Genomic DNA, 57,671 nt, shown 5'->3' on the forward strand with positions numbered 1-57,671 from the left:
TCCCGGTTGCCCATGCGATCAGGGTCACTACCGGAACGGTCAGTGAAATGGTGGCTAATACTGAACCGAAGAACAAATTCATCGCCCGCTGTACCTGGTTGCTCAGAACCGCTTTCAGCGCACCCAGACCTTCAGGGGAGAGGATCAGCAATGCGACCAGGAAACCGGTAAATGCCACTGGGGCATTCAGTTCAGTCAGCAATGTCTCCAGCGGGCTGGCGTTCATTTTGGTCACGGCAATAACAGCGATCAGATGAATGATAAGCCAGGCGGCATGCCACATATTGCTGTGGGCTGACGGTTTACCGTGATGCGGATCGTCATCGTCACCCTCGTCTTCATGCTCATAAATGAACAGGCTCTGATGCGTTTTAGTTTGTATCAGCAAAAATACGCCGTACATCGCCGCAGAAATTAATGCCACTAATAGCGCCTGCGCGGTAGTGAAATTTGCACCCGGTAAAGCCATCGGGAACACCAGTACAATAATGGCCAGCGGAAACAGGGCGATTAAATACTGCTTAATACCAAACAGATTCATATACTGAGTGGCAAATTTACGGCCACCTAACAGTAATGAAAAACCGACCAGGCCGCCGGTTACGATCATAATGATTGAATATAGCGTATCGCGCATGAGCGTAGGCGCTGCATCGCCGGTCGCCATTAATGCGGAGATTAAGCTGACTTCAAGAATAACAACGGACAGGCTGAGGATCAGCGACCCGTAGGGTTCGCCAAGTCGATGTGCTAATACATCCGCATGACGGACAACGCTGAATGCGCTGCTTAATATACCAATAAGGGCCAGCGCATTAATACCGATGACCACTGGTAGTGACTGACTGCTCCCCCAGAAGAACAGTACTACCAGCGCCAAAATCGGGAAGACGAGAGAGGTCTCCTTGTGGCGGGTTTTTACCGCCTCATGTACGTGTGTCATTGAACTAATTCTCCATCTCTGCAGGTATTTATAATTATAAAAGTATTAAAGAATGTAAAAAATAACAGAACTTTCGGTATTTCCGATCTGATTTTACGTAATTTTACGGCATGGACCATTTTTTGCATCCGAGCGAATGAAATTGCATATCTTGTTTAGAGAATATTTAAATAACAACACATTAGATTTTAGCATCCACAAAAATTGATGATCGTACTGATACAAATGATAGTGCAGGACGTACCACCGCGAGAGGATATAAAGTGCCGTTGACACTTTGTTCCCTTGCAAGCGAGCGGTGAATTGCCTATTGTCCAGCTATTGGTTTCAAAATGAGCAGTAAAAAAGCTCGGAAGGCGTCAAAAAAGTTGTCGCAGGGAAGCTGCAGTGGCGGAGGTGTAAGGTGTTAACGCGTGATTTTTTATTGAATGCCGACTGTAAGACGGCATTTGGTGCTATTGAAGAATCACTACTCTGGTCAGCGGAACAACGTGCAGCCTCACTGGCTGCCACGCTCGCTTGCCGACCAGATGATGGACCGGTGTGGATCTTCGGTTATGGATCATTGATGTGGAACCCGGCCTTAGAGTTTGAAGAGTCCTGTACCGGGACGTTAGTCGGTTGGCACCGTGCTTTTTGTTTGCGCCTGACGGCGGGGCGAGGAACGGCGTGTCAGCCAGGACGTATGCTGGCCCTGAAAGAAGGCGGACGCACCACCGGTGTGGCCTACCGTTTGCCGGACGCGTCCCTGGAACAAGAGCTTTCACTGCTGTGGAAGCGAGAAATGATCACCGGCTGTTATCTGCCGACCTGGTGTCAGTTGGCGCTTGATGACGGCAGGACGGTGAACGCACTGGTCTTTATTATGGATCCGCGTCATCCGCTGTTTGAGTCAGACACGCGCGCGCAGGTGATTGCGCCGCTTATCGCCACGGCGAGCGGACCTTTAGGCACCAACGCCCAGTATCTGTTCTCACTGGAACAAGAGCTGGTCAAGTTGGGGATGCAGGATGATTGTCTTAACGATCTGGTGATCACGGTCAAACGATTGTTGGGAGAGAATCTGCCGGAAGGTGTTATGCGTCCAGGGTTTGCCTGAATCCAGCCAGGAACTGAATGCCCGAAAGCCAGGCGCTTTTCGGGCAATTAACGCTTAGGCTGCAATATAACTTATTGAATGCTCGAGCGACTGGCTATGGCTGTCGATCAGCACATTCCATACGCCGGTATACGGTACGGTTAACCATGCGTTATCACGATCCTGCACGCTTAAAATGTCGGACTGCGTGTCTTTGACGTGATTTTTCTCGCTCATCAGATGGATGTGACAGCGCTCGGAACAGCGCACAACCACCGTATCGCCACCAAATAACTTTAAACTCGCCTTCACTAATGCCATTTTTCACCCCGTTCTTGAAAACAACGTACTTTCTGTCGAAAGTGCTGCGTGATGTTGTTCACATTTCACTCATTGCATAACACCAAAGGGGGAGCAACAGGATGCTGATTTTGATCAAAAAATGGCATAACGATTAAACAAAAGTGACAAAATCCCTCAAAAGGGTTGAAAGGGCGTGCTAACGTTCAACGAAACCGCGCCCATCTACGATTAAATCCGGAAATTATCGACACTCTCAGTGAGCTTGCCTGAAGCGGTGTATCAGAAGGTCAGCACTTTATCTGCAGCCAGCGTCCATTGAGCCAGTTCTACCAGCGTGCCGACGGCTACTCCGTCAATTAACGGCAGCGTCGTGATCCCACGGCCATCGGTGCAGGTTTTGCACAGTTTGACCGGCACATTTTGCGCCGTCAGGATCTCCAGCATTTGCTGAATATTGTATCCTTCTGCAGGTTTCTGACCTCGTAATCCCGCGGTTACCGCGTCCGACATTAAAAACAGACGCAGGTCGAGATCCGCTTCCTGTTCGCGCAGGGCGATGGCCAGACGCAGGCTGTTAAATAACGATTCGCTTCCATAGGCCGCACCGTTCGCGACGATCACTATCTTTTGCATTTTTACTCCTGTTGTCAGGGGGGCATGGATATTGCTTGTCCTCAGGGATAACCCGTTATCGGTGAGGGCAGAGATGATGACAAATGCACAAAATTTCGGCGCGACGCAATGGTTTCGCCATGCCCGCCAGCTTGAGAACACCCAGCTTCGCCAACTGGCACAGTCCGGTAAGTTGGTGATGCGCATTAGCCATCTGGTGCATATGCTACAGTGCGAACGCGGTGCATCCAATATCTGGTTGTGTTCTCAAGGTACGCTTTATGATCGGGAGGTCCGTGCCAGTCGGGCGCTGGTGGATGAAGAGTGTCGGCAACTGCATATCCTTTTCCAGCACATTATGCCGGTGGCGGGCAGCGCGTTGTGCCACCGTATTGCTGGCACCGTCTGGTGCCTCGATCAGCTAACGACGCTGCGTGAGTCTGTCAGCGGGCAGACTATCGATGCACAGCAGGCGATGGAGCAGTACAGCCGGACGTTACGCCATCTGCTGGGTATTGTGCCGCAGCTTAACGACAGCATTGATTATCCCCATGTCGCAGGTGGGCTGGTGGCGCTGTACAGTTTTATGCAGGGTAAAGAGCTGGTAGGACAAGAGCGGGCGTTAGGGGCCATTGGCTTTACCCAGGGCGAATTTAACCCTCAAATGCGCCAGGAACTGGTGGACAGAATAGACGGGCAGCAGCCGTGCTTTGATACCTTTATCTCCCTGGCTTCGCCTGTACTGGTGCAGCATTTTCGTCAGCAATGCGAGGCATCGGGCGCCATCGAACAACTGCGACGCCAGGCCTGTACGCGACAACCCCAACTCGATAACGGTGAACGCGCGCTACGCTGGTTTACCCTGCAAACGCAGCGGCTTGAACAATTACGCCATCTCGAAGAGATGTTGATTACCGAATTGCTGAATGTCGTGGCGCGTCGGCTGGCGGAAGAAACCTACGCTTTGCCGCTCGACAACTGGCTTGACGACCGTGCTGACGAACCCCTCTCGCTGCGCCGGGATAAACAATTATTGCGGGTTGTTCGCCAGCAGGCTCGCCAGCTGGAGCAAATGAGCGCCCAACTTGCCTCATTGCAGGACGCCTTAGAGGAGCGCAAGGTGATTGATAAAGCAAAAAGCATCCTGATGAATCACCAGCAGGTCAGCGAAGAACAGGCGTGGCAGCTATTGCGAAAAATGGCGATGGATAAAAACCAACGGATGGTCGATATCGCCCGGGCATTGCTTACCGTTAAATCCCTGATGCAGGGATAGCGACTGCACAACAGGCGGGCAGTGTCTGCCATATTTGGGTGCACCGCGGCGTCTGGTACGCGTCGAACCCGCTAAAACCGCCAGTGTAATTCTGGCATCTGAATTGCATTCACTCATACAGACAATTTAGCAGCAGGCCAACGGCGGTCTGACTGTTTTGAGGATAAAGGCGTCCCGCAATGCTTAGGCATTGTTGGACGCCTTTTTTTATGGGGAGCATGTATGGGTGACAGAACAGTTTCGTTAACGCGGCGGCGGTTTTTACAGGCAAGTGCCGTGATGGGGGCCAGCTCGCTGATTCCAGGACTGATGTCTTCGGTCTGGGCGGCAGGGTCTGATGCGCCGGAGATGACTACCGTTCGGGTCGGTTTTATTCCGCTAACCGACTGCGCGCCGCTGGTTATCGCCACGTTGAAAGGTTTTGATAAAAAATACGGCATTACGCTGGTGCCGACCAAAGAGGCCAGTTGGGCCGCAGTGCGTGACAAACTGGTCTCTGGAGAGCTGGATGCGGCTCATGTTCTGTACGGCCTGTTGTATGGCCTGGAACTGGGTATTGCCAGTAAAGCGCAGCCCATGGCCAATCTGATGACGCTCAATCAGAACGGTCAAGCGATCACGCTCTCCGCAACGCTGCTGGAGCAGGGCATTACCGATGCGTCTGCGCTGAAGAAACGGATCGTCTCGCAGGCGCCCGGAACCTATACCTTCGCGCACACCTTTCCCACAGGCACACATGCCATGTGGCTCTATTACTGGCTGGCCAGCGCTGACATCAATCCTTTCACCGATGTTCGCACCGTTGTGGTACCGCCTCCGCAAATGGTGATGAACATGCGCATTGGCAATATGAGTGGCTTCTGCGTCGGCGAGCCGTGGAATGCGCGGGCGATCAACGACCGCATTGGTTTTACCGCGGCGACATCCCAGGATATCTGGCCCGACCATCCGGAAAAAGTACTCGGTACGCGCCGGGAGTGGGTAGAAAAATATCCACATACTGCCCGGGCACTGGTTAGCGCGCTGCTTGAGGCATCGCGCTGGATAGACGCCAGTGAAGCCAATAAACGCGAAACAGCACAAATTCTGGCGCGCCGGGCCTGGCTCAATACCAAAGAAAGCTATCTGACGGCGAGAATGCTGGGCGAGTACGACAACGGTGCCGGTCGTCGCTGGCAGGATCCGCATGCCATACGCTTTTTTCGCGACGGCGAGGTGAGTTTTCCCTGGCATTCCGATGGCATGTGGTTTCTGACCCAGTTCCGCCGTTGGGGATTGTTAAAGCAACAACCGGATTATGCAGCCATTGCCGCGCGCATCAACCGGACCGATATCTGGCGCGATGCGGCAGCTGCGGTTGGTGGGATAACACCGCCTGCGCAATTGCTACGCACCAGTACGCTGATGGACGGTTCCGTATGGGATGGCCGCAATCCAGAAGCCTATGCCAACAGTTTTACCCTCCACCGTACAGGAGCCTGAGATGAAACAAAATACGCAGCTTAAATCCCCTGAGCCGGTAGTCGGTGAGGTCATCACGCTATCAACGATGAAGGTCAGAAAGCGCAAAATGCCATGGTCAATGTGGCTTAGTACATGGCTAAGACGCGCCGTACCCGCTCTGCTGGGGATTGCCTTGCTGGTGGTGTGCTGGCAACTTGCCGCCATCAACAGCAAAGGATTTCCGACGCCGCTGAGCACCCTGGATTCAGCCCTGACGTTGTTTGCCGATCCGTTCTATAACGGCGGGCCGAATGATATGGGTATCGGCTGGAACGTGCTGGCGTCGTTGCAACGGGTCGCGATCGGTTTCGGATTAGCGGCGCTGGTGGGGATTCCGCTGGGCTTTCTGATTGGGCGTTTCACCTTCTTTTCGCACATGTTTTCGCCGCTGATTGCGCTGTTGCGCCCGGTCAGTCCGCTGGCCTGGCTGCCGATTGGACTGCTGTTGTTTCAAAAAGCGGAACCCGCATCGAGCTGGACCATCTTTATCTGCTCTATATGGCCGATGGTGATCAACACCGCCGAAGGGGTGCGGAGAATCCCTGACGATTACCTCAACGTAGCTCGCGTATTGCAACTCTCTGAGTGGACGGTGATGCGGCGGATACTTTTCCCCGCCGTGCTTCCGGCGATCCTCACTGGCGTACGCCTGTCGATTGGCATCGCCTGGTTGGTGATTGTGGCAGCAGAAATGCTCACCGGCGGGTTAGGGATTGGTTTTTGGATCTGGAATGAGTGGAACAACCTTAACGTCGAAAACATTCTCATTGCTATCGTCATCATCGGCGTTGTCGGTCTGCTGCTTGAGCAGGGGCTAATGCTGGTGGCACGTCGTTATAGCTGGCAGGAAAAATAAGGAGACAACATGAAACCCATTATTCAGGTCCAGGCGGTCAGCCAACGTTTTTCTACCGCCAGCGGTGAGTTCCTCGCGCTACACAATGTCTCTTTTGATATCCATGAAGGGGAGACAGTGAGTTTGATTGGTCACTCCGGTTGCGGAAAGTCGACGCTTTTGAATCTGATTGCCGGCATTACGTTACCAACTGAAGGTGGCCTGATTTGCGATAACCGCGAAATCGCCGGGCCGGGGCCTGAGCGGGCGGTCGTTTTCCAAAATCATTCGCTGCTGCCATGGCTGACCTGTTTCGACAACGTAGCCCTGGCCGTCGATCAGGTATTTCGCCACACCATGAGTAAAGCCGAGCGACGTGAGTGGATCGAACACAACCTGCACCGCGTCCAGATGGGGCACGCGATGCACAAACACCCCGGTGAAGTCTCTGGTGGGATGAAGCAACGCGTGGGTATTGCCCGGGCACTGGCGATGAAACCCAAAGTCCTGCTTATGGATGAACCGTTTGGCGCACTGGATGCGCTCACCAGGGCACATTTGCAGGATACGGTGATGCACATCCAGCAGTCGCTGAATACCACCATTGTGCTGATCACTCACGACGTTGATGAAGCGGTGCTACTTTCCGACCGGGTTCTGATGATGACCAACGGGCCAGCGGCGACGGTGGGCGAGATCTTGACGGTTGATTTACCGCGCCCACGCAATCGGGTCCAGCTTGCCGATGACAGCCGATACCACCACCTGCGACAACGCATTCTCCATTTTCTATATGAGAAACAGCCGAAGGCGGCGTAAGGAGGGGAAGATGACGCGACTGGTCATTGTGGGTCATGGCATGGCGGCAACTCGTCTGATTGAGGCGCTTGTTATGTACAAAAACGGCGGCATTTCCGTCACCGTTATTGGTGAAGAGCCGCAGCTTGCCTACAACCGGATCCAACTTTCACCGGTGCTGGGGGGAGAAAAGCCCTTTGCGCAAACTTTGCTTCATCCGGCGCAGTGGTATCTCGATCACGGCGTGACGGTTCTGAGCGATGAAGCTGTGTTGGCCGTTGATGCCACCAGCCGCAGCCTGACCACCACAAAACGGCTTTTGTTCTGGGATGAGCTGGTATTTTCCACCGGATCGTATCCGTTTATTCCGCCCATTCCAGGCGTCCAACAACCGCATGTTCATGCTTTTCGCACGATGCAGGATGTCGAGGTGATTCTCCAGCAGTCTGGGCCAAAGGTGGTGCTGGGTGGTGGCGTTCTCGGCGTGGAGGCCGCGGCAGCCTTACGTCTTCACGGTGACGATGTCACGTTGATTCATCGCGCGGGAAGGTTGATGGAACAACAGCTTGATCAACAGGCCAGCGATCTGCTGCAGGCGCAACTAACAGGACGTGGTATTCGCTGCGAGCTTAGTTCTGGGCTCGTCAGTATCGAAGCCGACTGCGTAACGTTGCTGGATGGCCAGCGTATTGCGGCGGATGGCGTGGTGATTGCCACGGGGGTTAAACCCAATATCTCCCTGGCGCAGGAGTGCGGTGCTGTTTGTCAGCAGGGGATTGTGGTGGATGAACAGCTTCGCACCTCAATGCCCGGCATTAGCGCCGTCGGGGAATGCTGCGAGATTAACGGCCAGACGTGGGGACTGGTTGCGCCGTGCCTGAAACAGGCTGAGGTGTTGGCTGCGCGACTAGCGGGTTTTATCGGTGCCGGATTTGGTTGGCAGGCGAGCGGAACGCGCCTCAAGGTGACGGGAATTGATCTGTTTAGTGCAGGCGTAACGGACACGACGGCGACGGATGCCACCCTGAGCACATACGATCCGCTCAGCGGGCACTATCGCCGCTTGCTGACGCGTGATGGAAAACTCCATGGTGTGCTGCTGATGGGCGATTGCCATAGCGCAGCGCCATTAACCGATTTGCTGGCCCAGGGGGCGACAGCACACTCCGACTGGCTCTTCGACCGCTTTGATACGCAGCCATCGGCTGCAGGACAGATGACGATGACAAAACCGACACTGGCTGTTGTGGGACACGGTATGGTTGGCCACCATTTTCTTGAGCAATGCGTTAGCCGTAATCTGCATTTGCATTATCACATTGTGGTGTTTGGCGAAGAACGTTATGCCGCCTATGACCGGGTGCATCTGTCAGAGTATTTCGCCGGGCGCAGCGCGCAATCACTTTCGCTTGTCGCTGATGATTTCTTTGCCCGTAATGGCATAGAGCTACGTTTGGGGCAATGCGTGACCGAGATCGATCGTGAGATGCACGTCATCCGCAACGCCGACGGACATGAAACCCACTGGGATTCGCTGGTACTTGCCACCGGATCGTATCCATTTGTCCCCCCTGTGAAAGGTGGGGACTCACCCGCCTGCTTTGTTTATCGTACGTTGGACGATTTAGATGCCATTGCAGCGAAAGCGAAAAGTGCGCGCCGCGGGGTGGTGATCGGCGGTGGCCTGCTTGGTCTGGAGGCTGCGAACGCGCTGCGTCAGCTTGGTCTGGAAACGCATGTTGTTGAGTTTGCCGCTAATCTGATGGCGGTGCAGCTGGATAACGCCGGTGCCGCGATGTTACGAGAAAAGATAGAGGCGCTTGGCGTTGGCGTCCACACCGCAAAATCAACCACGGAAATTGAAAGTACCACTGACGGACTGGTACTGCACTTTGCCGACGGCGAAAAGCTGGAAACCGAAATGGTGGTTTTTTCTGCGGGTATTCGTCCGCAGGATGCGCTGGCGCGTCGCAGCGGTTTAGATATTGGCGAACGCGGTGGGATTTGTATCGATAGCCACTGTCGCACGTCAGATGACGCCATTTTTGCAATCGGCGAATGTGCGCTGTGGGAAGGGCGAGTCTTTGGCCTTGTCGCGCCGGGATATCAAATGGCGCGGGTAGTCGCCGCACAGCTGGCCGGAGAAGATGTCAGCTTTAGCGGGGCGGATATGAGCACCAAGCTCAAGCTGCTGGGCGTTGATGTTGCTTCTTTTGGCGATGCGCATGCCCGTACGCCGGGCGCGAAAAGCTATCAATGGACGCATGGTCCTGAGCAGATCTACAAAAAGATCGTCGTCAGCGCAGAGGGCAAAACGCTGTTGGGCGGAGTGCTGGTTGGCGATGCTGGCGATTACGCCACGCTATTGCAAATGATGTTGAATGGGATGCCGCTTCCTGGTCAGCCGGAATCGCTGATCCTGCCCGCGCTGGCGGGCGGTGCGCCAAAAGCGCTTGGGGTTGCGGCATTGCCCGATACAGCGCAAATCTGCTCTTGTCATAACGTCAGTAAGGCCGATATATGCCGGGCGGTAAGTGCTGGTGCGACGGACATTGGCGCCATCAAACAGTGCACTAAAGCAGCGACCGGTTGTGGCGGATGCAGCGCGCTGGTGAAACAAGTGATGGAGCACCAACTTGCGGCCCAGGGCGTTGAGGTCAAAAAGGATATCTGTGAACATTTTCCCTGGTCGCGCCAGGAGATTTATCACCTTGTACGGGTGAACCATATCCATACTTTCGAACAGTTGATTAGCCGTTACGGCCATGGTCACGGCTGCGAAATCTGTAAACCTCTGGTGGGGTCAGTGCTGGCGTCCTGCTGGAATGAGTATCTGCTTAAACCTGCGCACTTACCGCTGCAGGACACGAACGATCGCTATTTTGCCAATATTCAAAAAGACGGTTCCTATTCTGTGGTCCCGCGTATGCCTGCGGGAGAGGTCACACCGGACGGCCTGATCGCCATAGGACAGATTGCGAAACGTTACCAGCTGTACAGCAAAATCACCGGCGGGCAACGGGTGGATCTTTTCGGCGCGCGTCTGGAACAGTTACCTGATATCTGGCGCGAACTGGTGGCTGCGGGGTTTGAAACAGGGCATGCGTACGGGAAGTCGTTGCGAACGGTGAAGTCTTGCGTTGGCTCGACCTGGTGTCGCTACGGCGTACAGGACTCAACGGCAATGGCGGTGATGCTTGAAAATCGCTACAAAGGGTTGCGTGCACCACACAAAATTAAAATGGCGGTGTCCGGTTGTACCCGGGAGTGCGCCGAGGCACAGAGCAAGGATGTGGGCGTCATTGCGACGGATAAAGGCTGGAATCTCTATCTGTGCGGCAATGGAGGAATGAAACCACGCCATGCCGATTTGTTTGCCAGTGATTTAGATGATACCGCGCTGATGCGCACTATCGACCGTTTCCTGATGTTCTACATTCGCACCGCGGATCGTCTGCAACGTACCAGCACCTGGATGGATAACCTGGAAGGGGGCATTGCGTATTTGCGTGAAGTGATCCTCGACGACAGTTTAGGGATTGCCAGTGAACTGGAACAAGAGATGGCGCGGGTTGTGGAAAGCTACCAGTGCGAATGGCAAACCACGCTCAGTAGCCCGCAGCGTCTGGCGCTGTTTCGTTCATATATCAATAGTGATGAGGCGGATGAGACGGTTGCCCGCGCGCCTTTACGCGGGCAACCGCAGTTGGCTAAACCTGCATCCAGGGGCCGTGAGTCATTACCGACAAAACCCTGGCAGGAGATATGCACCCTTGATGCAATCCCTGAGCAGGCGGGTATTGGCGCACGTCTGGGAGATGTGCAAATTGCATTATTCCGCTTTGGGCAGACGATTTATGCCCTTGATAACCTTGAACCCGGTAGCGCTGCGCAGGTGTTATCGCGCGGTATTCTGGGGGATGTGCAGGGTGAGCCGATTGTTATCTCGCCGCTGTATAAACAACGTATTCGTCTGCGCGATGGCCGCCAGTATGACAGCGGAGAACAGGCGGTACGCGCCTGGCCGGTGAAAGTGGAGGCGGGCAAAGTGTGGGTGGGAACTCAGGCGCTGATCCTGCGGGCGGAGGCATCATGAGTGAGACTCGTACAACGTGCCCGTACTGTGGCGTTGGCTGCGGCGTGATTGCGCAGGTAGACAATAATGGCGTCACCGTCAGAGGTGACCCCGAACATCCGGCAAACTTTGGCCGCTTATGCGTCAAAGGCGCGGCGCTGGCTGAAACCACAGGACTTAGCGGCAGGTTGTTGCAACCGATGGTGGATGGCGAAACGGCGAGTTGGTCGCAGGCGCTGGACACCGCCGGTGAACGTCTGCGCGCTATCATCGCTCAGCATGGCCCGCATGCCGTAGCCTTTTATGCCTCCGGGCAACTGCTGACGGAGGATTACTATGCGGCGAATAAGCTGATGAAAGGCTTCATTGGCGCGGCCAATATTGATACCAATTCGCGGCTTTGTATGTCGTCTGCGGTGACCGGATACAAGCGGGCGCTAGGAGCGGATGTCGTGCCCTGCAGTTATGAGGACATCGAATGCAGTGATTTGGTGGTATTGGTGGGATCGAATGCAGCATGGACGCATCCGGTGCTGTATCAGCGTCTGGTGCAGGCGCGTAATGCTAATCCGTCGATGAAAGTCGTGGTTATCGATCCTCGCTGCACCGCAACCTGTGATATCGGCGATCTGCATCTTTCCCTGCTGCCCGGTAGCGATGCTGGGCTGTTTGTTGGCTTACTGAACAGGATTGTGGCTGAGGGTAATGCGCAAAGTGAATTTGATGACGCTGCAGAAACGTTTGCTATTGCGCGCGACTGGTGCCTCGCGCGTGTGGCGCAGTTTTGCGGGCTGGATGTTGCCGATATTGTCACCTTCTATGACTGGTTTATGCGCGCGCCAACAGCCATCACGCTATACACCATGGGCATTAACCAGTCTGCCAGCGGTAGCGATAAGTGTAATGCGATTATTAACGTGCATTTGGCCAGCGGTAAGTTTGGTCGACAAGGGTGCGGCCCATTTTCGCTGACCGGGCAACCCAATGCGATGGGTGGCCGGGAAGTTGGCGGGTTGGCGACGCAGCTGGCGGCGCATATGAATTTTGAACCCCAGGATCTTGCCCGCCTGTCCCGCTTCTGGGGCACTGAAAGGTTGGCGCAGACGCCTGGTTTGATGGCCGTGGATTTGTTTGAAGCGATCGGTAAAGGCGACGTTAAAGCGGTATGGATCATGGGGACAAACCCGGCGGTGTCATTACCGGACAGCCATGCCGTGTGCCAGGCGTTGGCAGCCTGTCCACTGGTGATTGTCTCTGAAGTCGTGGCAGACACAGACACCAGCCGCTACGCGCATATTCGGTTTCCGGCTCAGGCCTGGGGCGAAAAAAACGGTACGGTGACGAACTCAGAACGACGGATCTCGCGCCAGCGCGCATTTTTACCAGCGCCGGGTGAGACGAGGGCGGATTGGTGGATCGTCGCGCAAATAGCGAAACAGTTGGGTTTTGCCCATGCGTTTGGCTGGCAAAGCGCATGGGAGGTATTTTGTGAACATGCGGCGCTTTCCGGTTATGAAAACAGGGGGGAACGTGCATTTGATATCGGCGCGTTAGCGGAGCTGACGCATCAACAGTGGGATGAGATGACGCCGGTTCGCTGGCCAGTGAGTACCGGCTCATCAACGCTAAATTTTTGGCAGGGGTGGCGTGGTAACCAACGTTTACGCCTGGTATCTGTTACGCCACAGGGGATGAAAACTGCCTGTGATGCCCTCTATCCATTGGTGCTAAACAGTGGTCGCATTCGCGATCAGTGGCACACTATGACGCGGACGGGGACGATTTCACGCCTGATGCAGCACATCAATGAACCGCTGGTAGAAATTGCACCAGAGGATACCTATCGCTTAAAGCTGAATGAAGGTGCGCTATGCCGGGTTAACTCCCCGCGCGGCGTAATGGTTGGTAGGGTGACCATTCACCGTGGGCAGCGGCCAGGGAACGTCTTCACTTCAATGCATTGGAATAATCATTTTGCCCGTCAAGGACGGGTAAATGCATTGGTGGCACCGATTTGTGACCCTGACTCTGGACAGCCGGAAAGCAAACAGACAGCGGTGCGCATTATGGCATGGCAGCCCCGGTGGCAGGGAGAGCTGTTTTGTCGCTCCGTGCTGACGTTACCGGGGTTCGTTCACTGGTGGCGCAAAAGTGCTGACAATGCCGTGCGTTATACGCTGGCGGGCGACAGCGATATTTCTGCGTGGCTGCAACAATATTGTGTGACGCAAGGCTGGCAACTTCAGCAGGCGAAATGGGAGCAGGGACTGAATCTGTTGGCCTGGCATGAAGGAAAGCTGATGCTTGGGCTCTGGTCAGCGGCAACGCTGCCGCAGATTGATGATGCGGCGATCCTCTGCGCATTCATGCAAACGCCGGAAAACGCTCAGACTCGTCATGCCCTGTTGGGCGGGAAACCCGGTGGTATTACGGCTGATAAGGGCGCGACTATTTGTAGTTGTTACAGCGTAGGAGAAAAGGCCATTACCCAGGCTATCGCTAACGGTTGTGATACAGTTCAGGCATTGGGAAAAGCGTTACGTTGCGGGAGTAATTGCGGCTCGTGTATTCCGGAACTGAAGACATTACTGGCACAAAAAATTACACTCAATGATTAAGGATATTCCTGAAAATTTGAGAAAAAGCTGCAAAGGGGACGTCGGACAGGTAGGATTTACGCTGTGGTCCCCAAATTCAATGATATAAAAGCCAGTAACGATTTGAGCCGTTTTGTTTGCTGCAGATTTTCTCTTCTCCTACTCTTGCCATTGGCAGGCGGTATTGCCAGCGCACGGACATCTTTTATTTACCAGGCCGAAAACCCTTTCGATAACAATAGTGATGGTTTACCCGATCTCGGTCTGGCGCCGGAGTCGCGGGCAGGCGAAAAGCACTTTGCTGAAATGGTCAAAGCGTTTGGTGAAGCCAGCATGACCGATAACGGGCTTGATACGGGTGAACAGGCGAAGCAGTTCGCATTTGGTCAGGTGCGTGACACGGTCAGCGAACAGGTTAATCAGCAACTGGAATCCTGGCTCTCTCCCTGGGGAAACGCCAGCGTTGGATTGCAGGTGGATAACGAAGGCAGCTTTACCGGAAGTCGGGGAAGCTGGTTTATCCCATGGCAGGACAATCCACGTTATCTTACCTGGAGCCAGTTGGGGCTGACGCAACAGGACGAAGGTTTAGTCAGCAATGCGGGGATTGGGCAGCGCTGGGTACGCGACGGCTGGTTTCTGGGTTACAACACCTTTTATGACAACCTGTTGGATGAAAATCTGCCCCGGGGAGGCCTTGGCGCCGAGGCGTGGGGCGAATACTTGCGCTTATCCGCTAACTATTACCAACCGTTGTCCTCCTGGCAGGAGCGTTCCGCAACCCAGGAACAACGGATGGCCCGCGGCTACGACCTGACTGCGCAAATGCGCATGCCGTTCTATCAACACCTCAATACCAGCGTCAGCGTGGAACAGTATTTTGGCGACCGGGTGGATCTGTTTCATTCCGGAACCGGGTACCACAATCCTGTGGCGGTGAATCTGGGATTGAGCTATACGCCGGTGCCGTTGATTACCGTGACGGCACAACATAAGCAGGGCGAAAGCGGAATCAGCCAGAATAACCTCGGCTTAACGCTGAATTACCGATTTGGCGTACCGCTAAAAAAACAACTGATGGTCAGCGAGGTGGCAAATAGCCGATCGCTGCGCGGCAGTCGTTATGACGATCCGCAGCGTAACAATCTGCCGACGCTGGAATATCGTCAGCGTAAAACATTGTCGGTATTTTTGGCCACGCCGCCCTGGGATCTCAAGTCTGGTGAGTCGGTGGCGCTGAAGCTGCAGGTGCGTAGTTTGCATGGGATCCGCCATTTAACCTGGCAGGGTGATACCCAGGCGTTGAGTTTAACGGCGGGTAGCGATAACCGAAACGTGCAAGGTTGGACGATTATTATGCCGAAGTGGGACAGCAGCGAAGGCGCGACAAACCGCTGGCGGTTGTCTGTGGTGGTAGAAGATGAGCAGGGTCAGCGTGTCTCTTCCAATGAGATCACGCTATCACTGACCGAACCGTTTATTACCGTTTCGGAAAATGATCCTCGTTAGCAATGAAGCATCAACGCGTTATCAGAAAATGCGTTCCTGATGTACCCATACCGCGGCTTCGACGCGTGATTTGAGCTTCATTTTCTTCAACATATGCTTCACATGGACTTTTACCGTACTTTCAGTGATGTCCAGACGACGGGCGATCATCTTGTTCGGCAGCCCCTGGGCAATGAGCTTGAGAATGTCGCGCTCACGCGGTGTCAGTTGGGTGACATCACGGTCCGACGTTGCACGATTAGCACGCAGGCTGGCGGCCAGAACCGGTGTTAAGGCTTCACTCAGCACCATTTCACCGGCCGCTGACTGCTGTAAGGCTTTGAGTAAATCTTCAGGCTCCATATCTTTCAGCAGATAACCGTCAGCACCGCGTTTCAGTGCGGTAACTACGTCTTCTTCATGATTGGATACGCTAAACACAACGATACGGCCCGACAGTGACTTTTCACGCAGCTTATCGAGAGTTTCCAGGCCGTTCATGCCGGGCATGTTGAGATCAAGCAGGATTAGATCGGGATCAAGGGATTCAGCCAGCTCGATACCCTGCTCACCATTGCTGGCTTCGCCGACAACGGTAATATCGGGCGCCATGCTGACAAGCTGTTTTACACCGGTTCGCAGCATCGGATGATCGTCGATCAACAGGATGGTTGCCGGTTCCAGATTACTCATGGGTATCTCCTTGGACTTCTGTGAAGTTTGTTTCGGGAATAAAAGTGACAGCAACTTCAGTACCGCCCGTCTCGCGACGGCGTACGCGGCAATCGCCGCGCAAGCTCTGCGCACGGTCGCGCATTATAATCATGCCGTAGTGGTTACTGCGTTCGGCGTTTTCCGGTACGCCGCAGCCGTTATCTTGCACTGTTAGTTTGACCTGCTTGCCATTTTGCACCACCGTCACGACCACTTCATTGGCCTGAGAGTGTTTAAGTGCATTACTCAGGGCTTCGCGCGCAATTTGTAGCAGGTGAATCGCCTGATGCGAAGGGACCAGGCGTGGCGGTAGCTGATAATCCAGCTTAACCGTAAATCCAAAACGGGCGCTGTACTCCTGACAGCTGGCTTCCAGCGCCGGCCGTAATCCAGGTTCTGTGAGCTGTAAACGGAAGGTGGTTAACAGCTCACGCAGTTGTGCCCACGAAGCATTCAGCTCGTTACGAATCTGGCTGAGCAACTCGCGACAGTTATCTGAAAGCGCATCGCCCTGCATCTGCAAACAGCTAACCTGCATCTTCATACAAGAGAGCGATTGTGCAATAGAATCATGAAGTTCGCGTGCAATGGTGGCACGCTCTTCCATCACGATCAACTGCTGCTGACGCTCCTGATGTCTGTCGAGCGCGAGCGTTGCGGTCAGTTGCTCAACCAGGGTATCAACCAGTTGCTGCTGATCGTGGCTGAGATGGCGTCCGTTCGGCAAGGTGGCGAGCAGAATACCATACTGGGTATGCGCGTCGGTCAGCCGCCATTTCAATGTGATTCCGCCGTCAATCGCGGGCAGCGTTCCGCGAGGACAAAGATGGCAACCTTTCTCATCACAGCTGGCATTGGACTGACAGGTAAATTCCTGATGATTGTCTTCATCTTCCAGGTCGTAAACCCGGAGTTCAATATCATGCAGCAAGGTCAAATTTTGCAGACCATTCAGTACCGGAGAGAGGCGTTCGCACAACGGCACCTGAGAGTGCAGGCGGCGGTTGGCTTGCCACAGAAAAGAAAGGATCTGATTTTTGTGCTCCAGACCCGCCGTTTTCTCCTGTACCCGCTGTTCCAGCACGGCGTAACTTTCGGCCAGTTCTTCCGACATATTATTCAGTGCCGAGCCCAGAGCGGCCATCTCATTACGCCCGCTGATACGCGCGCGTTGGGTAAAATCACGTTGGCTGACGGCTCGCGCCATCGCCAGCAGCTGTTTCCACGGCTCTAACAGGCGCACGCGCAGCCAGATAATGGTGAACACCAACAGCAATGCCATAAATATGGCCATCAGGCGATGCAGCAGGACGACGCGTTCAATGCGTAATTCAGTGGTATGGTCAAAGGCGGTAACCAGCTTATCCAGACCGCCTACAAAGCGCGTCACATCCTGCGTTACCGCATCAGGCGTTTGCGCATGCGCAAGCCCCGGCGCCAGTTCAGTGTGCCAGTAATCCTGTAGTGCTTTTAACTGCGCCTGTTGTCCGTCTCGCTTTGCGGCACGCGTCAACTCCGGGCTAAACGCCGTTTTCTCCATTTCATCCAGAAGCGGTTGATCGCTAGCGTCCAGCGGTACGGCTGCCAGCAGGCGATAACTCTGCATGCGCAGCGATCCCGCTTTGTTGATTGCATGGGCGCTACCCTGAACGCCCTGAACCAGCCAGCCGGAGACAGCCATACCCGCCACGCCGATGGCTGTGGACAATAAAACAATCAGCGCCACCTGGTTGACCAGCGTAAGCGGGGAGAGACAACGTTTAAACATGGTGACTTGTTCCTTCGGGTTTTCGTCGAACAGAAAACCTTATTGAATGACGATTCTGCTGCAGGCAGTGGCGTTATTCTCGGCGATACACTGGAGTATACCCATACCTCAAACGGGCTACCTCTTAATTGCCAGTGGAGGGAGAGATCCTGGCCGAGGGGGAGTAGGGGGCGACAGAAGCGTGAAAAACCACATCTTTTTTACCGAAGTTATGTACTCATTTAGGGTAATGATAAATTTTAGGCATGAATAATGACACCTTTTCCTTTGATTTATATCAACTTACCTCCAGCTGTAAACCCTAATGTTGCAGGCATCGAAACAAGTATCAGAGGTGTCTATGAGTCACTCATCTGCCCCGGAAAGGGCATCTGGAGCTGTAATTACCGAATGGCGGCCGGAAGATCCCGCCTTCTGGCAGCAGCGTGGTCAACGAATCGCCAGCCGTAACCTGTGGATTTCCGTCCCTTGCTTGCTGCTGGCGTTTTGCGTGTGGATGTTATTTAGCGCCGTGGCGGTGAACTTACCGAAAGTCGGATTTGATTTCACCACTGAACAGCTGTTCATGCTGACGGCATTACCTTCTGTGTCCGGCGCGCTGCTGCGTGTTCCGTACTCCTTTATGGTTCCCCTGTTTGGTGGACGTCGCTGGACAGCGTTTAGCACCGGTATCCTGATCATTCCTTGCGTATGGTTAGGTTTTGCGGTGCAGGATACTTCCACGCCGTTTAGTACCTTTATTATTATCTCTCTGTTGTGCGGTTTCGCCGGTGCGAACTTTGCGTCCAGCATGGCAAACATCAGTTTCTTCTTTCCAAAACAGAAACAGGGTGGTGCGCTGGGTCTGAACGGTGGCCTGGGCAACATGGGCGTCAGCGTGATGCAGTTGGTTGCGCCGCTGGTGGTTTCACTGTCAATCTTTGCCGCATTTGGTAGCCACGGGGTTGAACAACCGGATGGTACGCAGCTGTATCTGGCAAACGCCGCATGGATTTGGGTACCGTTCCTTGCGGTGTTAACGCTGGCTGCATGGTTTGGTATGAATGAACTGGCAACCTCAAAAGCGTCGCTGAAAGAGCAATTGCCGGTGCTGAAACGTGGGCATCTGTGGATTATGAGCCTGCTGTATCTGGCAACCTTCGGTTCATTCATCGGTTTCTCTGCCGGTTTTGCCATGTTGTCAAAAACGCAGTTTCCTGAGGTACAGATCCTGCATTACGCCTTCTTTGGACCGTTGATTGGCGCGCTGGCTCGTTCAGCGGGCGGCGCAATCTCTGACCGTCTGGGCGGAACCCGTGTAACGCTGGTGAACTTCGTGCTGATGGCAATTTTCAGTGCCTTACTGTTCCTGACGCTGCCATCAAACGGCGTTGGCGGCAACTTTATCGCCTTCTTCGCGGTGTTCCTGGCATTGTTCCTGACGGCTGGTCTGGGGAGTGGTTCAACCTTCCAGATGATCTCCGTTATCTTCCGCAAGCTGACGATGGACAGAGTGAAAGCTGAAGGCGGTTCAGAAGAGAAAGCAATGCGCGAAGCAGCAACAGACACTGCGGCAGCGTTGGGCTTTATCTCAGCCATTGGTGCGATTGGCGGCTTCTTTATCCCGAAAGCATTTGGTACGTCTCTGGCGTTAACCGGTTCGCCGGTCGATGCGATGAAAGTATTTCTGATCTTCTATGTCGCTTGTGTGGTCATCACCTGGGCGGTGTACGGACGTCATTCTAAAAAGTAAAAAAGCTGTATACACAAAATCATTCGAACTGCATCAAGGCGGCAAGTGAGGATTCCCCTGGAGCTTACTGAAGTATGTGACTGGGGAGAACAAGCTCAGCCAACGCAGAAGCCGTTTGAATGATGACGTGTAGGTTGATTATCCATTGCGCGGTGTTAGACCGCGCTTTTTTTTATCTGTAATTAGTTACAACATACTTAGGTATTGTGAAATGACAACAGCCTGTGAGAACGGTACTCGCAATATGCTAAGCAGGGGGGATACCCCTTAATACCCACTTATAAAGAATTTAACATTTGTATGATAAGTGAATTATTTAAAATCCTTTAAATTCAAAATATTACGTTAAAAAACAATATCCCACTTTGGGGGTATGTAAAAACCAACCTTCATTTTTCATCCCTGCATGCCTTGATCGTTATCAATTCTCACGCCCTTTCAGAGCGTTACCTTCGCTCTCAATCAAGCAATGTCGATTTATCAGAGAGCCGTCAGGCTCCTACAGGAGAAAACCGATGAGTAAATTCCTGGACCGGTTTCGCTACTTCAAACAGAAGGGCGAAACCTTTGCCGATGGGCATGGCCAGCTTCTCAATACCAACAGGGACTGGGAGGACGGATACCGCCAGCGTTGGCAGCATGACAAAATCGTGCGTTCAACCCACGGGGTAAACTGCACGGGCTCATGCAGCTGGAAAATCTATGTGAAAAATGGTCTGGTGACCTGGGAGACCCAGCAAACTGACTACCCACGCACGCGTCCAGATATGCCTAACCACGAGCCTCGCGGCTGCCCACGTGGTGCAAGCTATTCCTGGTATCTCTACAGCGCTAACCGTCTGAAATACCCGCTGATGCGCAAACGTCTGATGAAGATGTGGCGTGAAGCAAAAAGACTGCACAGCGATCCGGTAGACGCATGGGCATCCATCATCGAAGACGCCGACAAAGCAAAAAGCTTCAAACAAGCGCGCGGTCGTGGTGGGTTTGTTCGTTCTTCCTGGCAGGAAGTGAATGAACTGATTGCTGCATCTAACGTTTACACTATCAAAACCTATGGCCCTGACCGAGTTGCAGGCTTCTCTCCGATCCCAGCGATGTCGATGGTTTCTTATGCTTCCGGCGCACGCTATATGTCGCTGATTGGCGGTACCTGCCTGAGCTTCTACGACTGGTACTGTGACCTGCCGCCGGCTTCCCCGCAAACCTGGGGCGAGCAAACCGACGTACCGGAATCTGCCGACTGGTATAACTCCAGCTACATTCTTGCATGGGGCTCTAACGTACCGCAGACCCGTACTCCGGATGCACACTTCTTTACTGAAGTTCGCTATAAAGGCACCAAAACGGTAGCTATTACTCCGGACTACGCAGAAATTGCCAAACTTTGCGACCTGTGGCTGGCACCGAAGCAGGGAACCGATGCGGCGATGGCAATGGCGATGGGCCATGTCATGCTGCGCGAGTTCCACCTCGATAACCCGAGCCAGTACTTCACCGACTATGTTCGTCGTTATACCGACATGCCAATGCTGGTGATGCTCGAAGAGCGTGACGGCTACTATGCTGCTGGTCGTATGCTGCGTGCGGCGGATCTGGTCGACTCTCTGGGCCAGGAAAATAACCCAGAATGGAAAACCGTCGCTATCAACAGCAACGGCGAAATGGTTGCGCCAAACGGTTCAATTGGCTTCCGTTGGGGCGAAAAGGGCAAATGGAACCTTGAGCAACGCGACGGTACGTCCGGTGATGAAACTGAACTGCAGCTCAGCCTGCTGGGTAGCCAAGACGATATCGCTGAAGTGGGCTTCCCGTACTTTGGCGGCGAAGGCACCGAGCACTTCAGTAAAGTAGAGCTGGAAAATATTCTGTTGCACAAACTGCCGGTTAAACGCCTGCAGTTGGCCGATGGCTCTACCGCGCTGGTGACCACCGTTTACGACCTGACCATGGCTAACTATGGCCTGGAACGTGGTCTGAACGACGAAAACTGCGCGACCAGCTACGATGACGTGAAAGCGTACACGCCGGCATGGGCAGAAAAAATCACTGGCGTATCTCGCTCTCAGATCGTGCGCATTGCCCGTGAATTTGCGGATAACGCCGATAAAACACACGGTCGTTCGATGATCATCGTCGGTGCGGGCCTGAACCACTGGTACCACCTCGATATGAACTATCGTGGCTTGATCAATATGCTGGTGTTCTGCGGTTGTATCGGTCAGAGCGGCGGCGGTTGGGCCCACTATGTCGGCCAGGAAAAACTGCGTCCGCAAACCGGCTGGCAGCCGCTGGCGTTTGCTCTTGACTGGCAGCGTCCGCCTCGTCATATGAACAGCACTTCCTACTTCTATAACCACTCCAGCCAATGGCGCTATGAGACGGTTACTGCGCAGGAACTGCTTTCCCCGATGGCAGACAAATCCCGCTACAGCGGTCATTTGATTGATTTTAACGTTCGCGCTGAACGTATGGGCTGGTTGCCATCTGCGCCGCAGTTAGGGACTAACCCGCTGCGTCTCGCCGAAGAAGCGCAGAAAGCAGGCATGACGCCGGTAGATTACACCGTTAAATCCCTGAAAGAAGGTTCAATTCGCTTTGCGGCAGAGCAGCCGGAAAACGGTAAAAACCATCCGCGTAACCTGTTTATCTGGCGTTCTAACCTGCTCGGTTCTTCCGGTAAAGGCCACGAGTACATGCTCAAGTATCTGCTGGGTACTGAACATGGTATTCAGGGCAAAGATCTCGGCCAGCAGAGCGGCGTGAAGCCTGAAGAAGTGGAATGGCAGGATAACGGCCTGGACGGCAAACTGGATCTGGTTGTCACGCTGGACTTCCGTCTGTCGAGCACCTGTCTGTATTCCGACATCGTGCTGCCGACCGCAACCTGGTATGAAAAAGACGATATGAATACCTCGGACATGCATCCGTTTATTCATCCTCTGTCTGCGGCCGTTGACCCGGCCTGGGAATCAAAGAGCGACTGGGAAATCTACAAAGCCATCGCCAAGAAATTCTCTGAAGTTTGCGTGGGTCATCTCGGTAAAGAAACCGACGTCGTTACGCTGCCAATTCAGCACGACTCTGCCGCAGAACTGGCACAACCGCTGGACGTGAAGGACTGGAAAAAAGGTGAATGTGACCTGATTCCTGGTGTTACCGCACCGCACATCATGACCGTTGAGCGTGATTATCCAGCAACCTACGAGCGTTTCACCTCCATCGGCCCGCTGATGGAAAAAATCGGTAACGGCGGTAAAGGGATTGCTTGGAATACCCAGAGCGAAATGGATCTGCTGCGTAAGCTCAATTACACCAAGGCTGAAGGTCCGGCAAAAGGCCAGCCGATGCTGGATACCGCAATTGATGCAGCCGAGATGATCCTGACGCTGGCGCCGGAAACTAACGGTCAGGTAGCCGTTAAAGCCTGGGCTGCGCTGAGTGAATTTACCGGTCGTGACCATACGCATCTGGCGCTGAATAAAGAAGACGAAAAAATTCGCTTCCGCGATATTCAGGCGCAGCCGCGCAAAATTATCTCCAGCCCGACCTGGTCAGGACTGGAAGATGAACACGTGTCTTATAACGCCGGCTATACCAACGTTCACGAGCTGATCCCATGGCGTACGCTGTCTGGTCGCCAGCAGTTGTATCAGGATCATCAGTGGATGCGTGACTTTGGTGAAAGCCTGCTGGTTTACCGTCCGCCAATCGACACCCGTTCGGTGAAAGCGGTGATCGGCGAGAAATCTAACGGTAACCCGGAAAAAGCGCTCAACTTCCTGACGCCGCACCAGAAATGGGGTATCCACTCCACTTACAGCGACAACTTGCTGATGCTGACGCTGTCACGCGGTGGCCCGATTGTGTGGATGAGCGAAGTCGATGCGAAGGATCTGGGAATCGAAGATAACGACTGGATCGAAGTCTTCAACAGCAACGGTGCGCTGACGGCACGTGCAGTTGTCAGCCAGCGTGTACCGGCCGGGATGACCATGATGTACCACGCGCAGGAACGTATCGTTAACCTGCCGGGTTCAGAAATCACCCAGCAGCGTGGTGGGATCCACAACTCGGTGACCCGTATTACGCCGAAACCGACCCATATGATCGGCGGCTATGCGCAGCTGGCCTACGGCTTTAACTACTACGGTACCGTCGGTTCAAACCGTGATGAGTTCGTAGTTGTACGTAAGATGAAGAACATTAACTGGTTGGATGGCGAAGGCAATGACCAGGTACAGGAGAGCGTAAAATGAAAATTCGTTCACAAGTCGGCATGGTGCTGAATCTCGATAAGTGCATCGGCTGCCACACCTGTTCAGTGACCTGTAAAAACGTCTGGACCAGCCGTGAAGGTATGGAGTATGCCTGGTTCAACAACGTCGAAAGTAAGCCTGGCGTTGGCTTCCCGAACGACTGGGAAAACCAGGAAAAATGGAAGGGCGGTTGGATCCGTAAAATCAACGGCAAACTGCAGCCGCGCATGGGTAACAAAGCGCTGCTGTTGGGTAAAATCTTTGCTAACCCGCATCTGCCGGGCATGGATGATTACTACGAGCCGTTTGATTTTGACTACCAGACGTTGCATAACGCCCCGGCAGACAGCAAAGCACAGCCAATTGCTCGTCCACGCTCGCTGATCACCGGTCAGCGAATGGATAAAATCACCAGCGGTCCGAACTGGGAAGAAATTCTGGGCGGTGAGTTTGAAAAACGCGCCAAAGACCAGAACTTCGAAAACATGCAGAAGGCGATGTACGGTCAGTTCGAAAACACCTTCATGATGTACCTGCCGCGTCTGTGTGAGCACTGCCTTAATCCGGCGTGTGTGGCGACCTGTCCGAGCGGCGCTATCTACAAGCGTGAAGAAGATGGCATCGTGCTGATCGACCAGGACAAGTGCCGCGGCTGGCGTATGTGTATCACCGGCTGCCCGTACAAGAAGATCTACTTCAACTGGAAGAGCGGGAAATCTGAGAAGTGCATCTTCTGCTACCCGCGTATCGAAGCCGGTCAGCCGACCGTTTGCTCCGAAACCTGTGTAGGTCGTATCCGTTACCTCGGCGTACTGCTGTATGACGCAGATGCGATCGAAAGTGCAGCAAGCACCGAGCACGAGAAAGATCTGTACCAGCGTCAACTGGACGTGTTCCTCGATCCGAACGATCCGGCTGTTATTGAACAGGCGCTGAAAGATGGTATTCCGCTGAGCGTCATTGATGCCGCACAGCAGTCTCCGGTTTACAAAATGGCGATGGACTGGAAGCTGGCGCTGCCGCTGCATCCGGAATACCGCACACTGCCGATGGTCTGGTACGTGCCGCCATTGTCACCGATTCAGTCAGCTGCTGATGCGGGCGAGCTGGGCAGCAACGGTATTCTGCCGGATATTGACAGCCTGCGTATTCCGGTTCAGTACCTGGCGAACCTGCTGACCGCAGGTGACACCCAACCTGTACTGTTGGCGCTGAAACGTATGCTGGCAATGCGTCACTACAAACGTGCGGAAACTGTTGACGGCAAAGTTGATACCCGTGCGCTGGAAGAGGTGGGCTTAAGCGAAGCACAGGCACAGGAAATGTATCGTTACCTGGCAATCGCGAACTACGAAGATCGTTTCGTGGTACCGAGCAGCCATCGTGAACTGGCGCGTGACGCGTTCCCGGAGAAAAGCGGTTGTGGCTTTACCTTCGGCGACGGTTGCCACGGTTCTGATACTAAATTCAATCTGTTCAACAGCCGCCGCATCGACGCTGTCGATGTGACCAGCAAAACGGAGCCGCACCAATGATTGAACTCGTCATTGTTTCGCGTCTGCTCGAGTACCCGGATGCTGCCTTGTGGCAGCATCAGCAGGAACTTTTCGATGCACTCGCGTCATCTGAGAACCTGGATAAAGAGGATGCCCAGGCTCTGGGCGTTTTCCTGCGCGATCTAACCGCGCAGGACATGCTGGATGTGCAGGCCGCCTACAGCGAACTGTTTGACCGTGGCCGCGCGACATCGCTGCTGCTGTTTGAACATGTTCACGGTGAATCCCGCGATCGCGGTCAGGCTATGGTTGACCTGATGGCACAGTATGAGCAGCACGGTTTGCAGCTCGACAGCCGCGAACTTCCCGATCATCTGCCGCTGTATCTGGAATACCTTGCGCAACTGCCGAAAAGCGAAGCGCTAGGTGGCTTACAGGATATTGCGCCGATTCTGGCGCTGCTCAGCGCTCGTTTGCAACAGCGTGAAAGCCGTTATGCGGTGCTGTTCGATCTGCTGTTAAAACTGGCGAATACCGTTATCGACAGCGATAAAGTGGCTGAAAAAATTGCGGATGAAGCCCGTGACGATACTCCACAAGCGCTGGATGCGGTCTGGGAAGAAGAGCAGGTGAAATTCTTCGCCGATCAGGGGTGTGGCGAGTCGGAAATCTCCGCTCACCAGCGTCGTTTTGCCGGGGCCGTTGCGCCGCAGTATCTGAATATCACCACCGGAGGACAGCAATAATGCACTTCCTGAATACGTTCTTCTTTGACATCTATCCGTACATCGCGGGTTCTGTCTTTCTAATCGGCAGCTGGCTGCGTTATGACTATGGGCAATATACATGGCGTGCGGCTTCCAGTCAGATGCTGGATCGCAAAGGGATGAATCTGGCGTCAAACCTGTTTCACATCGGGATCCTGGGTATCTTTGCAGGGCACTTCCTTGGCATGTTGACGCCGCACTGGATGTATGAAGCCTGGCTACCGCTTGAAGTGAAACAAAAGATGGCAATGTTTGCGGGCGGTGCCAGTGGCCTGATGTGTCTGATTGGTGGCGTACTGCTGCTGAAACGTCGTCTGTTCAGCCCACGCGTGCGGGCCACCACCACCGGAGCGGATATTCTGATCCTCTCACTGCTGGTGATCCAGTGTGCGCTGGGCCTGCTGACCATTCCGTTCTCCGCCCAGCATATGGACGGTAGTGAGATGATGAAGCTGGTGAACTGGGCGCAGACAGTGGTGACCTTCCAGGGCGGAGCGTCTCAATATCTGGATGGTGTTGCGTTCATTTTCCGTATGCACCTGGTGCTGGGTATGACGCTGTTCCTGTTGTTCCCATTCTCGCGTCTGGTACACATCTGGAGCGTCCCGGTCGAATATCTGACACGCAAATACCAGATTGTTCGCGCGCGTCACTAATCGTATATTTGAGAATGACAAAACCCTGCTTCGGCGGGGTTTTTTTATGCCTGTTTGCCGGATGGCGGCGCAAGCGCCTTATCCGACCTACGAAGGTATCAGCGAGTGCTGTAGGCCTGATAAGCGTAGCGCAGCAGACAAATAGCGGGCACGTATCGAGTTTGTAGGCCTGATAAGCATAGCGCATCAGGCAAATAAAGGGCATTGCAGAGGAATTGAGTGTGTTGCTTTATGAAGTGATGGTGGTGGGGGAAGGATTACTCAGCGCAGTGCGCTTCGCCCTTCGGGTCGTTGCCTGCGGCAACGCTTTCTCGCTACGCTCGAATCGAACCTTAGTCGAAGCTTCTCATCCTTCCCGCATGGGCAGAATATGGGGCATTAGAGATTGATTTGCTGTTGGTGCTTTATGAAGTGATGGTGGTGGGGGAAGGATTCGAACCTTCGAAGTCGATGACGGCAGATTTACAGTCTGCTCCCTTTGGCCGCTCGGGAACCCCACCAGGGGTAATTCAAATTGTAGGCAGTGCTAGAAGATGGTGGTGGGGGAAGGATTCGAACCTTCGAAGTCGATGACGGCAGATTTACAGTCTGCTCCCTTTGGCCGCTCGGGAACCCCACCACGGGGTAATGCTAATTACTGGCCTGCTTCCGTTGGAAGCGGGGCGCATCATATCAAATGATGCGCCCCTGTAAAGCATTCCGTTGATAAAAAAGAACTGGTTGCCTGATTTTTACACGTAAAGATGTAAAGGTAACCAATTAACTTATCAATCGATTACAGAATAATCGTTCGGTTACCGTAAACAAAGACGCGTTGAGCCAGAACCTGATACAGCGCACGGCTTAATACATTTTTTTCAACGTCGCGACCCGCGCGCATCATATCTTCGGCAGTATAGGTGTGATCAACATGGATCACGTCCTGCATAATGATTGGGCCTTCATCGAGGTTATCATTCACGTAGTGGGCCGTCGCGCCGATGATCTTCACGCCACGCTCATAAGCTTGATGGTACGGACGAGCACCAATGAATGCTGGCAGGAATGAATGGTGAATATTGATAATTTTATTCGGAAAGCGTGAAACAAATGTCGGGGTCAGAACGCGCATGTATTTGGCCAGCACGACATAGTCCGGCTGGTGGGCGTCGATAGCATCAGCCATTTTCTGATCATGTTCGTCACGTGTTAAACCTTCATGGCTCACCAGCTCAAACGGAATATCAAACCGTTCAACCAGAGGACGCAAGGTCTCGTGATTGCCGATCACCGCGGCGATTTCAACATCCAGCCCGCCATAATTGGCCTTCATTAATAAATCGCCCAGGCAATGCGCTTCCTTGGTGACCAAAATGACGATGCGGCGTCGGCCTGCTGGGGTTAATTCACGAATCGAGCCTTCAGGTAAGGCGCTGTCCAGATCGGCAAGCAGCGTGACGTCGTTAAAAATGCCCTCCAGTTCGGTGCGCATAAAAAAGCGTCCGGTACGGTGGTCCACAAACTCATTGTTCTGCACGATGTTCAGTTCATGCTTGTAACAGATATTCGTAATGCGCGCGATCAGACCTTTTTGGTCCGGGCAAATAGTACGCAGCACTTTTCGTTGTAATGAATGCATTTGCAGCGATGATCCTGTTGAGAATGTTTGCAAAATTGATACTGTCGAGCGTTGATTAGCCGCAGCACTTTTTAAATTTTTTACCTGAGCCACAAGGGCAGGTATCGTTTCGTCCAATTTGAGGGCGTGTACCGTCTATATAGTACCACTGACCGTTTTCTTTTAAAAAACGAGAGCGCTCGATAATTGCACCTGTTTTACCTTGTTCAGAAAACCGTGCGACAAAACTGACATAGCCGATATTTTCTGTGTCTGCCGTCTCTTGTTCAAAAACGGTCAGTCCAAGCCATTCGGTATGAGTAAATCCTGCGATAATGTCGTCGCGAAACTCGGCCGCATGGCAATCCGGATGCCAGGTCCTGATAAGGTAATCTGCGTCTTTCATCACAAAAGCACAGTAACGAGAACGCATGAGGTGTGACGGCGTAGGTGCTACTTGCGCGCCGGACACATAACGGTAGCAACATAGGCTATACTCGACAGCGCTACCACAGGGACAAAGCTGAGACACAAAGTACTCCCTGGAATATAAAAACGGCGTAAAAACGCCAGAGTGGCACTATGTTAACTGAGCGGTAGCGATGTTGCTACGTCTGCAAGCCAGGGGAAGTTTGTACGTATAATGAGAAAAATAAAAATTGGGCTGGCGCTAGGTTCCGGCGCGGCGCGAGGTTGGTCGCATATTGGCGTTATTAAAGCCCTTAAGCATATGGGCATTGATGTTGATATCGTGGCAGGGTGCTCCATCGGTTCGTTGGTTGGCGCTGCCTACGCCTGCAATAAGCTGCCTGCTCTCGAAAAGTGGGTCTGTTCTTTCAGCTATTGGGATGTTTTACGGTTGATGGATCTCTCGTGGCGCAGGGGAGGTTTACTGCGCGGTGAACGGGTATTCAATCAGTACCGTAATGTGATGCCGGTAGAAGCAATTGAGCAATGTACTCGCCGTTTCGCAACAGTGGCCACCAATCTGAGTACGGGTCGGGAACTTTGGTTCACCGAAGGTGATTTACATCTGGCTGTCCGGGCCTCCTGCAGTATTCCTGGCCTGATGTCACCTGTGGCGCACAATGGTTACTGGCTGGTCGATGGTGCGGTGGTGAATCCTGTCCCTGTCTCCCTGACTCGCGCGTTGGGGGCCGATATTGTTATTGCGGTCGACCTGCAACACGATGCGCATCTCATGCAACAAGATTTACTCTCCTTCAACGTCAATAGCGATGCCGAATCGGGTGATGATGGTGACGAACTCTCATGGCATGCCCGTCTGAAAGAACGCTTGAGCAACATTACGGCCAGGCGTGCAGTAACTGCGCCCACGGCGATGGAGATTATGACGACGTCTATTCAGGTTCTGGAAAACCGACTGAAACGTAACCGCATGGCCGGTGACCCTCCAGACATTCTGATTCAGCCGTTTTGTCCACAAATATCCACGCTGGATTTTCACCGCGCCAGTGCGGCAATTGCTGCCGGGCAGTTAGCGGTCGAGAAGAAAATGGATGAGCTTCTACCCCTGGTGAAAACCAACGTCTAACGCATTTTTTATCAACACTTAAGCTAATTCTGACAGGCGTGAGTGGCAATAGCATGCCACTATTTATTAAAGCCAGTCAGGGGGGAGAATATGACGCAGCCATTGGTCGGAAAACAGATTCTTATCGTTGAGGATGAGCCGGTATTTCGCTCACTCATGGACTCATGGTTTTCCTCTTTGGGAGCGACAACGGCGGTAGCTGGTGACGGACTTGAAGCACTGGACTTGCTTGGGCATTTTAAACCCGACCTGATGATCTGCGACCTGGCTATGCCAAGAATGAACGGTCTCAAACTGGTTGAGTATTTACGCAATCGTGGCGATCAGACCCCGATACTGGTGATTTCTGCGACGGAAAACATGTCCGACATAGCCAAAGCGCTACGACTCGGTGTGGATGATGTCCTGTTGAAGCCGGTGAAAGACCTTAATCGCTTGCGAGAAACCGTCTTTGCCTGTCTTTATCCCAACATGTTTAATTCACGCGTGGAAGAAGAAGAACGGCTGTTTCGCGACTGGGATGCGATGGTGGACGATCCTACTGCTGCTGCGAAGTTGCTAAAAGAATTACAGCCTCCAGTGTCGCAAGTGCTCTCGCACTGTCGCATTAACTATCGACAATTGGTGGCAGCCGACCAACCGGGGCTGGTGTTGGATATTGCGCCGCTGTCGGATCATGACCTTGCATTCTATTGCCTTGATGTGACGCGGGCAGGGGATAATGGCGTGCTGGCTGCATTATTACTGCGAGCGCTATTTAATGGTTTACTGCAGGAGCAACTGACACAACAAAATCAACGGTTGCCAGAGCTAGGTACGTTATTGAAACAGGTAAATCATTTGTTGCGGCAAGCCAATTTACCAGGGCAGTTTCCCTTGCTGGTAGGGTATTACCACAGCGGATTAAAAAATCTAATTCTGGTATCAGCAGGGCTGAATGCGACATTAAATACCGGTTCCCACCAAGTGCAAATCAGCAATGGCGTTCCGCTGGGTACCTTAGGTAATACGTATCTTAATCAGCTGAGCCAACATTGTGAGTCATGGCAATGCCAGATTTGGGGGGCGGGAGGTCGCCTGCGCTTGATGTTGTCTGCGGAATGAACAATTGAGAGGCGTGCAAATGAAATTGGTTCACCCTCCCCATGTTGTGAGTGCTACTATCAGCGCCAGATTTATTCGTATTTATCTTAATTATACCGACGCGCGTCCTTTTCAGACCAGAAGCTTGTCGCTGTACTGATATACTCGGATGCGATACAGAATGATGAACACGTTCAATACATGAACAGTCCAGGAGAGTTTTAAATGGCTGCCCTTAATTCAAAAGTCAAAAAAGCCGTTATCCCAGTTGCGGGATTAGGAACCAGGATGTTACCGGCTACGAAAGCAATCCCGAAAGAGATGCTACCGTTGGTTGATAAGCCATTAATTCAGTACGTCGTAAACGAATGTATTGCTGCGGGCATCACTGAAATTGTACTTGTAACTCACTCGTCTAAAAATTCCATTGAAAACCACTTCGACACCAGTTTTGAACTTGAAGCGATGCTGGAAAAACGTGTAAAACGTCAGCTTCTGGAAGAAGTGCAATCTATTTGTCCGCCACATGTGACTATTATGCAGGTGCGTCAGGGGCTGGCTAAAGGTCTGGGCCACGCGGTATTGTGCGCGCACCCTGTGGTTGGCGATGAACCGGTAGCTGTCATCCTGCCGGACGTAATTCTTGACGAATACGAATCTGATTTATCCCGCGACAACCTTGCCGAAATGATTCATCGTTTTGATGAAACAGGTAGCAGCCAGATTATGGTTGAACCGGTAGAAGATGTTACGGCTTATGGCGTTGTGGATTGTAAAGGCGTTGAATTATCCCCGGGCGAAAGCGTCCCGATGGTTGGTGTGGTTGAAAAACCAAAAGCTGATGTTGCGCCTTCTAATCTGGCCGTTGTGGGTCGTTACGTTCTTAGTGCCGATATCTGGCCTCTGCTGGCTAAAACCCCTCCGGGAGCGGGTGATGAAATTCAGCTGACAGATGCTATCGATATGCTGATTGAAAAAGAGACGGTTGAAGCTTATCACATGAAGGGCAAAAGCCACGACTGTGGTAATAAACTGGGCTATATGCAGGCGTTCGTTGAATATGGTATTCGCCATAATACTCTCGGCGCCGAATTTAAAGCCTGGCTGGAAGACGAGATGGGTATTAAGAAGTAACCTTCTGGTATTATCTAGTCAGAACGGCGCTGTATTAACAGCGCCGTTTTTTTATACCTAATCCGGGTAGGTTTGAGCGAAGTACCGGTAAAAAAAATCCCGCCAGTGGCGGGATTTTAAACAAACTATTTCTGAATTATTCCTTGATCAGGAAATCGTCCAGTTGTTTACCTTGTTCTTCCATCGCTTTTTTGATCACTGCCGGTGTACGACCCTGGCCAGTCCAGGTTTTAGTTTCACCGTTTTCGTCAACATAGCTATATTTAGCCGGACGTGCAGCGCGCTTAGCTTTGGTGCCAGATTTAACAGCAGCCATGCTATTCAGCAATTCGTTCGGATCAATGCCGTCAGCGATCAGCATTTCACGATATTGTTGCAGTTTACGAGTACGTTCTTCAACTTCAGCAGCAGCAGCGCTTTCTTCTTCGCGACGCTCGCTAACTACAACTTCTAATTTTTCCAGCATTTCTTCAAGCGTTTCCAGAGTGCATTCTCTTGCCTGCGCACGAAGAGTACGGATGTTGTTCAGAATTTTAAGTGCTTCGCTCATTGTAGTAATCTCAAACTTATATTGGGGTGGTTTGTTGAGCTAATAATAGAGCGATAAATTCAGTTGTGCAATAGCCAGGAATGTAAGGAATTCAAAATTGCGCTTTATTTAGTATCAGAATTAATTCTCCTGTCTTAAATTCCCCATGATGTTGGGCATAAAAAAGGCTTATTGGCGAGGGGGCTTCTCAGCGGCTGAGAGTAAAAATTCAAGATTCAGGTCACATTTTATGGTGTACAAATAGTATCTCTTTGCAGTGATTTCAACCTTTTGTATTAGTTTTGCTTACGTGAATTCGCTAATACATGGCGACAGTAGGTAGATTCAATAACAATATGGGAAGGGGTTCTTTATTGCCGTATGATGATAAGTGACATTGATAAATTTCATGAGCACTATTTGTGAAAGAGTGTGTATATACGCGTCCGAGCTCAGGCTGTTTGGTCGATGGTTGTATGCTCTCTCACTACCCGTTACTTAAATTCAGGTGGCACTGTGCGAGCTTGCCCGCTCATTTATACGCCTTTGCGGCCAACGCTACACCGACATGTTCGTGAAATATGATACAATCCAGCCCATATTTATTTCCCCGGGTGAGGGCCTTCGGTCAATGGCACAACTATATTTTTACTATTCTGCAATGAACGCAGGTAAGTCGACTGCATTGTTGCAATCTTCGTACAATTATCAGGAACGTGGGATGCGTGCCGTTGTATATACAGCGGAAATTGATGACCGTTTTGGTGCTGGAAAAGTAAGTTCACGTATAGGTCTGTCGTCACCTGCAAAATTGTTTAACCAAAATTCATCATTGTTCGAAGAGATTCGCGCCGAGAATGCGCAGCAAAGAATTCACTGTGTACTGGTCGATGAGTCTCAGTTTCTGACCCGACAACAGGTTTATGAATTATCTGAAGTTGTCGATCAACTGGATATTCCTGTTTTGTGTTACGGCTTACGCACTGATTTTCGTGGTGAGTTATTTGGTGGCAGCGAATACCTGCTTGCGTGGTCAGATAAACTGGTTGAATTAAAGACCATTTGTTTCTGTGGCCGTAAGGCCAGCATGGTATTACGCCTTGATCAGGCTGGAAGACCTTATAACGAGGGCGAGCAGGTGGTTATCGGCGGGAATGAACGCTATGTGTCGGTATGTCGTAAACACTACAAACAAGCGCAGTCTGAGGGCTCTCTGACTGCGATACAAGAACGACACAGCCACGATTAACCCTGTACGCTTCTGAGCGCTTATAAACACAGGGTAGGCCGGAACCTTCGTCAATGTTCTCTACCCTGTCAGACTCTCTTCTGACGGCTAGTCTCACATCTTCCTGAATACATCTCTTACACTGCCATTCTATTCACATGGTTAAATTGTGTATTCCCCGATTTTCATAACACAAGACGAAAAAAAACGGCCCCAATTCAATTGGGACCGTTTATGATGAAACTAAAACTTATCTGAGCAAATTAAGCGGATTTCTTCGCTTTCTTTTCTGCTTTCGGTGCAGCTACTGCTTCAGTCTTAGCGGCGGTCTGACCTTCGCTATACTCACGACCGTAGTAGGTATCCAGCAGGATCTGTTTCAGTTCAGAAATCAGCGGGTAACGTGGGTTAGCACCAGTACACTGGTCGTCAAACGCATCTTCAGACAGTTTGTCCACGTGTGCCAGGAAGTCAGCTTCCTGAACGCCAGCTTCACGGATAGACTTAGGAATACCCAATTCAGCTTTGATTTCTTCCAGCCAGCCCAGCAGTTTCTGGATTTTCGCGGCAGTACGGTCGCCCGGTGCGCTCAGACCCAGATGGTCTGCGATTTCAGCGTAGCGACGGCGTGCCTGCGGACGGTCGTACTGGCTGAATGCTGTCTGTTTAGTCGGGTTGTCGTTCGCGTTATAACGAATAACGTTGCTGATCAGCAGGGCGTTCGCCAGACCGTGAGGAATGTGGAACTGAGAACCCAGTTTGTGCGCCATTGAGTGACATACACCCAGGAAGGCGTTAGCAAACGCGATACCGGCGATAGTTGCTGCACTGTGTACACGCTCACGCGCTACCGGGTTCTTAGAACCTTCATGGTAAGACGCTGGCAGGTTTTCTTTCAGCAATTTCAGCGCTTGCAGAGCCTGACCATCAGAGAACTCAGAAGCCAGTACTGAAACGTAAGCTTCCAGAGCGTGAGTGACGGCATCCAGACCACCGAACGCACACAGTGACTTCGGCATATCCATAACCAGGTTAGCGTCAACAATCGCCATATCCGGAGTCAGCGCGTAGTCTGCCAGCGGGTATTTCTGCCCAGTTGCATCGTCGGTAACGACCGCAAACGGAGTCACTTCAGAACCGGTACCGGAAGTGGTGGTAACTGCAATCATCTTCGCTTTTACGCCCATTTTAGGGAACTTGTAGATACGTTTACGGATGTCCATAAAGCGCAGTGCCAGTTCTTCGAAGTGAGTTTCCGGGTGCTCGTACATAACCCACATGATTTTCGCGGCGTCCATCGGGGAACCACCACCCAGTGCGATGATTACGTCTGGTTTGAAGGAGTTAGCCAGCTCAGCACCTTTGCGAACAACGGTCAGAGTCGGGTCAGCTTCAACTTCAAAGAACACTTCGGTTTCAACGCCAGCAGCTTTCAGAACGGAGGTGATCTGGTCTGCATAACCGTTGTTGAACAGGAAGCGGTCGGTCACGATCAGCGCACGTTTGTGACCATCGGTAATCACTTCATCCAGTGCGATTGGCAGAGAGCCACGACGGAAGTAGATAGATTTCGGAAGTTTGTGCCACAACATGTTTTCAGCTCGCTTAGCAACGGTTTTCTTGTTGATCAGGTGCTTAGGACCAACGTTTTCAGAGATGGAGTTACCACCCCAGGAACCACAACCCAGAGTCAGGGAAGGTGCGAGTTTGAAGTTGTACAGGTCACCGATACCACCCTGAGAAGCCGGGGTGTTGATCAGAATACGTGCGGTTTTCATCATCTGACCGAAGTAAGCAACACGCTCTGGCTGGTTGTCCTGGTCAGTGTACAGGCAAGAGGTATGACCGATACCACCCATCGCAACCAGTTTTTCAGCTTTGATGACTGCGTCTTCGAAGTCCTTCGCACGGTACATTGCCAGCGTCGGAGACAGTTTCTCGTGAGCAAACGGTTCGCTTTCGTCAACAACCTTCACTTCACCGATCAGAATCTTAGTGGTTTCTGGTACGGAGAAGCCTGCCAGTTCAGCAATCTTGTATGCCGGCTGACCAACGATAGCTGCGTTCAGCGCGCCATTTTTAAGGATAACGTCCTGGACTGCTTTCAGCTCTTTGCCCTGCAGCATGTAGCCGCCGTGAGTCGCAAAACGCTCACGTACTGCATCATATACGGAGTCAACCACGACGACAGACTGCTCAGAAGCACAGATTACGCCGTTATCGAAGGTTTTAGACATCAGAACAGATGCAACAGCACGTTTGATATCAGCGGTTTCGTCGATAACAACAGGGGTGTTACCTGCGCCTACGCCGATAGCCGGTTTACCGGAGCTGTATGCCGCTTTAACCATGCCTGGACCACCGGTCGCAAGGATCAGGTTGATGTCCGGGTGGTGCATCAGCGCGTTAGACAGTTCAACGGAAGGTTGATCGATCCAGCCGATCAGATCTTTCGGTGCGCCAGCAGCGATAGCGGCTTGCAGAACGATGTCAGCTGCTTTGTTAGTTGCATCTTTTGCGCGCGGATGCGGAGAGAAGATGATGGCGTTACGGGTCTTCAGGCTGATCAGTGATTTGAAGATCGCAGTAGAGGTAGGGTTAGTGGTTGGAACGATACCGCAGATGATACCAATCGGTTCAGCAATGGTAATGGTACCAAAAGTGTCGTCTTCAGACAGCACACCACAGGTTTTTTCATCTTTGTAAGCGTTGTAAATGTATTCAGAAGCGAAGTGGTTTTTAATCACTTTATCTTCGACAATACCCATGCCGGATTCGGCAACGGCCATTTTCGCGAGAGGAATTCGAGCGTCTGCGGCAGCCAGAGCGGCGGCACGGAAGATTTTGTCAACCTGTTCTTGAGTGAAACTGGCATATTCACGCTGGGCTTTTTTTACGCGCTCTACAAGTGCGTTAAGTTCAGCGACATTAGTAACAGCCATGATGCTCTCCTGATAATGTTAAACTTTTTTAGTAAATCATCTGCTCGATACGAGAGTATAGACAGACCGACGAAAATTTGTGTAATGGTTTGAAAATCAAACGGTTAATTAACGTCCACTTTACTTTGATTTACTAAAAGAGCTTATACGCTAGCGCCTGTTAACTCTAACGCGTTACCTCCAGGTGGCGTAAGCAAGATTACTCACTTCTGAGTAGTAATTGCGTGATCTGGATCAAAAATTCGCAAAGCTGACACCTTTCAGCAGCCCCTTTTAGCGTTTCTCGTTAAGTGTTAATAAATTGGCGTGATGAATGCTAATAACATTAGCATATTTAATACATATTAATAACACTGAGTATTGGTAGCGTATTTACATTGATATACGCAGATAGAAGGTGAAGTATGCTGACAAAAGGCGTATCTTCAGCGCGGATTTTATCAATTTTTATGACTCATTTTATCCGGCTAACGCTTCGGAGCTAACCGTGATCCAAACGCTATTTGATTTTCCTGTCTATTTTAAATTTTTCATTGGGTTATTTGCGTTGGTCAACCCGGTAGGGATCATCCCCGTCTTTATCAGTATGACCAGCTATCAAACTGCCGCAGCACGAAACAAAACCAACCTCACGGCAAACCTTTCTGTCGCAATCATCCTGTGGACTTCGCTGTTTCTTGGTGATGGTATTCTGCAACTCTTCGGCATCTCAATTGACTCGTTCAGGATCGCTGGCGGCATTCTGGTTGTGACTATCGCGATGTCAATGATTAGCGGAAAACTAGGGGAAGATAAACAAAACAAACAGGAAAAATCAGAAACCGCAATTCGTGAAAGTATCGGCGTTGTGCCGTTGGCATTGCCGTTGATGGCGGGGCCGGGGGCGATAAGCTCAACTATTGTTTGGGGTACGCGATATCATAGCGCGATTAACCTGTTTGGCTTTTTTGTAGCGATTGCGTTGTTTGCCCTGTGCTGCTGGGGGCTGTTCCGCATGGCACCATGGTTAGTGCGCCTGTTGGGCCAAACCGGTATCAACGTCATTACGCGTATTATGGGGCTGCTGTTAATGGCTTTGGGTATCGAATTTATCGTTACAGGCATCAAATCCATTTTCCCTGGTTTGCTGGCCTGAAACCTCTCTTCTGTGCAAACGGAGTCGTGTCCGGCTCCGTTTCATTTCATTATCAGTAAAACTTCTCACTAAAGTTGAAAATCAGCAGAGCAATAATAAAAAATGCTGATGATTAACTCTCCTGTTAGTCATTGATTCTAAAGATATAACACGTCTCAGTGCGCCCGGTGAAGACCGATACTGCTGTTATTTTATTAACATCATACTCTGGGGCTTGCTGAAGGATTATCGAAATGTTATTAGTTATTTCAGCCTTAATTTCAGATGAATGTGCTAATTAATAACCAATTGTTAAATTTATGTGCATTTTGACATGGCGTTGACTTCGGACAGGATGGTTAACACCATAGTCGACATAATGTATTGATTTTTGTGAATTTCCCGTAACGAATCTTCATTCGTAAGACTTTTTAAGTGAGATTTATTTCCAATAAAAGAGAATTGGTTAACAAATTTGTAAAATGTATTGGCGGTTAAGAAACGCATTTGATACTTTCCGGCCAGATAATATGCAGAAGAATTCACGTTGATGAGAATCATTTGCAGTTAGTTTCTCTCAACAGGGTAATAGCGTGTTTCCGGCAGGGGAGGCACGTAGAGAATCGACGCAAGGCGGTCATACGAATCGCCAGAATAAATAAAGTCGGTGATAGCAAGCAGTAAAACAATAAACCACCTGACGGCAGAAAATCTCCGGTGCCGTACAGGGATCCTGACAGGATTAACAGTCTGGTTAAAAAACCAGCCATAATAATGAGGGAGTACAACACAATGACTAACATCACTAAAAAAAGTTTAGTAGCTGCGGGGATCTTAACTGCGCTAGTCGCTGGAAATGTTGCCACGGCGGCAGAAGTGCCAGCGGGTGTGCAGCTTGCTGAAAAGCAGACTCTGGTACGCAATAACGGTTCGGAAGTGCAGTCACTCGATCCCCACAAAATCGAAGGTGTACCTGAATCCAACATTAACCGTGACCTGTTTGAAGGTTTATTAATCAGTGATGTCGATGGCAAACCATCGCCTGGCGTGGCTGAAAAATGGGAAAATAAAGATTTTAAAGTCTGGACATTCCATCTGCGTAAAGATGCAAAGTGGTCTGACGGCACGCCTGTTACCGCGCAAGATTTCGTGTATAGCTGGCAACGTTTGGCTAATCCAAATACTGCATCACCGTATGCCAGTTATTTGCAGTACGGTCATATTGTCAATATTGATGATATTATCGCCGGTAAAAAGCCGATCACCGATCTCGGTGTAAAAGCTCTCGACGATCATACTTTTGAAGTCACCCTCAGCGAACCAGTTCCTTATTTCTACAAACTGCTTGTGCACTCATCCGTTTCACCGGTTCCTAGAGCTGCTGTTGAAAAATTCGGCGAGAAGTGGACCCAGCCCGCTAACATCGTTACTAACGGTGCGTATAAACTGAAAGACTGGGTTGTCAACGAGCGCATTGTGCTTGAGCGTAATACCAACTATTGGGACAACGCCAAAACGGTTATTAACCAGGTAACCTACCTGCCTATTTCTTCTGAAGTGACTGACGTTAACCGCTATCGCAGCGGTGAAATCGACATGACCTATAACAACATGCCGATTGAGTTATTCCAGAAACTGAAAAAAGAGATCCCGAACGAAGTCCACGTTGACCCCTATCTGTGCACCTATTATTACGAAATTAACAACCAGAAAGCACCGTTCAACGATGTTCGTGTTCGTACCGCCCTGAAGCTGGCGTTGGATCGTGACATTATCGTCAATAAAGTGAAAAACCAGGGTGACCTGCCGGCATATAGCTTTACTCCTCCATACACTGATGGTGCGAAACTGGTTGAGCCAGAGTGGTTCAAGTGGTCTCAGGAAAAACGTAATGAAGAAGCGAAGAAACTGCTGGCTGAGGCCGGATATACCGCTGAGAAACCGCTGACCTTTGATCTGTTGTATAACACCTCAGACCTGCATAAGAAGCTGGCTATTGCCGCGGCATCTATCTGGAAGAAAAATCTGGGTGCTAATGTGAAGCTGGAAAACCAGGAATGGAAAACGTTCCTCGATACGCGCCATCAGGGCAACTATGATGTTTCGCGTGCGGGCTGGTGTGCAGACTATAACGAACCGACGTCCTTCCTGAATATGGTGCTGTCCGACAGCTCCAATAATACCGTCCACTATAAGAGCCCGGCATTTGATAAGCTGATTGCGGATACGCTGAAAGTGACGGATGAAGCGCAGCGCAGCGAACTGTATTCGAAAGCGGAACAGCAGTTGGATAAAGATTCTGCGATTGTACCGGTTTATTACTATGTTAACGCCCGCCTGGTGAAACCATGGGTTGGCGGATACTCCGGTAAAGACCCGATGGATAATATCCACGTTAAAGACTTGTATATTATCAAGCATTAATGGCAAGACGTGGGGCAATCATGTTGCCCCACAGTGTCTTTTTCTTCGAACTATAAATACCTCTTTAGACAAAGAGAGGTATACCCTAAATACTTCACGTTGCAGGAAGGCGGCAACGCAGCGAATAACCAGGAGCTTACTTAAGTAAGTGACTGGTGTGAGCGAGTAAAGCCAACGCACTTGCAGCTTGAAGTATGACGGGTATAAAGGCACACGCCAGAAGGTACGGGCAATGTTAAAATTTATATTACGTCGCTGTCTGGAAGCGATTCCGACGCTGTTTATTCTTATTACGATTTCATTCTTTATGATGCGCCTTGCGCCCGGAAGCCCATTCACCGGGGAACGCGCGTTACCGCCAGAGGTGCTGGCGAATATTGAAGCGAAATATCATCTTAACGATCCCATCTCGACGCAGTACTTCAGCTATCTGAAACAGCTGGCGCACGGCGATTTTGGACCATCCTTTAAATATAAAGACTATACGGTTAACGACCTCGTTGCCTCGAGCTTTCCGGTTTCTGCGAAGCTGGGTGCGGCAGCCTTTATTCTGGCGGTACTCGTCGGTGTTAGCGCCGGAGTGATAGCCGCGCTGAAGCAAAATACACGTTGGGACTATACGGTGATGGGGGTGGCTATGACCGGGGTGGTTATCCCCAGTTTCGTGGTCGCTCCCTTATTGGTCATGATATTTGCCATAACCTTGAAATGGCTACCCGGCGGGGGCTGGAACGGCGGGGCGCTGAAATTTATGATCCTGCCGATGGTGGCCTTGTCACTGGCCTACATCGCCAGTATCGCCCGTATTACTCGCGGTTCGATGATTGAAGTACTGCACTCTAACTTTATTCGTACCGCGCGCGCTAAAGGGCTGCCGATGCGGCGGATTATTTTCCGTCATGCGTTAAAACCAGCGCTGTTGCCAGTGCTGTCCTATATGGGACCGGCATTTGTCGGCATTATCACCGGTTCGATGGTTATTGAAACCATTTATGGTTTGCCGGGTATTGGCCAGTTGTTCGTCAATGGGGCGTTAAACCGCGACTATTCGCTGGTTCTTAGTCTGACCATACTGGTGGGTACGCTGACCATCGTGTTTAACGCGATTGTCGATGTGCTGTATGCCGTTATCGACCCGAAAATTCGTTACTGATACTGGAGCTCGCTATGATGTTAAGTAAGAAAAACAGCGAGGCGCTGGAGAATTTCAGTGAAAAGCTGGAGGTCGAAGGCCGTAGCCTGTGGCAGGACGCGCGTCGACGCTTTATGCATAACCGCGCGGCGGTAGCAAGCCTGGTGGTGCTGGTAATTATTGCGCTGTTCGTAACGCTGGCACCGATGTTGTCGCAGTTTACCTACTTCGATACCGACTGGGGCATGATGTCCAGTGCGCCGGATACGGAATCAGGCCACTATTTCGGTACTGACTCGTCGGGACGCGACCTGTTGGTGCGTGTGGCAATTGGCGGGCGCATTTCGCTGATGGTCGGCATTGCGGCGGCGTTAGTCGCGGTGGTTGTTGGTACGCTGTACGGTTCTCTGTCGGGCTACCTCGGCGGAAAAATCGACTCGGTGATGATGCGTCTGCTGGAAATCCTCAACTCCTTCCCGTTCATGTTCTTCGTGATCCTGCTGGTCACCTTCTTTGGGCAAAATATTCTGCTGATTTTTGTCGCTATCGGGATGGTCTCCTGGCTGGATATGGCGCGTATCGTGCGTGGGCAAACGCTAAGTCTCAAGCGCAAAGAGTTTATTGAAGCGGCGCAAGTGGGTGGGGTGTCTACCGTGCGTATCGTTATCCGCCATATTGTGCCGAACGTGCTGGGTGTGGTGGTGGTTTACGCTTCATTGCTGGTGCCGAGCATGATCCTATTTGAATCCTTCCTGAGTTTTTTGGGATTAGGTACGCAGGAGCCGTTAAGTAGCTGGGGCGCGTTGCTCAGTGATGGTGCCAACTCTATGGAAGTCTCACCATGGCTGCTGCTGTTCCCGGCTGGTTTCCTGGTGGTCACTTTGTTCTGTTTTAACTTTATTGGCGATGGCCTGCGTGATGCCCTCGACCCGAAAGACCGTTAAGGAGTGCAGCCATGAGCGTAATTGAAACCTCAACCGCGCCGCTCGCGCAACAACAGGCTAACGCACTGCTAAACGTAAAAGATTTGCGTGTGACGTTTGCGACCCCCGACGGCGATGTAACTGCGGTCAACGATTTAAACTTTTCTCTGCGAGCTGGAGAAACGCTGGGTATTGTCGGTGAATCCGGTTCGGGTAAATCGCAAACGGCCTTTGCCCTGATGGGCCTGTTGGCGGCAAATGGTCGTATCGGGGGCTCCGCAACGTTCAACGGGCGTGAAATTCTGAATTTACCGGAACGTGAACTGAACAAACTGCGCGCCGAGCAAATCTCGATGATTTTCCAGGACCCGATGACGTCCCTCAATCCATACATGCGGGTCGGGGAGCAGTTGATGGAAGTTCTGATGCTGCATAAAGGCATGAGCAAAGCGGAAGCTTTTGAAGAGTCAGTCAGAATGCTGGATGCGGTGAAGATGCCGGAAGCGCGTAAGCGTATGAAAATGTATCCGCATGAATTCTCCGGTGGTATGCGTCAGCGCGTAATGATCGCCATGGCACTGTTGTGCAGGCCCAAATTACTGATAGCCGATGAACCGACCACTGCGCTTGATGTAACGGTACAGGCGCAAATTATGACGCTTCTGAATGAACTGAAAAGCGAATTCAACACCGCGATTATCATGATCACCCACGATCTGGGGGTTGTTGCCGGTATTTGCGATAAAGTCCTGGTGATGTACGCCGGACGTACTATGGAATACGGCAGTGCGCGGGATGTCTTTTATAAGCCCGTTCATCCGTATTCGATTGGTTTGCTAAATGCCGTACCTCGTCTGGATGCAGAAGGGGAAGAGATGCTCACTATACCGGGTAACCCACCGAACCTGCTGCGTCTACCAAAAGGCTGTCCATTCCAGCCGCGTTGCCCGCATGCGATGGAAATCTGTAGCAGTGCTCCGCCACTGGAGGAATTTAGTCCAGGCCGCCTGCGTGCCTGCTTTAAGCCGGTGGAGGAACTGGTATGAATGCGGTGACCGAACAACGTAAAGTGCTCCTTGAGATTGCCGACCTTAAAGTCCATTTTGATATTAAAGATGGCAAACAGTGGTTCTGGCAACCGACTAAAACCCTGAAGGCGGTTGATGGCGTAACCCTGCGACTGTATGAGGGCGAAACCCTGGGCGTGGTCGGTGAATCAGGCTGCGGAAAATCGACCTTTGCCCGTGCGATTATCGGCCTGGTGAAGGCCACCGATGGAAAGGTCGCCTGGCTGGGTAAAGATTTACTGGGCATGAAACCCGATGAGTGGCGGGAAGTACGCAGCGATATCCAGATGATTTTCCAGGATCCTCTGGCATCGTTAAACCCGCGCATGACTATTGGTGAAATCATTGCTGAACCGCTGCGAACTTATCATCCGAATCTTCCTGGTCAGGAAGTCCGCGACCGTGTGAAGGCGATGATGATGAAGGTTGGACTATTGCCTAACCTGATTAACCGCTACCCACATGAGTTTTCCGGTGGCCAGTGTCAGCGTATTGGTATTGCCCGCGCGCTGATCCTCGAACCGAAGTTGATTATCTGCGATGAACCGGTTTCAGCGCTGGATGTATCAATCCAGGCCCAGGTGGTTAATCTTCTGCAACAGCTTCAGCGCGAAATGGGATTATCGTTAATCTTCATTGCTCACGACCTCGCTGTGGTTAAACATATCTCCGACCGTGTGCTGGTTATGTATCTCGGACACGCGGTGGAATTAGGGACCTATGATGAGGTGTACCATAACCCGCTGCATCCTTATACCAAAGCGCTGATGTCTGCGGTGCCAATCCCCGATCCGGATCAGGAAAGGAATAAGGTTATTCAGTTGCTGGAAGGCGAGTTACCGTCCCCGATTAATCCTCCTTCCGGTTGCGTGTTCCGTACGCGCTGCCCGATTGCTGGACCGGAATGCGCAAAAACGCGCCCGGTTCTGGAAGGAAGTTTCCGACATGCAGTTTCCTGCCTGAAAGTAGACCCGCTATAATCCTGAGGGCTGACAAAGGTCAGCCCTTTTTTTGGTGAGGTTTCTGTGCCAGGTTTAGTCTCTTCTGTCCGCCGTGCGCTCTATCGCAAATTATTTGATTTAAATACCCGTTCAGGGCGTCGCTTTGAAGGTATGTGCGCACTATTTGCCTTGCTCAGCGTTATCGTTATCTTCATTGAGTCCGGAGTAGGGACGCAATACCATTTAACCTTTGAGGAATGGCGCATTTTTGTCTGGCTGGAGATCTTTATTACTCTGGTCTTCACCCTCGAATATCTTCTGCGCTTATGTTGCTGGGCCAACCCCGCTAAATATGTGTTCAGCTTCTGGGGGATAATTGACCTTGCCACCATTCTGCCGCTGTATGTGATGTGGCTATGGCCGGAAATCAGTCTGAGCTATGTTTTCGCCTGGCGAGCGATGCGTGTCCTGCGCGTTCTGCGTATTCTCAAGCTGCTGCGCTTCATGCCTTCTCTGCGGGTGTTCTGGAATGCGTTAAAAAGCGCCCGACATCAGCTGATGCTGTTCTATTCCTTTATCGCCATCCTGATGGTGGTTTTTGGCGCGATGATGTATCTGATTGAAGGGCCAAAATATGGGTTTACTACGCTGAATGCGTCGGTGTATTGGGCGATTGTTACTGTAACCACCGTCGGCTATGGCGATATCACGCCACACACACCGTTGGGGCGCATGGTGGCGTCTGTGCTTATCCTGATTGGTTACTCGGTGATTGCAATACCGACGGGATTGATTACCACGCACATGAGCAGTGCGTTCCAGCAGCGCGGGCACCAACGAAAATGTCCGCAGTGCCAGCAGGCGCAGCACGAACATAGTGCGCAATTTTGTAACCGCTGCGGAAGTAAACTACCGGGCTAAAAATGAAAAAAGCTGCGAGAGCAGCTTTTTTGTTTGATTATTCGCGCCAGAGAATATGGCAGAGCTTATGATCTTTTTCGCGACATAATAAAACGCGCGCAAAAATATCGTTAATCTCGCCGTCTTCTGTATCTGCCAGACCAATCACCACCTCGGCAAAGAAGTCAGGGTTCAGGTCAAAATCAACATGCTCCTGCCAATCTTCTGCCGGATCGAACAACTCGGCACCGCCACGCTCTTCAAACTGCAAATTGAACAGAATGATGTCGGCTGGATCCAGATTGTCCGCAGCCAGTTCGAGAAAAATGTCGTAAGCCTGCTCAAGCGTTTCGTCTTCGGTCAGGCGATTGTTCAAATCCATATCCATAATGACTACCTGTTTACTGTCTGATGGGCACGTTTTACAGCAACGGACTAAAGAAGTAAAACAGTCGCTCTGCTATCCTCTGCCAGAGTGGTCGTTTTACCCACAAACGGGCATCAAGCAGGCGTGAACGCGAAATATAATCATCCTGCACTGCCGCGAGATCGCCACCGAATCCGGCATCATCAATGACCAGCGTGATTTCAAAATTGAGCCACAGGCTGCGCATATCCAGGTTAACCGTCCCGACCAGGCTCAGCTCGCCATCGACCAGTACGCTCTTGGTGTGCAGCAAGCCACCTTCGAACTGATAAATTTTAACGCCGGCTGCCAGCAGCTCGGTGAAAAAGGCCCGGCTTGCCCAGCCAACCAGCAGGGAGTCATTTTTACGTGGAAGAATGATACTGACGTCAACCCCACGCTGCGCTGCCGTGCAGATCGCGTGCAACAGATCGTCGCTGGGGACGAAGTAGGGGGTGGTCATAATTAAATATTCACGCGCTGAATAAGCAGCGGTTAGCAGCGCCTGATGAATCAAATCTTCAGGGAAACCAGGTCCCGAGGCGATAGTGTGAATGGTGTGGCCGCTGGCCTGCTCAAACGGCATGATATTGACGTCTGGTGGCGGAGGCAAAATGCGCTTTCCGGTCTCAATTTCCCAGTCGCAGGAATAGACAATGCCCATAGCAGTGGCGACAGGACCTTCCATTCTCGCCATTAAATCAACCCATTGCCCGACACCCGCATCCTGTTTGAAGAAACGCGGGTCGACCATGTTCATGCTGCCGGTATAAGCAATGTAGTTATCTATCATGATCATTTTGCGGTGCTGACGCAGGTCCATACGGCGTAAAAATACACGCATCAGGTTCACCTTCAGCGCTTCTACAACCTCGATACCTGCGTTACGCATCATCGCCGCCCAAGGGCTGCGAAAGAACGCCACGCTGCCAGCGGAGTCCAGCATCAGGCGACAGTGAATGCCACGTCTCGCGGCAGCCATTAACGACTCGGCTACCTGATCGGCCATACCGCCAGGCTGCCATATGTAGAACACCATTTCGATGTTGTGGCGCGCCAGTTGAATATCACGGATCAGCGCCTGCATCACGTCATCTGAACTGGTGAGCAACTGCAGTTGGTTTCCCTTAACCCCGGCTATTCCCTGACGGCGCTCGCACAGTTTAAATAACGAAGAGGCGACGCTGCTGTTTTCCTGGGCAAAAATATGCTTGCAGGCCTTGAGATCGTTCAGCCATTTGGCCGTTGACGGCCACATTGCCCGGGCGCGTTCGGCACGTCGCTTACCCAGGTGGAGTTCACCAAAGGACAGATAAGCAATGATCCCTACCAATGGCAGAATATAGATGATCAACAGCCAGGCCATTGCGGAGGGCACTGCGCGTCGTTTCATTAGAATGCGTAATGTTACGCCAGCAATGAGTACCCAGTAACCCAGAATGACCAGCCAACTCACCACGGTGTAGAAGGTTGTCATAAATTTAAAAATCCTTTTGAAAGCGTATTGTTAAGAGTTTACGCATCAGGATTAATCTGGCAAATAAAAACAAGGGAAAACCACTGGTCTGCATTCGGTCTGGCGTTATAATGGCCGCTCAGTGACTGAAAGAGTAGTAAACATGAAGCGTAGTAGAACGGAAGTGGGACGCTGGCGGATGCTGCGTCAGGCTAGCCGCCGTAAAGCACGTTGGCTTGAAGGACAATCGCGTCGTAATATGCGTATCCACACTATCAGAAAGTGCATTCTCAACCACCAGCGTAACTCGTTGTTGTTTGCGATCCACAGCATCTGATCCCAAAAGGGCACCGCTGGCGGTGCCCAATGTCTGCTTTGCGTTCTGTTTTTAAAATACTTTTTTGTACGGTTTTACTGAAACCTGCGCATACACGCCCGCCGCGACATACGGATCGGCTTCCGCCCACGCCTGTGCCGCCTCCAAAGATTCAAATTCGGCAATCACCGTCGAGCCGGTAAAACCCGCCGCACCGGGATCGTTACTATCGACCGCTGGCATGGGGCCCGCCGTGAGCAAACGACCTTCGTCATGAAGGAGTTGCAGGCGAGCCAGATGAGCAGGGCGCACGGAGAGACGTTTTTCGAGAGAGTCTGCGATATCTTGAGCGTAAATAACATACAGCACGGGTAGAGCTCCTTGAACGGTAAAAGTCGTTAATAACGTTATTGGAAAGGCCTAACAACTGCAACGGAAAGATAACTGATATGTTAAGGCCATACTCTGAAAGCGGTTTTTTATCATAAAATCGCGTTTTAAATGTCAGTTACCGCCACGGGCTTATTGAATATGATTGCTATTTGCATTTAAAATCAGGGCCTGGTTTTTTTACTGAAACGATTATGACTTCAATGACCCTTGATTTACCTCGTCGCTTTCCCTGGCCAACGTTACTGTCTGTCGGCATTCATGGTGCCGTAGTGGCTGGTTTGCTGTATACCTCGGTACATCAGGTTATTGAACTGCCTGCGCCAGCGCAGCCGATCTCTGTCACGATGGTCGCGCCTGCAGACCTTGAACCGCCTCAGGCCGTTCAGCCGCCGCCGGAACCCGTTGTCGAGCCTGAACCGGAACCAGAACCGATTCCAGAGCCACCAAAAGAGGCACCGGTGGTGATTGAAAAACCGAAGCCCAAGCCTAAACCCAAGCCAAAACCGGTGAAAAAGGTGGAAGAGCAACCGAAACGCGATGTTAAACCAGCAGAACCGCGCCCGGCCTCCCCACTGGAAAATACGGCACCTACTCGAACAATGACCAATACCGCGCCGGCAACTACCAGCAAACCGGTGGTCAGTGCGCCATCAGGTCCACGCGCTTTAAGCCGTAATCAGCCTCAGTATCCGGCGCGAGCTCAGGCGCTGCGCATTGAAGGACGGGTAAAGGTCAAATTTAACGTAACGCCGGATGGTCGGGTTGAAAATGTGGAGATCCTGTCTGCACAGCCTGCCAATATGTTTGAGCGTGAAGTGAAAAACGCGATGCGTAGATGGCGTTATGAGGCAGGTAAACCCGGTTCCGGACTCGTGGTGAATATTGTTTTCAAATTAAACGGCACAACGCAAATCGAGTAAGCATCAGGCCGTCCGGCAATCATCACTCTTGATCATTGCCGGATAGCATTACTGGCGTGTGCTATCAGGCCAACGTGGGAATTGGACGCGGTTTCCCGTCTTTATCAACGGCAACGTAGATAAACAGAGCTTCGGTGGCTTTATAGCGCTGCCCAATAGGTTCAGAAGCGACTTTCTTCACCCAAACTTCAATATTGATGCTGATTGAGGTTGTCCCGCGTTTCACACAGCGCGCGTAACAACACACTACATCACCTACGGCGACCGGCCGCAAAAAGCTCATTCCTTCAACCCGCACCGTTACCACACGACCATGTGCGATCTCTTTGGCCTGAATCGCGCCACCTATATCCATTTGTGACATCAGCCAACCGCCAAAAATATCACCATTCGCGTTGGTATCTGCAGGCATGGCCAGAGTACGTAAAACCAGTTCACCCTGGGGAGTGTTATTCGTTGTTGTCATTGTAGAACCGACTATAGAGAAAGATTACAGGCGCGATGCTACTAGAATTTGTGCGTTGAGAATAGAGGGGATGCGGCGTGCAGAACAGATGTAAGCCAGGTTGTCAGCACAATGGAACGCGAGGGGATAAAAATTCGCCAGATCCGCAGATCTGGCGAGCATGTATTACGATTTATCTTCTTGCGGCAGATGACGGTAAATATAGACTCCACTCAGCAGCGTAAAGAATAAAGTCAGGGCGGTCAGGCCGAACACTTTGAAGTTGACCCAAATGTTCTGCGGTAGCCAAAATGCAATATAGATATTCGCCAGACCACACAGGATGAAAAAGACGGCCCATGCTAAATTAAGTTTCGACCACACCGGCTGCGGCAGGGTCAGCTCTTTACCTAACATGCGCTGAATTAGCGGCTTTTTCATTACCCACTGGCTAACCAACAGAGCACCAGCAAACAGCCCGTAAATCACCGTTACTTTCCACTTAATGAATTCATCGTTGTGGAAAAAAATAGTCAGGCCACCAAATACGGCCACCAGGACAAAGGTGATTAACGCCATCTTCTCGACCTTGCGATAGCGAACCCAGCTGTAAATCAACACTACAGCCGTCGCGACAATCAGCGCCGAGGTCGCCGCATAGATGTCATAAAGCTTATAAAAAGCAAAAAAGACAACCAGCGGTAAAAAATCAAGAAACTGCTTCATTCTTCGATTCCGTCATCAAAAGCACCGGGTACAAGCCCGGAATGCGTTCAGGGTTTATTGGCGAATCAGCATGTACAGGCGGAACAAATAGATCAGCAACACGGCGGAGATCATATTGCTCAGCGTATTCGCCAATACCGCGCCTACATTCGGCGTAAGTACTGCAAAACTTGGCGCAAAAAGCAACAGCAGCGTTTTTGCCAGCAACCAACCGATCACTGCCGGCGCAACCAGTCGCATATTCGACCACGCCAGACGCATACTGTTGCGCATCGCGGCAAAGACACCCATTTTGTCCTGTACCAACATCACAGGGGCGAGTGCCAGCAGGATCGCCAGCAGAATACCGGGTACAACAACCAGCATAATACCGATTTGCACCAGCAGAGTAGTCAGAAAAATCAGAATAAACAGCTTCGGTAACACTGGCGCACTGGCGCCGATGGCACGTAATGCGCTGACGCGATGACCTGCTGAAATCAGCTGAATCATCAGGATGACACCCCCGGCGAGGATGGCATTACCAATCAGACCGGAAAACGTCGACGCCGCGGAAGCGCGTAGCAAAATTTGCTGTTGCTCCGGGGTCATGTTTTGCACCAGATCGAACAGCCCCACGCTGCTGGTTAACTGATCGCCTTCACTGAGTTGCGCAATTTGTGCGTCAGTGGGGGAAAAGGCATGCCCTAACACCACTGTGATAAACGCGCACAACAACGATACCAGCAAGATGGTAATGAATTGATTACGGAAAAAGTTTCCCGTGTCACGGTAAACGGATTTCGCCGTGATAGACATGCACTCTCCTTGAGTTTTGCAGGTGTTCATTTGCGGGCAATTGTACCCTGGATAACTCTGCAGTGGCAGCATCGCGCGATGTATGGAAAAGCATATCTGTGTAAAGCTGCAGTAATTTTTGGCTATGACTTCAGCGTCGTGCATGAACGCTGTTTGTTATCTGCGCATCACGAGCAGATATCCATCACCCATCAGCAATGAGCTGGAGGTACTTGCACATTGAAAATATATCAAAATTGATCTGAATTAATTTAACCAGGATTTTGAATGCAAGTTCTAACTTAATCTGGATCAATAAATGTTAAATTATCAAAGTCAATGTGATCCATGTTAGATCACTTATTACTCCAATGTGGGTATATTCGTTCCGCTTTTATAACCATAACGATGGAGCGGACATGAAAAAATTAACAGTTGCAGCATTGGCTTTAACAACTCTTCTCTCTGGTAACGCATTTGCGCATGAAGCTGGAGAGTTCTTTATTCGTGCAGGTTCTGCCACCGTCAGGCCGACGGAAGGTGCAGGTGGTACGCTGGGCAGCTTAGGTGGCTTTGATGTCAGCAATAACACGCAGTTGGGTCTGACATTTACCTACATGGCAACCGACAATATCGGTGTTGAATTACTGGCAGCTACGCCGTTCCGCCATAAAATCGGCACTGCTGCAACGGGTGATATTGCCACCGTACATCATTTACCGCCGACGTTAATGGCGCAGTGGTACTTCGGTGACTCCAGCAGTAAACTGCGTCCGTACGTAGGTGTTGGGGTGAACTACACGACCTTCTTCGATGAAGGCTTTAACGACAACGGTAAAGAAGCGGGGTTATCGGACCTGAGTCTGAAAGATTCCTGGGGCGCAGCAGGGCAAGTTGGTATGGACTATCTGATTAACCGTGACTGGCTGATTAACATGTCGGTGTGGTACATGGATATCGACACCACCGCAAGCTATAAAATGGGCGGTGTACAGCAGCGAGACAGCGTACGCCTTGATCCGTGGGTGTTTATGTTCTCTGCGGGTTATCGTTTTTAAGTTTTTCTGCAAACCCCCTGCAAAACTGGTCATCAAATGGCCAGTTTTTCCATTCTTTTCCACACGTGTCGTTGTCTTGAACGGCCATTATTTTGCGCCTCTGGCGTGACAAAATTTGTGTGTCGATACCTCGCTATAAGCTGTACTGCGCTAACTTTAATAGCAAGTGTGTTTATCTGGAATATCACTTTTGTTTCTCTTTTCTTATGCATTATTGTTGCGGTTCATTTATTACGCACAAAAAACCTGAAGATAGTCAGGGGATAATTTATCCAAAATGTTAACTATTGATAAAATTAAAGTAACATATCGTAAAATTTGGATATTTTATTTTTCATGGACGAGGATTTATACGTCATGATATAATGTAATGCTAGGTTATTTACCTGTCGGCTATGTAAATGAATTTTTGAGGAGATCATTCCAGTGGGACGTAAGTGGGCAAATATTGTTGCTAAAAAAACAGCTAAAGACGGAGCAACGTCTAATGTATATGCAAAATTCGGTGTAGAAATTTATGCTGCTGCTAAACAAGGCGAACCAGACCCAGAATTAAATACATCTTTAAAATTCGTTATTGAACGTGCTAAACAAGCGCAGGTTCCAAAACACGTTATTGATAAAGCTATTGATAAAGCCAAAGGCGGCAGCGATGAAACGTTCGTGCAAGGGCGTTATGAAGGCTTTGGTCCCAGTGGCTCACTGATTATCGCTGAAACATTGACTTCAAATGTTAACCGTACGATTGCTAATGTCCGCTCAATTTTTAATAAAAAAGGCGGGAATATCGGAGCGGCTGGTTCTGTCAGCTATATGTTTGACAATACCGGAGTGATTGTATTTGAAGGGACAGATCCTGACCACATTTTTGAAATTTTGCTTAATGCTGAAGTAGATGTTCGTGATGTAACCGAAGAAGAAGGAAACATCGTTATTTATACGGAATCTACAGATCTTCACAAAGGCATTGCAGCTTTAAAAGCCGCAGGGATTACTGAATTCACTACCACAGAATTAGAGATGATTGCTCAATCAGAAATTGAACTTTCACCAGAGGATTTAGAAGTCTTTGCAGGGCTTGTTGATGCCCTTGAAGATGACGATGATGTTCAAAAAGTATATCATAACGTTGCAAATCTCTAATGATAGATTAAAAGAATCTGTCATTATGGCAGATTTTTTTAACTCATAGGGTTGTTATGAAGAAGAATGTCTGGCCAGATATGTTTATTCTAAAAAATAGATAAAAACCACTATCTTAAAAAAGAAAATGTAATAATTAAAATCTCTGGCCTTAACTTCTTAGGTACGCGATAAACGTTATACGTCCAATACGCCCCGCGATATCCTGAATCCACTCAGCGCTGCTATGAACAATTGAGATGTTAACTCCATCATTCCAGGTCATCCTGATGCAAGCACAACGTGAGTTCCTCGCTTATCGCTGTCCCGACAGTATGAGTGAAGCTTTTCATCAGACTTTTCATCAGATAGTCTGGTCCGCTTCACGCTCAGAGTCGTCCAGCGATTGACAGTCTCAGGCAGTATGGAAACAATGAGTACAAGTACACTGTTATTACAAACTCGGATATTTTCCATCGTCATCAACTAAAAAGATCTGAGATAGATACCAGGTATCATTTTCTTTGGACAATTGATATTCATAAATAGGTGAATAATACGGCCTTGATAATTTGGTCGTTACGACCGCTATTTTTTCAGTAATCTGAACCGATATGATCTTCTCTTGCTCAGGGTCATGACTAGACTCAGAACCAAAAGCTATAGGCTCGCCCTGAAAACCAGGTTTTGTATATTTTTTCAAAAGCTCATTCCAACCCTTCTGGGCCTGGAGCATAACTTCTTGCTTTCCATCGTTCTGATTTCTCAGGAATGACTGGTCATTCCAATATTTATAATCCCTCTGGAAAGCGGTGACTACCTGTTCCGGAGTATTTGCCAGTATGTCCCCAGCGCTTAAAAATCCAACGCTTAACACAACTAATTTAATCAACAGATGTCTCAACAAGTTCACCCATATTTGGTATGCTTTAAAGCAGTGTCTCGCAAGGGACTTTTTGAAGTCAACTTAATTAATAGCTGCACAACCAGGATGATTGAACTGTATAGATTCCGAGCATGCCTGACAGTAGTTAGCAACCAGGAAACATTCCCCTCGTTCTTCATTTAAACATTCTGGGGAAAACATCGTGCCTTTCTCCCCTTTGATGTAGTGCTACTCTTTAAGCAAACCAACTTTGAGGGTATTGCTGATGATGTTGACCCGCCATCTGCTACAGCAAAAAATCACACTTCTGGAACCGTTCTCCGAAGATCAAACGGCAGCGTTTGCCGTGAGTGCTGCACGTGAGTTATTACTTTACATGGATAAAATTGAGGTGCTGGAGAAAATTATTGCGACTCCAGTTACACTACCTTATTGCAGCGCAAGTCCGGTTTGCGAGATTGAGGCGGGCTATGCCGCAGGCGTAAACGACTGCCGCGAGGCCATCCGGCGGGCAGGATATCCTATCGAAGGTGATGATTAGTTTGCGTTTATGTTAACAAATATGTGATTTTATTGTATAAATATGTAACCTAAGCGCGCGACTGCGGGCTACATCAACTTACCTGCTTCGGAGTGGCAAACATTCTCTATCAACGTACAACGCTGTTATGCAACAACATAAACGGGTAACCGATTTGGCAATACTGTTAACTATCAGGGTGGACTCGTGAAGATTGTGCAGGATAAGCTCAGAAACAGGCAGGCACTGCTGGTATCAGGGCTCATTACGTTGATATTTACTTCGTTGTTTCTGTTTATTATTTATGAACAGCGAATGGCCGCTGCCAGCGAAGGTGTCAACCGCCTGCAAGCGCGCATGATGGACATTTTTAACGATAACGAGCTGATCGCCGATGCGATTGGTGAGCGTTATCACCATATCAAAACGGGGGAACAATGCGGCGATATTTCAAAATTTGTTCTCCGGGATGAGGATGAATGGGGAATTAACGCCGATCCAAAGCGACTGCATTCGGCGACGGGGACAATGGTTGCCCAGCAAACCAGTCACAACGCGCTGTGTATGTATACGGCGGCTGAATTTATTCGCGGTATGGTCAATGAGCTAAACCCGGGCAGCTTCGATGCACATCGTTATATCATCGCCAAAAATTCAGATTATTTTTACTGGTTTATGGCTTCCGATTCACGCAATTTCAGTTTCTCAAATTCTGAAATGGCGCGGGATATCACTCAATTTTTCTACCCGCCCGTCGATTTCTATACCCGATTACTGCAAAAAAACGTCAAAAACAAAGCCCTTAGTTCGACGAATTTTTATACCGATAAAATTACCGGTGAAAAAGCTTACAGCGTGGTGAGTTATATCTACGATCTGTCTGGCAAAGAGATATCAGACCAAATCGTAGCCTATCTGGTCTATGACCATTCAAAGCCCGAATTGCAGGAAGCGTTAGCCCAGGCATTTGACAACCAAATTCCACCGGAGCTGAACGTGGAGTTGGTGAATTTAACAAACCATGAGAGTCTCTGTTTATCCGGCAAATGTACAAGTCAATCCCGCTTTATGGTGCGCAATTTTTCGGAGAAATATGCACTGCACTATTCGCTATCATTAGGTCGTTTTATGGTACGCGACACACATGCTGGGATCGTGATTCTGCTGGCGCCGTTCTTTTTCATCATGATCAGTTTCTCACTCAAATCATGGCTGAATGAAAGCGACCTCAAGGTTTATATCGATACTCTGACCGGCTGTTTTAACCGCCGAATACTCGACATTATCAAGCGTCGGGATTTATCACACTGTTCGGTGGTGCTACTGGACTGCAATAAATTCAAGGCCGTCAATGATACCTGGGGCCACGCGGCAGGCGATCGCGCGCTGCAAATTATCGCCAACAGGATGCTGTCAAACACCCGCACCAGCCACGATATTGTGATTCGTACCGGCGGGGATGAATTTATGATCCTGCTGTTTCGATCACAGGCAACTGACGCTATAGCAATCGCGCAACGTATTAGCGGGCAGGTGACCAGTCATGTGTTCGTTGTGGACGGCCATACCGTGCCATTGTCAGTATCGTGGGGAATTGCAGAGGTGAACGATGAACTGGATGTGGCCATTCAGAATGCGGATAGCGCTATGTATAGAATGAAGCACACGAAAGAAGGGTGAAACCGCCAGCTGTCACTGGCGGTTGATTTAACTTACTGCTGGGTGGCGGTTTTCATCGCGCTGACAAACGCTTTCAGCTCAGCCAGCATCTGATCCGGTGCCGCAACATTTTTCTCAATGACCTTCACAATTGCCGAGCCGGAAATTGCGCCGGCAGCACCGGCTTCAATAGCACCAGCGACCTGTTCAGGCGCAGAAATACCAAAGCCCTGTAAAGAAGGCGGAGCATCATATTGTTTCAGCTTTTCAACCAGATGATACAGCGGTAATGCCGCACGATTTTCTGCACCGGTCACACCTGCACGTGAAAGCAGATAAGTGTAGCCACGGCCATAAGAGGCAATCTGGCGTAGCAGTTCTTCATCAGCGTTCGGAGGGCAGATGAAAATTGGTGCAATATTGTGGCGGAGCGCTGCAGTTCTGAACGGAGCTGACTCCTCAACAGGCACATCGGCCACTAACACAGAATCCACACCCACTTTTTCGCACTGGGCGTAAAACTCGTCAATGCCCTTGCTGAAGACCAGGTTGGCATACATCAGCAACCCAATGGGAATCGTCGGATGCTTCTGGCGAATCAGCGCCAGCATTTCAAAGCATTGCGACGGTGTAACGCCGGCGGCAAACGCTCGCAGGGTGGCTTCCTGTATGGTCGGACCGTCTGCCAGCGGATCGGAGAACGGAATGCCGAGCTCAAGCGCGTCGGCACCGGCTTCAATCAGCGTATCAATGATTTTCAGTGACTGCTCAACAGACGGATCGCCCAGGGTTACGAAGGGGACAAAAGCGCCTTCTTTGCGGTCCTTCAGCTGTGCAAACAGGTTTTTGTAACGTTCCATCAGATTTCCCCTCGCGCTTTCAGAATATCGTGTACGGTGAAAATGTCTTTGTCGCCGCGACCGGAGAGATTAACCACCAGTAACTGCTCTTTTTCCGGATTCTCACGCATCATTTTCAACGCGTGCGCCAGGGCATGGGAGGACTCCAGTGCCGGAATAATTCCCTCGTGCAGACACAGCGTTTTGAAGGCTTCCAGTGCTTCATCATCGGTGATTGAAACATAATCAGCGCGACCAATGCTGTTCAGGTACGCATGCTGTGGCCCAACTGACGGGAAGTCCAGCCCTGCAGAAATAGAGTAAGACTCTTCAATCTGTCCCTCTTCAGTCTGCATCATTGGGGACTTCATGCCGAAGTAAATCCCGACACGACCATGCTTCAACGGTGCGCCGTGCTCTCCAGACTCAATTCCGTGACCGCCTGGCTCTACTCCAATCAGACCTACGCTGGTTTCATTAATAAAATCGGCGAACATACCGATGGCGTTAGAACCGCCACCCACGCAAGCGATAACGGCGTCCGGCAGGCGACCTTCTTTTTCCAGAATCTGCGCCTTGGTTTCTTCACCGATCATGCGCTGGAACTCACGCACAATGGTCGGGAAGGGGTGCGGACCAGCCGCCGTACCGAGCATGTAGTGCGCGGTATCGTAGCTGC

At 51.0% G+C, this 57,671-nt stretch carries 48 protein-coding genes, 2 tRNA genes, 1 other RNA gene and 1 pseudogene (2 of these 52 running past the window's edge); 30 read left to right on the forward strand and 22 right to left on the reverse strand.

Going from position 1 to position 57,671, the window contains the following annotated elements; genetic code table 11:
* Nucleotides 1-943, reverse strand: the 5' portion of a protein-coding gene (gene chaA, locus OGY71_RS03150; protein WP_003833407.1) for a sodium-potassium/proton antiporter ChaA. It extends 158 nt beyond the left edge of the window; the window shows 943 of its 1,101 coding nt (coding positions 1-943); it begins with the start codon at nucleotides 941-943; the stop codon falls past the left edge of the window.
* Nucleotides 944-1,346: 403 nt separating this feature from the next.
* On the opposite strand from chaA, the gene OGY71_RS03155 reads away from it, so the two are divergent.
* Nucleotides 1,347-2,042: a gamma-glutamylcyclotransferase gene (locus OGY71_RS03155; protein WP_003833406.1), complete on the forward strand. Its 696-nt coding sequence runs from the start codon at nucleotides 1,347-1,349 to the stop codon at nucleotides 2,040-2,042.
* 54 nt (nucleotides 2,043-2,096) lie between these two features.
* Here OGY71_RS03155 and OGY71_RS03160 read toward each other — a convergent pair whose 3' ends face one another.
* The gene (locus OGY71_RS03160) at nucleotides 2,097-2,342 is read right to left on the reverse strand and encodes a DUF1883 domain-containing protein (protein ID WP_003833405.1); all 246 of its coding nucleotides are present in this window, start codon (nucleotides 2,340-2,342) and stop codon (nucleotides 2,097-2,099) included.
* A gap of 261 nt (nucleotides 2,343-2,603) precedes the next feature.
* Nucleotides 2,604-2,957, reverse strand: a complete 354-nt coding sequence (locus OGY71_RS03165) for a DsrE/DsrF/TusD sulfur relay family protein (protein ID WP_003833402.1) — start codon at nucleotides 2,955-2,957, stop codon at nucleotides 2,604-2,606.
* Nucleotides 2,958-3,030: 73 nt separating this feature from the next.
* Here OGY71_RS03165 and nasR point away from each other — a divergent pair, with 73 nt between their 5' ends.
* From nasR to OGY71_RS03200, 7 genes are all read left to right on the forward strand, one after another.
* Nucleotides 3,031-4,212: a nitrate regulatory protein NasR gene (gene nasR / locus OGY71_RS03170; protein WP_063940838.1), complete on the forward strand. Its 1,182-nt coding sequence runs from the start codon at nucleotides 3,031-3,033 to the stop codon at nucleotides 4,210-4,212.
* A gap of 222 nt (nucleotides 4,213-4,434) precedes the next feature.
* Nucleotides 4,435-5,694: a CmpA/NrtA family ABC transporter substrate-binding protein gene (locus OGY71_RS03175; RefSeq protein ID WP_267441061.1), complete on the forward strand. Its 1,260-nt coding sequence runs from the start codon at nucleotides 4,435-4,437 to the stop codon at nucleotides 5,692-5,694.
* 1 nt (nucleotide 5,695) lies between these two features.
* Complete coding sequence (ntrB, locus tag OGY71_RS03180; protein WP_008784966.1) at nucleotides 5,696-6,571, forward strand: nitrate ABC transporter permease; 876 nt, start codon at nucleotides 5,696-5,698, stop codon at nucleotides 6,569-6,571.
* Between the two features lie 9 nt (nucleotides 6,572-6,580).
* On the forward strand, nucleotides 6,581-7,369 hold the full coding sequence (locus OGY71_RS03185) for an ABC transporter ATP-binding protein (protein WP_003833396.1): 789 nt from the start codon (nucleotides 6,581-6,583) through the stop codon (nucleotides 7,367-7,369).
* Between the two features lie 10 nt (nucleotides 7,370-7,379).
* A complete protein-coding gene (gene nirB, locus OGY71_RS03190; RefSeq protein ID WP_286612828.1) occupies nucleotides 7,380-11,444 on the forward strand; it encodes a nitrite reductase large subunit NirB in 4,065 nt (1,354 codons plus the stop codon).
* Entirely contained in the window at nucleotides 11,441-14,041 is a 2,601-nt protein-coding gene (locus OGY71_RS03195) for a nitrate reductase (RefSeq protein ID WP_286612830.1), read from the forward strand. The genes nirB and OGY71_RS03195 overlap by 4 nt, the downstream gene beginning before the upstream one ends.
* A gap of 102 nt (nucleotides 14,042-14,143) precedes the next feature.
* Nucleotides 14,144-15,529: a YchO/YchP family invasin gene (locus OGY71_RS03200; RefSeq protein WP_200921596.1), complete on the forward strand. Its 1,386-nt coding sequence runs from the start codon at nucleotides 14,144-14,146 to the stop codon at nucleotides 15,527-15,529.
* Nucleotides 15,530-15,550: 21 nt separating this feature from the next.
* Here OGY71_RS03200 and narL read toward each other — a convergent pair whose 3' ends face one another.
* Both narL and narX read right to left on the reverse strand, forming a co-directional pair.
* On the reverse strand, nucleotides 15,551-16,201 hold the full coding sequence (gene narL / locus OGY71_RS03205; RefSeq protein WP_003833392.1) for a two-component system response regulator NarL: 651 nt from the start codon (nucleotides 16,199-16,201) through the stop codon (nucleotides 15,551-15,553).
* Entirely contained in the window at nucleotides 16,194-17,990 is a 1,797-nt protein-coding gene (gene narX / locus OGY71_RS03210; protein ID WP_286612832.1) for a nitrate/nitrite two-component system sensor histidine kinase NarX, read from the reverse strand. Before narX ends, narL begins: the two co-directional genes overlap by 8 nt.
* Before the next feature lie 340 nt (nucleotides 17,991-18,330).
* Here narX and OGY71_RS03215 point away from each other — a divergent pair, with 340 nt between their 5' ends.
* From OGY71_RS03215 to narI, 5 genes are all read left to right on the forward strand, one after another.
* The gene (locus tag OGY71_RS03215; RefSeq protein WP_003833390.1) at nucleotides 18,331-19,722 is read left to right on the forward strand and encodes a NarK family nitrate/nitrite MFS transporter; all 1,392 of its coding nucleotides are present in this window, start codon (nucleotides 18,331-18,333) and stop codon (nucleotides 19,720-19,722) included.
* A 515-nt stretch (nucleotides 19,723-20,237) separates the two neighbouring features.
* The gene (locus tag OGY71_RS03220) at nucleotides 20,238-23,981 is read left to right on the forward strand and encodes a nitrate reductase subunit alpha (RefSeq protein ID WP_286612834.1); all 3,744 of its coding nucleotides are present in this window, start codon (nucleotides 20,238-20,240) and stop codon (nucleotides 23,979-23,981) included.
* Nucleotides 23,978-25,516 carry a nitrate reductase subunit beta gene (narH, locus tag OGY71_RS03225; protein WP_286612836.1) on the forward strand — a complete coding sequence of 513 codons (1,539 nt, stop codon included), beginning with the start codon at nucleotides 23,978-23,980 and terminating at the stop codon, nucleotides 25,514-25,516. The genes OGY71_RS03220 and narH overlap by 4 nt, the downstream gene beginning before the upstream one ends.
* Nucleotides 25,513-26,223 (forward strand): nitrate reductase molybdenum cofactor assembly chaperone, encoded by a 711-nt coding sequence (narJ, locus tag OGY71_RS03230; protein ID WP_063940832.1) that lies wholly within the window; start codon nucleotides 25,513-25,515, stop codon nucleotides 26,221-26,223. The genes narH and narJ overlap by 4 nt, the downstream gene beginning before the upstream one ends.
* Entirely contained in the window at nucleotides 26,223-26,900 is a 678-nt protein-coding gene (gene narI / locus OGY71_RS03235) for a respiratory nitrate reductase subunit gamma (protein WP_003833386.1), read from the forward strand. Before narJ ends, narI begins: the two co-directional genes overlap by 1 nt.
* A gap of 240 nt (nucleotides 26,901-27,140) precedes the next feature.
* Here the strand turns inward: narI and OGY71_RS03240 are convergent.
* The 5 genes from OGY71_RS03240 to OGY71_RS03260 all read right to left on the reverse strand — a co-directional run bounded on the left by OGY71_RS03240 (nucleotide 27,141) and on the right by OGY71_RS03260 (nucleotide 29,029).
* A non-coding RNA gene (locus tag OGY71_RS03240) (RtT sRNA) lies at nucleotides 27,141-27,271 on the reverse strand.
* Between the two features lie 44 nt (nucleotides 27,272-27,315).
* A tRNA-Tyr gene (locus OGY71_RS03245) sits at nucleotides 27,316-27,400 on the reverse strand.
* Between the two features lie 34 nt (nucleotides 27,401-27,434).
* Nucleotides 27,435-27,519 (reverse strand) — tRNA-Tyr (locus OGY71_RS03250).
* A gap of 156 nt (nucleotides 27,520-27,675) precedes the next feature.
* Nucleotides 27,676-28,518, reverse strand: coding sequence for a formyltetrahydrofolate deformylase (gene purU / locus OGY71_RS03255; protein WP_003020737.1), 843 nt, complete (start codon nucleotides 28,516-28,518; stop codon nucleotides 27,676-27,678).
* A gap of 55 nt (nucleotides 28,519-28,573) precedes the next feature.
* Complete coding sequence (locus tag OGY71_RS03260) at nucleotides 28,574-29,029, reverse strand: YchJ family protein (RefSeq protein WP_008784957.1); 456 nt, start codon at nucleotides 29,027-29,029, stop codon at nucleotides 28,574-28,576.
* 111 nt (nucleotides 29,030-29,140) lie between these two features.
* On the opposite strand from OGY71_RS03260, the gene rssA reads away from it, so the two are divergent.
* The 3 genes from rssA to galU all read left to right on the forward strand — a co-directional run bounded on the left by rssA (nucleotide 29,141) and on the right by galU (nucleotide 32,269).
* Complete coding sequence (gene rssA / locus OGY71_RS03265; RefSeq protein ID WP_003833384.1) at nucleotides 29,141-30,052, forward strand: patatin-like phospholipase RssA; 912 nt, start codon at nucleotides 29,141-29,143, stop codon at nucleotides 30,050-30,052.
* A 90-nt stretch (nucleotides 30,053-30,142) separates the two neighbouring features.
* On the forward strand, nucleotides 30,143-31,156 hold the full coding sequence (gene rssB, locus OGY71_RS03270; RefSeq protein ID WP_164562694.1) for a two-component system response regulator RssB: 1,014 nt from the start codon (nucleotides 30,143-30,145) through the stop codon (nucleotides 31,154-31,156).
* Between the two features lie 204 nt (nucleotides 31,157-31,360).
* The gene (gene galU, locus OGY71_RS03275; RefSeq protein WP_003020727.1) at nucleotides 31,361-32,269 is read left to right on the forward strand and encodes a UTP--glucose-1-phosphate uridylyltransferase GalU; all 909 of its coding nucleotides are present in this window, start codon (nucleotides 31,361-31,363) and stop codon (nucleotides 32,267-32,269) included.
* A gap of 136 nt (nucleotides 32,270-32,405) precedes the next feature.
* Here galU and hns read toward each other — a convergent pair whose 3' ends face one another.
* Nucleotides 32,406-32,819, reverse strand: a complete 414-nt coding sequence (gene hns / locus OGY71_RS03280) for a histone-like nucleoid-structuring protein H-NS (protein ID WP_003020723.1) — start codon at nucleotides 32,817-32,819, stop codon at nucleotides 32,406-32,408.
* Between the two features lie 610 nt (nucleotides 32,820-33,429).
* On the opposite strand from hns, the gene tdk reads away from it, so the two are divergent.
* Nucleotides 33,430-34,047, forward strand: coding sequence for a thymidine kinase (tdk, locus tag OGY71_RS03285; protein WP_008784954.1), 618 nt, complete (start codon nucleotides 33,430-33,432; stop codon nucleotides 34,045-34,047).
* Nucleotides 34,048-34,289: 242 nt separating this feature from the next.
* Here tdk and adhE read toward each other — a convergent pair whose 3' ends face one another.
* Nucleotides 34,290-36,968 (reverse strand): bifunctional acetaldehyde-CoA/alcohol dehydrogenase, encoded by a 2,679-nt coding sequence (gene adhE / locus OGY71_RS03290; protein WP_003833375.1) that lies wholly within the window; start codon nucleotides 36,966-36,968, stop codon nucleotides 34,290-34,292.
* A 487-nt stretch (nucleotides 36,969-37,455) separates the two neighbouring features.
* Between adhE and ychE the strand changes: the two genes are divergently transcribed.
* The 7 genes from ychE to OGY71_RS03325 all read left to right on the forward strand — a co-directional run bounded on the left by ychE (nucleotide 37,456) and on the right by OGY71_RS03325 (nucleotide 45,490).
* On the forward strand, nucleotides 37,456-38,103 hold the full coding sequence (gene ychE / locus OGY71_RS03295; RefSeq protein WP_003020714.1) for an NAAT family transporter YchE: 648 nt from the start codon (nucleotides 37,456-37,458) through the stop codon (nucleotides 38,101-38,103).
* 771 nt (nucleotides 38,104-38,874) lie between these two features.
* Nucleotides 38,875-40,506: an oligopeptide ABC transporter substrate-binding protein OppA gene (oppA, locus tag OGY71_RS03300; protein WP_003833370.1), complete on the forward strand. Its 1,632-nt coding sequence runs from the start codon at nucleotides 38,875-38,877 to the stop codon at nucleotides 40,504-40,506.
* Nucleotides 40,507-40,738: 232 nt separating this feature from the next.
* A complete protein-coding gene (gene oppB / locus OGY71_RS03305) occupies nucleotides 40,739-41,659 on the forward strand; it encodes an oligopeptide ABC transporter permease OppB (RefSeq protein WP_003020708.1) in 921 nt (306 codons plus the stop codon).
* Nucleotides 41,660-41,673: 14 nt separating this feature from the next.
* Nucleotides 41,674-42,582, forward strand: a complete 909-nt coding sequence (gene oppC / locus OGY71_RS03310) for an oligopeptide ABC transporter permease OppC (RefSeq protein ID WP_003020701.1) — start codon at nucleotides 41,674-41,676, stop codon at nucleotides 42,580-42,582.
* 11 nt (nucleotides 42,583-42,593) lie between these two features.
* Nucleotides 42,594-43,607, forward strand: a complete 1,014-nt coding sequence (oppD, locus tag OGY71_RS03315; RefSeq protein WP_003833364.1) for a murein tripeptide/oligopeptide ABC transporter ATP-binding protein OppD — start codon at nucleotides 42,594-42,596, stop codon at nucleotides 43,605-43,607.
* Nucleotides 43,604-44,608 (forward strand): murein tripeptide/oligopeptide ABC transporter ATP-binding protein OppF, encoded by a 1,005-nt coding sequence (oppF, locus tag OGY71_RS03320; RefSeq protein ID WP_003833363.1) that lies wholly within the window; start codon nucleotides 43,604-43,606, stop codon nucleotides 44,606-44,608. The genes oppD and oppF overlap by 4 nt, the downstream gene beginning before the upstream one ends.
* A 45-nt stretch (nucleotides 44,609-44,653) precedes the next feature.
* A complete protein-coding gene (locus tag OGY71_RS03325; RefSeq protein ID WP_257661939.1) occupies nucleotides 44,654-45,490 on the forward strand; it encodes an ion transporter in 837 nt (278 codons plus the stop codon).
* Between the two features lie 37 nt (nucleotides 45,491-45,527).
* Here OGY71_RS03325 and OGY71_RS03330 read toward each other — a convergent pair whose 3' ends face one another.
* Both OGY71_RS03330 and cls read right to left on the reverse strand, forming a co-directional pair.
* Complete coding sequence (locus tag OGY71_RS03330; RefSeq protein WP_003020691.1) at nucleotides 45,528-45,857, reverse strand: HI1450 family dsDNA-mimic protein; 330 nt, start codon at nucleotides 45,855-45,857, stop codon at nucleotides 45,528-45,530.
* A 34-nt stretch (nucleotides 45,858-45,891) separates the two neighbouring features.
* Nucleotides 45,892-47,352, reverse strand: coding sequence for a cardiolipin synthase (gene cls, locus OGY71_RS03335; RefSeq protein ID WP_003020687.1), 1,461 nt, complete (start codon nucleotides 47,350-47,352; stop codon nucleotides 45,892-45,894).
* Nucleotides 47,353-47,494: 142 nt separating this feature from the next.
* Between cls and OGY71_RS03340 the strand changes: the two genes are divergently transcribed.
* Nucleotides 47,495-47,668, forward strand: coding sequence for a YciY family protein (locus OGY71_RS03340; RefSeq protein ID WP_003020684.1), 174 nt, complete (start codon nucleotides 47,495-47,497; stop codon nucleotides 47,666-47,668).
* 51 nt (nucleotides 47,669-47,719) lie between these two features.
* Here OGY71_RS03340 and OGY71_RS03345 read toward each other — a convergent pair whose 3' ends face one another.
* Complete coding sequence (locus OGY71_RS03345) at nucleotides 47,720-48,016, reverse strand: YciI family protein (RefSeq protein ID WP_003020675.1); 297 nt, start codon at nucleotides 48,014-48,016, stop codon at nucleotides 47,720-47,722.
* Between the two features lie 215 nt (nucleotides 48,017-48,231).
* Between OGY71_RS03345 and tonB the strand changes: the two genes are divergently transcribed.
* On the forward strand, nucleotides 48,232-48,960 hold the full coding sequence (tonB, locus tag OGY71_RS03350; protein ID WP_168150127.1) for a TonB system transport protein TonB: 729 nt from the start codon (nucleotides 48,232-48,234) through the stop codon (nucleotides 48,958-48,960).
* Nucleotides 48,961-49,024: 64 nt separating this feature from the next.
* Here tonB and yciA read toward each other — a convergent pair whose 3' ends face one another.
* The 4 genes and pseudogenes from yciA to OGY71_RS03370 form a co-directional block, all read right to left on the reverse strand.
* Complete coding sequence (gene yciA / locus OGY71_RS03355; protein ID WP_003020670.1) at nucleotides 49,025-49,426, reverse strand: acyl-CoA thioester hydrolase YciA; 402 nt, start codon at nucleotides 49,424-49,426, stop codon at nucleotides 49,025-49,027.
* 165 nt (nucleotides 49,427-49,591) lie between these two features.
* Complete coding sequence (locus OGY71_RS03360) at nucleotides 49,592-50,131, reverse strand: septation protein A (protein WP_003020667.1); 540 nt, start codon at nucleotides 50,129-50,131, stop codon at nucleotides 49,592-49,594.
* A gap of 54 nt (nucleotides 50,132-50,185) precedes the next feature.
* On the reverse strand, nucleotides 50,186-50,929 hold the full coding sequence (locus OGY71_RS03365; protein ID WP_003020663.1) for a YciC family protein: 744 nt from the start codon (nucleotides 50,927-50,929) through the stop codon (nucleotides 50,186-50,188).
* Between the two features lie 28 nt (nucleotides 50,930-50,957).
* A pseudogene (locus OGY71_RS03370) lies at nucleotides 50,958-51,035 on the reverse strand (YkgJ family cysteine cluster protein); the annotation flags it as partial.
* A gap of 292 nt (nucleotides 51,036-51,327) precedes the next feature.
* Here OGY71_RS03370 and ompW point away from each other — a divergent pair.
* Together ompW and OGY71_RS03380 are read left to right on the forward strand one after the other, a co-directional pair.
* Nucleotides 51,328-51,966: an outer membrane protein OmpW gene (ompW, locus tag OGY71_RS03375; RefSeq protein ID WP_126957511.1), complete on the forward strand. Its 639-nt coding sequence runs from the start codon at nucleotides 51,328-51,330 to the stop codon at nucleotides 51,964-51,966.
* Between the two features lie 426 nt (nucleotides 51,967-52,392).
* Nucleotides 52,393-53,109, forward strand: a complete 717-nt coding sequence (locus OGY71_RS03380) for a YebC/PmpR family DNA-binding transcriptional regulator (protein WP_063940825.1) — start codon at nucleotides 52,393-52,395, stop codon at nucleotides 53,107-53,109.
* A gap of 433 nt (nucleotides 53,110-53,542) precedes the next feature.
* Here OGY71_RS03380 and OGY71_RS03385 read toward each other — a convergent pair whose 3' ends face one another.
* On the reverse strand, nucleotides 53,543-53,980 hold the full coding sequence (locus OGY71_RS03385) for a hypothetical protein (RefSeq protein ID WP_286612840.1): 438 nt from the start codon (nucleotides 53,978-53,980) through the stop codon (nucleotides 53,543-53,545).
* A 259-nt stretch (nucleotides 53,981-54,239) separates the two neighbouring features.
* Here OGY71_RS03385 and OGY71_RS03390 point away from each other — a divergent pair, with 259 nt between their 5' ends.
* Nucleotides 54,240-54,515, forward strand: coding sequence for a hypothetical protein (locus OGY71_RS03390; protein WP_063940823.1), 276 nt, complete (start codon nucleotides 54,240-54,242; stop codon nucleotides 54,513-54,515).
* 186 nt (nucleotides 54,516-54,701) lie between these two features.
* The gene (locus tag OGY71_RS03395; RefSeq protein WP_003833346.1) at nucleotides 54,702-56,174 is read left to right on the forward strand and encodes a GGDEF domain-containing protein; all 1,473 of its coding nucleotides are present in this window, start codon (nucleotides 54,702-54,704) and stop codon (nucleotides 56,172-56,174) included.
* A gap of 32 nt (nucleotides 56,175-56,206) precedes the next feature.
* Here OGY71_RS03395 and trpA read toward each other — a convergent pair whose 3' ends face one another.
* Both trpA and trpB read right to left on the reverse strand, forming a co-directional pair.
* On the reverse strand, nucleotides 56,207-57,013 hold the full coding sequence (trpA, locus tag OGY71_RS03400) for a tryptophan synthase subunit alpha (RefSeq protein ID WP_286612842.1): 807 nt from the start codon (nucleotides 57,011-57,013) through the stop codon (nucleotides 56,207-56,209).
* Nucleotides 57,013-57,671, reverse strand: partial view of a tryptophan synthase subunit beta gene (gene trpB / locus OGY71_RS03405; protein WP_003020645.1) — the 3' portion only. It continues 535 nt past the right edge of the window; 659 of the gene's 1,194 nt are visible here — the last part of the coding sequence; its start codon lies beyond the right edge, outside the window; the stop codon is at nucleotides 57,013-57,015. The genes trpA and trpB overlap by 1 nt, the downstream gene beginning before the upstream one ends.

It is taken from the genome of Citrobacter sp. Cpo109 (genome assembly GCF_030332565.1).
GTDB classification, from domain to species: Bacteria; Pseudomonadota; Gammaproteobacteria; order Enterobacterales; family Enterobacteriaceae; genus Citrobacter; species Citrobacter portucalensis.

What these genes read in the sequence shown, in the direction of transcription:
- OGY71_RS03160 (WP_003833405.1), bottom strand. Translation starts at nt 2,342, where the DNA reads ATGGCATTAGTGAAGGCGAGTTTAAAGTTATTTGGTGGCGATACGGTG.
- OGY71_RS03165 (WP_003833402.1), bottom strand. Translation starts at nt 2,957, where the DNA reads ATGCAAAAGATAGTGATCGTCGCGAACGGTGCGGCCTATGGAAGCGAA.
- nasR (WP_063940838.1), top strand. Translation starts at nt 3,031, where the DNA reads ATGATGACAAATGCACAAAATTTCGGCGCGACGCAATGGTTTCGCCAT.
- OGY71_RS03175 (WP_267441061.1), top strand. Translation starts at nt 4,435, where the DNA reads ATGGGTGACAGAACAGTTTCGTTAACGCGGCGGCGGTTTTTACAGGCA.
- ntrB (WP_008784966.1), top strand. Translation starts at nt 5,696, where the DNA reads ATGAAACAAAATACGCAGCTTAAATCCCCTGAGCCGGTAGTCGGTGAG.
- OGY71_RS03185 (WP_003833396.1), top strand. Translation starts at nt 6,581, where the DNA reads ATGAAACCCATTATTCAGGTCCAGGCGGTCAGCCAACGTTTTTCTACC.
- nirB (WP_286612828.1), top strand. Translation starts at nt 7,380, where the DNA reads ATGACGCGACTGGTCATTGTGGGTCATGGCATGGCGGCAACTCGTCTG.
- OGY71_RS03195 (WP_286612830.1), top strand. Translation starts at nt 11,441, where the DNA reads ATGAGTGAGACTCGTACAACGTGCCCGTACTGTGGCGTTGGCTGCGGC.
- narL (WP_003833392.1), bottom strand. Translation starts at nt 16,201, where the DNA reads ATGAGTAATCTGGAACCGGCAACCATCCTGTTGATCGACGATCATCCG.
- narX (WP_286612832.1), bottom strand. Translation starts at nt 17,990, where the DNA reads ATGTTTAAACGTTGTCTCTCCCCGCTTACGCTGGTCAACCAGGTGGCG.
- OGY71_RS03215 (WP_003833390.1), top strand. Translation starts at nt 18,331, where the DNA reads ATGAGTCACTCATCTGCCCCGGAAAGGGCATCTGGAGCTGTAATTACC.
- OGY71_RS03220 (WP_286612834.1), top strand. Translation starts at nt 20,238, where the DNA reads ATGAGTAAATTCCTGGACCGGTTTCGCTACTTCAAACAGAAGGGCGAA.
- narH (WP_286612836.1), top strand. Translation starts at nt 23,978, where the DNA reads ATGAAAATTCGTTCACAAGTCGGCATGGTGCTGAATCTCGATAAGTGC.
- narJ (WP_063940832.1), top strand. Translation starts at nt 25,513, where the DNA reads ATGATTGAACTCGTCATTGTTTCGCGTCTGCTCGAGTACCCGGATGCT.
- narI (WP_003833386.1), top strand. Translation starts at nt 26,223, where the DNA reads ATGCACTTCCTGAATACGTTCTTCTTTGACATCTATCCGTACATCGCG.
- purU (WP_003020737.1), bottom strand. Translation starts at nt 28,518, where the DNA reads ATGCATTCATTACAACGAAAAGTGCTGCGTACTATTTGCCCGGACCAA.
- rssA (WP_003833384.1), top strand. Translation starts at nt 29,141, where the DNA reads ATGAGAAAAATAAAAATTGGGCTGGCGCTAGGTTCCGGCGCGGCGCGA.
- rssB (WP_164562694.1), top strand. Translation starts at nt 30,143, where the DNA reads ATGACGCAGCCATTGGTCGGAAAACAGATTCTTATCGTTGAGGATGAG.
- galU (WP_003020727.1), top strand. Translation starts at nt 31,361, where the DNA reads ATGGCTGCCCTTAATTCAAAAGTCAAAAAAGCCGTTATCCCAGTTGCG.
- hns (WP_003020723.1), bottom strand. Translation starts at nt 32,819, where the DNA reads ATGAGCGAAGCACTTAAAATTCTGAACAACATCCGTACTCTTCGTGCG.
- tdk (WP_008784954.1), top strand. Translation starts at nt 33,430, where the DNA reads ATGGCACAACTATATTTTTACTATTCTGCAATGAACGCAGGTAAGTCG.
- adhE (WP_003833375.1), bottom strand. Translation starts at nt 36,968, where the DNA reads ATGGCTGTTACTAATGTCGCTGAACTTAACGCACTTGTAGAGCGCGTA.
- oppA (WP_003833370.1), top strand. Translation starts at nt 38,875, where the DNA reads ATGACTAACATCACTAAAAAAAGTTTAGTAGCTGCGGGGATCTTAACT.
- oppB (WP_003020708.1), top strand. Translation starts at nt 40,739, where the DNA reads ATGTTAAAATTTATATTACGTCGCTGTCTGGAAGCGATTCCGACGCTG.
- oppC (WP_003020701.1), top strand. Translation starts at nt 41,674, where the DNA reads ATGATGTTAAGTAAGAAAAACAGCGAGGCGCTGGAGAATTTCAGTGAA.
- oppD (WP_003833364.1), top strand. Translation starts at nt 42,594, where the DNA reads ATGAGCGTAATTGAAACCTCAACCGCGCCGCTCGCGCAACAACAGGCT.
- oppF (WP_003833363.1), top strand. Translation starts at nt 43,604, where the DNA reads ATGAATGCGGTGACCGAACAACGTAAAGTGCTCCTTGAGATTGCCGAC.
- OGY71_RS03330 (WP_003020691.1), bottom strand. Translation starts at nt 45,857, where the DNA reads ATGGATATGGATTTGAACAATCGCCTGACCGAAGACGAAACGCTTGAG.
- cls (WP_003020687.1), bottom strand. Translation starts at nt 47,352, where the DNA reads ATGACAACCTTCTACACCGTGGTGAGTTGGCTGGTCATTCTGGGTTAC.
- OGY71_RS03340 (WP_003020684.1), top strand. Translation starts at nt 47,495, where the DNA reads ATGAAGCGTAGTAGAACGGAAGTGGGACGCTGGCGGATGCTGCGTCAG.
- tonB (WP_168150127.1), top strand. Translation starts at nt 48,232, where the DNA reads ATGACTTCAATGACCCTTGATTTACCTCGTCGCTTTCCCTGGCCAACG.
- yciA (WP_003020670.1), bottom strand. Translation starts at nt 49,426, where the DNA reads ATGACAACAACGAATAACACTCCCCAGGGTGAACTGGTTTTACGTACT.
- OGY71_RS03360 (WP_003020667.1), bottom strand. Translation starts at nt 50,131, where the DNA reads ATGAAGCAGTTTCTTGATTTTTTACCGCTGGTTGTCTTTTTTGCTTTT.
- OGY71_RS03365 (WP_003020663.1), bottom strand. Translation starts at nt 50,929, where the DNA reads ATGTCTATCACGGCGAAATCCGTTTACCGTGACACGGGAAACTTTTTC.
- ompW (WP_126957511.1), top strand. Translation starts at nt 51,328, where the DNA reads ATGAAAAAATTAACAGTTGCAGCATTGGCTTTAACAACTCTTCTCTCT.
- OGY71_RS03390 (WP_063940823.1), top strand. Translation starts at nt 54,240, where the DNA reads ATGATGTTGACCCGCCATCTGCTACAGCAAAAAATCACACTTCTGGAA.
- trpA (WP_286612842.1), bottom strand. Translation starts at nt 57,013, where the DNA reads ATGGAACGTTACAAAAACCTGTTTGCACAGCTGAAGGACCGCAAAGAA.